Consider the following 57,671-nt stretch of genomic DNA (forward strand, 5'->3'; position numbering starts at 1 on the left):
CGGGACAGCCCGCAGCAAAAAGCCCCGCCAGCAATGGCGGGGCTTTTTCGTATGGATGGGCGAAGAGTGGCTAGCGGCGACTGCGCCAGCGCACCCTGGGGGTGATCACCTGGGCAGTCTGCGCCGGGGGATTACCTGCAATCAATTGCTGCATCAGCTCGAAAGCGGCGAGGGCCAGCGCCGGACAATCCTGCGCCACCGAGTCGATGCGCATGGGAATGCAGTCGAGCAGGTCGTGATCATCGAAGGTGCACAGGCGCATGCCCGTTTCCATCAACCCCGCCTCGTTAAGGTAGCGCAGTACCCCTTCCAGCAGGGTAAAGGAGGCGGTAAAGAGCCCCTTGGGGGGGGCTCCCAGCTCGGCCACCAGCTCGGCCATCAGCTGATAACCGGAGCTCGGCTGGTAGTCGCGATGGCGCACCCGGGCGGCATCGGCTTCAAAACCGGCGCGATGGAGCCCCAGCTCATAGCCCGCCAGCCGGTGACGGCTGGGGGAGAGATCCAGCAAACCGCCGAAGTAGTAGATCTGCTCGCCGCACTCGCTGGCCATGTCCCGCACCAGCTCGGCGGTGGCCTTGCAGGCATCGGAGATCACCATGGGTAAGCGCGACTCGCCAATATGGCGGTCGAGCTGCACCACCGGCAGGCGGTCGTGGATGCGGGCATAGATGTCATCGCTGTGGCCGCTGGAGGCGACAATCAGCCCATCTACCTGACGGCTGATGAGGTTGTCCACCACCCGCTGCTCGAGGGCGGGATCATCCTCGGAGCAGGCGATCAGCAGCTGGATGCCCGCCTCTCGGCAGTGGGCCTCGAGGGCGCGGGCGATGCGGGCAAAACCGAAGTTGGTGAGATCGGGGATCACCAACCCCCAAGTGTAGCTGCGGGTCTCGCGCAGGGAGCGGGCGTGAAAGCTCGGCAGGTAGTGACACTCCTCCGCCACCGCCTGAATGCGCTTGCGGGTATCATCGGCGATCCGGTACTCCGCACTCTTCCCGTTGAGCACCAGACTGGCGGTCGCCTTGGACACCCCCGCCAGTTCGGCGATCTGGGCAATCGTGATCCGTTTCTTCTTCTCCACCTGGCCTCCCGGCTGACTAGAACCGGGCTATTGTACTAGGCACGCCGACAGCGACCAGTGATTGAGGCAAATTTTGCAGCCATCATCGCCGTTACCTGATGATAGTTGCGGCTTTTCCCCGGGGAAGTAGCGCGCCGACAGGCTGTGTCGCCCCTCATCGATGAAACACTCCAGACTGGAGCGATCGCACAGGACGGTGATCCGCCCGCCAGCCCATGGGCTGCAGCGGGTCTCCCACGCTCCGCTCTGCCAGTTCTGGCGCCGCAAGGTGATGCTCCCCGGCTGCCACACCAGCTCGGCCACGGCACCAAACCAGAGACTCCCCTCACCGCAGAGATCCAGATCGATCCAGGCCGAGTCGATGGCCAGCCCCGGAAATTCGCCGAGCGTCCCCTCGAAGCGGGTCAGTTCTCCCTTGAGCGCCGCAAGCTCCGCCACCGGCCGCTGGCAAAGCCACTCATCCTGCCAGAACAGCTCCCGCGGGCAGCTCATCTGGTGGATCCAGCCGTAAGCGATCGTAGGCTGGCTCATCTCGTTCTCCTCCGGCAGCCCCAGCCAACCGAACAGGAGGCGGCGCCCCTGACTGTCTCGGGTAGTTTGCGGCGCATAGAACTCGAAGCCCCGATCCAGCTCGTGAAAAGCCCCGTGCTCGAAGCGCTCGCCGTCGAAGTTGCCAAAAAGCCAGCCGCACTGGTAGAGGTTGCGATAATCCTCGCCTGCCGGGGAAATCCCCTGCGGGCAGCTGATCAGCACATGCTGATCCCCCAGCGGGAAGAGATCCGGGCACTCCCACATATAGCCAAACTCACCCAGCCCCCCTCGCCCGCTACCGGCGATGGGGCCCACCCGCTGCCAGCTTTGCAGGGTGTCGCCGCGATAGAGCAGCACTTCGCCCTTGTCATCCAAGGTGCGGGCCCCCAGCACCATCAGCCACTGCTGGCCGTCGTGCCACACCTTGGGGTCGCGCACATGGCCGCTGTAGCCTGCGGGCAGATCCAGCACACGCCCCAGCTTGGCAAAACCGCCCTCACTGTCGGCGCGGGCCAGACACTGATAGGCGGTGCGGCTGCCATCCGGGTATTTGACATTGCCGGTGTAGATAAGGGTCAGACGCCCCTGCTCGTCGCTCACCGCCGAGCCCGAATAGCAGCCGTGGCTCTCATAGGCTTCGGTGGGCAACAGCGCCACCGGCTCGTGCTGCCAATGCAGCAGATCGGTGGAGGTGACATGGCCCCAGCCCTTGTTGCGGTGCTCGCAGCCCAGCGGATTCCACTGGTAGAAAAGGTGGTAGCGCCCGTCGTGCTCGATAAAGCCGTTGGGATCGTTAAGCAGCCCCACCGGGGCTGCCAGATGCCAGCGGGGCCGATGGGGATCGGCCGCCGCCTTGAGCTGTCCGGCGAGCAGCGACCGGACAATCTGGTTGAGAAGATCGCTTTCCTTCATCACTCCACCTTGTACTTGAGCAGGTAGGAAGCGGCGAAAGCGGCGCCAAAGGCGATCACCAGCCCGATGATGTAGTGAATCAGGCTCATGGGCTGGACGATGGCCATGCCGGGAATACCGGTCAGCCCCACCGCCGTCATCCCCACCTTGGCCGCCACCACGTAGGCGCCGCCGCAGGCCCCGCCAAACAGACCGGCAAGGAAGGGTTTGATGTAGCGCAGGTTGACGCCGAAGATGGCAGCCTCGGTGATACCCAGCAGGCAGGACATGGCCGCCGGCACGGTAATGGCCTTGATCTTCACGTCGCGAGTCTTGAAGTAGACCGCGAGGCAAGCCCCGCCCTGTGCCACGTTGGCCATGGCCCAGATGGGCAGCAGGAAATTGACGCCAATTTGCGGATTGGCCAGCAATCCCGCCTCGATGGCGTGGAAGCTGTGATGGATGCCGGTGATAACGATAAGCGAGTAAGTGCCGCCAAATACCAGCCCCGCCAGCCAGCCCGCCTGCTCATAGAGGGCACTCAGACCGAACGAGATGCCATCCCCCAATACCCGACCCGCCGGGCCGATAAAGAGCAGCGCCACGAAACCGGTGATGATGACGGTCAGGAACGGGGTGAGGATCAGATCCAGCGCATCCGGAATGCGCTTGCGCAGCTGTTTCTCCAGATGGGACATAAACCAGACTGCCAAGAGCACCGGGAAGACGGTGCCCTGATAGCCGATCATGGCGACATCGAGCCCGAAGAAATCCATGGTCTTGAAGCCACCGGCCACGCCCCAGGCGTTGGTTAGCGCCGGGTGGGTGAGGATGCCGCCAAGGGTCGCCCCGAGGTACGGATTGCCGCCAAACTCCCGCGCCGCCGTAAAGCCGATCAGGATCGGCAGTATGATAAAGGCCGCCGAGCTGAACATATCGAGCATCACAAACAGAGCGCTGTCGGCATTGGCCCAGCCGTAGGTGCGCACCATGCCGAGCAGCCCCATCAGCAGGCCCGAGGCGACGATGGCCGGAATGATCGGCACGAAGATGTTGGAGAGGGTTCGCGCCAACCGTTGAGCCACGTTGAGCTTGGCCGCCGCCATGTCGGTCAGCTCAGCCTTGCTGGCGGTGCCGGTACCGGTCAGCGCCACAAACTCCGCATAGACCTTGTTGACCAGACCGGTGCCGAAGATCACCTGAATTTGGCCCGCGTTGCTAAAGCACCCCTTGACCCCCTCCAGCTTGTCGATGGCGGCCTTGTTTACCTTGCTGTCATCGGCCAGCACCAACCGCAGCCGGGTGGCGCAGTGGGCAGCGCTGACGATGTTCTCCTTGCCCCCGAGCAGGGGCACCAGATCCTTGGCTATCGCACTGATATTCATATTCTTCCTCTTATGACCCGCCACGCTGGCGGGCCCTTGTCACATGAGAGTAGGGGCTGTCGAGCCGGGCTTCTAGCCTCAGCTCAAAAGCCGCTTGCGCCTGATCGCAAAAAGGCATCCAGTTCGGAGCGGGTCGGCAGCGCCGTCATCGCCCCCTTGGCGGTGGTGGCGAGCGCCCCGCAGCCGTGGGCCTGAGCCAGGATGGCGGGTAGCTCGGCCAGCGTCGGCAGCGACGAGCGCCCGGCCAGCGCCGCCAGCAGACCGGCGACGAAGGCATCACCCGCCCCCGTGGTGTCGATGGGCGTCACTTTCTGCCCCACCCACTCCAGCAACTCGCCATCAAGACGAGCCACCACACCGGCCGCCCCCCGGGTCACCAGCACCAGCGCCGGGCCAGAGAGAGTCGCAAGCCCGGCAGCCAGATCATCCTCGCCGCTCAGCAGTTGCAGCTCCTCAATGGAGAGCTTGACCACATCAGCCTGTGCAATTGCCTGACGCACCAGCGGCAGCATCTCGGCGGGGTTGCCCCACACCTCGGGGCGCAGGTTGGGGTCGAAGCAGACCCGCCCTCCTGCCGCCTTGATGTCCGCCATGGCCTGCAGGCAGCTGGTGCGTACCGGCTCGTTGGCGAGCGCGATTGAGCAGGTCAGCAACCACTGACCGGCATCGAAGTGGGGCAACTCATCCGGGGTGAGGAACTGGTCGGCACTGGGGCGCACCATAAAGGTGAAGCTGCGCTCCCCCTCGTCATCCAGTTCTACCAGCACGGTAGAGGTGCGATGGTCTGGATCGAGCCTCAGCGCACCGATATCCACCCCCTCCCCGCTCAGGGTGTCGGCCATAAAGCGGCCGAACGGGTCAGCACCAACCCGGCCGATAAAGGCCGCATCGCCGCCCAGCCGTGCCACGCCAACCGCCACATTGGCGGGCGCGCCACCCGGACACTTGAGGTAGTGCAACGCCCCTTCCGGGATCAAGTCCACCACCGCATCCCCCATTACCCACACACGATTCGTCACCTTGCTACTCCACTGCTGCATCGGATCCACGGTCCAACCCGAACTCTGTTCTGTTGGCTGGCATTATCAGCTAAACCGTTTTAGCCAACCAACAGATCTCGGCACCGGCTGCCATTTTTGTGATCGGGATAACGAACTAGAACCAGGTTTCCATCTGTACGCCAAAGTTCCACTCGCCACCGGCGGTGAAGTTGCTCTGGCCCATGGCATCGTCGCTAGCGTAGTTGTCGAGCTCGGAGGACCAGTCCATCCAGCTGGCGAACACCCGCAGCTCGGGACGTTCGAAGAAACCGGCGGTCTGCGCCTTGAAGGTGGGGGCGAAGGTGAGCTTGGTGAAGTTGCCGTTCACCGCCTGGCGTCCCTTGTAGCCCTTGGGATCGAGATCCATGTACTGCCAGGCTGCCTCGTAGACCAGCTCGACGTTCTGGCTCAGCACCTGCGCCACCCGGGTATTGAAGGTGAGCCAGCGGTACTCGTCCCCTTTCACGTAGCGATCCTGACTCTGCTCGGCCAGTAGGGCCGGGGCAAAACGCCAGCGCGAGTTGAGATCGGTGGCGCCAAACACGGCGACCCGCACTGCATCGGCGTCCGGCAGCAGTTCGCTGTCAGAGCCCAGCCCCTTGACCTCGGCCCCCAACCCATGACCGTACAGTACCGCTGCCTTGGCAAACCCTGGGTTGATGCCAAAGAAGCTCTCGCCGTGGTAGGCCAGCAGGGTGTGTGCCCCCTTGTCCGCCGCCTCGCTGCCCGTCCCCTTGTCATTGATGCGGGCGTCATTGTCCTTGGCCGAGAGACCGTTCACCATCCACTGCCAGTTGCCGACGCGGTTGTTCATGGTGAGGATGTAGCTCTCGATATCGGAGAGACCGCTGGCGCTGATGTCGCCGTAATCGCGGCCATAGAGGGAGAAGTTGGCCTTCCAGCTATCGGCCAGTTGCACGTCGTAGACGCCGCCGCCGGTACCGGCCAGGAACACCACGTCGGAATCGAGCCAGTGGATGTCAAAGTTGTCCCGATCAAAGCGCTTGCCCGCCCACAGCACCGCATTCTTGAAGGGGCCGTCGAAGCTCGCCAGATTGCCGATCTCGGCAAACACCTGACGGGTATTGAGGCTCGAATCGCTGGCGGTCCAGTCGTTGCTGGTCTCCACCCCGTCAGCCAGCATCAGCTTGTAGCGGGCCCAGCTGCCATCCTCGAAGGTCTGGGTTTTCAGCAGGTTGGCCTCCATGTAGGTGTCATCCTCGTTGCCAAGGCGACCGACAGCCCCACCCACCGAACCGGCTGGCGTGATGTAGGGGCCACCGCGCCCGCCGTTGCCATTGCTGTTGACCAACAGGCCCGAGCGGGCATAGCCGTGAAACTCGAAGCCCTGGGCACCAGCGGTCTTCTCATCCACCTGCTGACTGCGGTTGTCGGCCGCCTGCGCCTGCTCGCTGGCCGCGCTCGCCTTCACTTCCGCCTGACTGGCACGGCTCTCTGCTGCCTCGGCTCTCGCTTCAGCCGCCTGTACCCGCGCCTCCAGCGCCGCCAGACGGGCCTCTATACCGCCATCCGCCGCCCACAGCGGGTTGCTCATCCCCAATCCCAGCGCTACCGCCAGCGCCAACTTGCTCTTGAACATCATCATCTTCCTCACCTGTCATCTGTGGCCCGGACGGGCGCTGTTGTTATCGACAGACGGAGCATAGCTAAACCGCTTTAGCCAACTCAATACGGTAACTAAACCGTTTCAGCAACAGTGTGAGCGGGATAACATTTGTACAGCAGGAATTGGCGGGAGTTGTGAGGAGGATCCCTCATCAGGATCCACTCAATAGGGCGGATCCTGGCTAAACGGCGGGCAAAAAAAGAGCCGGCACAAGGCCGGCTCTGTTTATTCGGGTCGCTGAAATCAGCTGGTCAGATCGTCGAAGAAGCGTTTCACCCCTTCGAAGAAGCCTTCCGATTTCGGCTTGTGGGTCTTGGCAGCGGCACCGCTGAAGGATTCGTCCAGCTGGCGCAGCAGCTCTTTCTGCTGCTCGGTGAGGTTGACCGGCGTCTCGATCACCACCTTGCACATCAGATCCCCTACCTGGCCGGAGCGTACTGACTTCACGCCCTTGCCGCGCATGCGGAACATCTTGCCGGTCTGGGTCTCCGGAGTGACCTTGAGCTTGACGCGGCCATCCAGGGTCGGCACTTCAATCTCGCCACCGAGGGCGGCTGCGGTGAAGCTGATGGGCACTTCGCAGTAGAGGTTGTTGCCGTCACGCACGAAAATTTCGTGCTCTTTGACGTGCACCTGTACGTAGAGATCCCCTGCCGGAGCTCCCGCTTCCCCCGCTTCCCCTTCACCGGAGAGACGGATGCGATCTCCGGTATCGACGCCCGCCGGAATTTTCACCGACAGGGTCTTGGTGCGCTGGTAGCGACCTTCACCGTGACACTTGCGGCACGGATCCTTGATGATCTTGCCGCGACCGTGACAGTGCGGACACGCCTGCTGCACCGCAAAGAAGCCCTGACGCATCTGCACCTGGCCGGAGCCGTGGCAGGTCGGGCAGGTCTGGGCACTGCTGCCGGTGTGGGCACCGGAGCCGTTACAGACTTCACAGTGAACCAGGGTCGGCACCTTGATCTCCTTGGAGACCCCGCGTACCGCCTCTTCCAGCGTCAGCTCCATGGTGTAACGCAGGTCGGAGCCACGGGCCGGGCCACGACGGGCACCACCACGGCCACCGCCGAAGATGTCACCGAATACGTCACCAAACATGTCGGCGAAGTCGGCACCGCCGCCAAAGCCACCGTGGCCACCGCCACCCTGGCTCGGGTCGACACCGGCATGGCCGTACTGGTCGTAACGGGCACGCAGGTTGGCATCGGTCAGGACCTCGTAGGCTTCCTTGACCTCTTTGAACTTCTCTTCGGATGCGGCATCACCCTGGTTACGATCCGGGTGATACTTCATGGCCAGGCGCTTGTACGCCTTCTTGATCTCGCGATCGTCGGCATCTTTCGCCACACCCAGTACTTCGTAGAAATCGCGCTTCGACATACTCATCCTGTGGTTACGCAGACGGGCGTTGGTTACCCAACGCCCGTGAATTCATTGACCAAGCCGATGGGCGAAGCGGACTTCGCCCATCTGGGTAGGGCTTACTTCTTGTCGTCTTTCACTTCTTCGAACTCGGCGTCGACTACGTCGTCGTCAGCCTTGGCAGAAGAGGAGGACTGACCGGCATCAGCACCGGCTGCACCCTGGGCCTGAGCCTGCTGCTGGGCAATTTCCATCAGCTTCTGGGACGCTTCCAGCAGAGCCTGCTGTTTGGCTTCGATAGCAGCCTTGTCGTCACCCTTGATGGCAACTTCCAGCTCGCTCAGAGCGGCTTCGATCTTGGTCTTGTCGTCGGCAGGCAGGGCTTCACCGGCTTCGGTGATCTGCTTGCGTACGGAGTGGACCAGACCATCAGCCTGGTTGCGAGCCTGTACCAGCTCTTCAAACTTCTTGTCCTCGGCCGCATTGGCTTCGGCTTCGCGTACCATGCGCTCGATCTCGTCATCAGACAGACCAGAGGAGGCCTGGATGGTGATCTTCTGCTCTTTGTTGGTCTCTTTGTCTTTCGCAGAGACGTGCAGGATACCGTTGGCATCGATGTCGAAGGTCACTTCGATCTGCGGCAGACCGCGCGGTGCCGGACGGATGCCTTCCAGGTTGAACTGGCCCAGAGACTTGTTGTCGCTGGCGCGCTTGCGCTCACCCTGCAGCACGTGAATGGTCACGGCAGACTGGTTGTCTTCGGCAGTGGAGAACACCTGGGACTTCTTGGTCGGGATGGTGGTGTTCTTCTCGATCAGCGCAGTCATCACGCTGCCCATGGTTTCGATACCCAGGGAGAGCGGGGTAACGTCCAGCAGCAGTACGTCGGTCTTGTCACCGGACAGTACGGCGCCCTGGATGGCAGCACCCATGGCCACGGCTTCGTCCGGGTTGACGTCTTTACGCGGCTCTTTGCCAAAGAACTCGGCAACGGTCTTCTGAACCAGCGGCATACGGGTCTGACCACCAACCAGGATCACGTCGTCGATCTCGCCAACTGCCAGACCGGAGTCTTTCAGGGCGACACGAACCGGCTCCAGAGAGTCCTTCACCATGTCTTCCACCAGGGATTCCAGCTTGGCGCGGGTCACCTTGATGTTCATGTGCTTCGGACCGGTGGCATCTGCAGTGATGTACGGCAGGTTGACGTCGGTCTGCTGGGCAGAAGAGAGCTCGATCTTGGCTTTCTCGGCGGCATCTTTCAGACGCTGCAGAGCCAGCTGGTCGTTGCGCAGGTCGATGCCCTGCTCACGCTTGAACTCGTCTACCAGATAGTTGATGACGCGGTTGTCGAAGTCTTCACCACCCAGGTGGGTGTTACCGTTGGTCGCCAGTACTTCGAAGGTGGTTTCGCCTTCAACTTCGTCGATCTCGATGATGGAGATATCGAAAGTACCGCCACCCAGGTCATATACGGCAACCTTGCGCTCGCCCTTGACCTTGTTCACGCCGTAAGCGAAAGCAGCAGCAGTCGGCTCGTTGATGATGCGTTTTACATCCAGACCGGCGATGCGACCGGCATCCTTGGTAGCCTGACGCTGGGCGTCGTTGAAGTAGGCCGGAACAGTGATAACGGCTTCGGTTACCGGCTCACCCAGATAGTCTTCAGCGGTCTTTTTCATCTTTTTCAGCACTTCGGCAGAGATCTGCGGCGGTGCCATTTTCTTGCCCTTCACTTCAACCCAGGCGTCGCCGTTGTCAGCTTTGGCGATGGCGTACGGCATGATTTTCAGGTCACGCTGCACTTCTTCATCTTCAAAACGACGACCGATCAGACGCTTGATGGCGAACAGGGTGTTTTTCGGGTTGGTGATGGCCTGACGCTTGGCCGGCTGACCAACCAGGATCTCGCCATCATCGGCATAGGCAATGATGGACGGAGTAGTACGATCGCCTTCTGCGTTCTCGATCACGCGAGCAGTGTCGCCATCCAGAATAGCGACGCAGGAGTTGGTAGTACCCAGGTCAATACCGATGATTTTACCCATTTGACGAATCTCCAAATACTTTGAATAAACTGGCGAGGAACTCGCCTTAATGCGTTAACGGCTAGGTGGGGGCTGCCAATCTGGCTTTCAAGCTCCCGGCATCAAATTTTTTGTGCCGCCGCGGCCTTGCTACCTATATGGGGTCGCCGGACGCAGCTTCAAGCCCCAACCCTAAAAAACCAAACCCTTTGTCATGGTTGCGCGGTCACGTTGAGCCGTTAAACCGGGCAAGATGAGCAGGTGCTGCACTGCGAAACAAAAAGCCCGCCACAGGGCGGGCTCGGGCACCCACAGCCAATCAGTCGACCGCTTTGGCGATCATCACCATGGCCGGACGGATCACCCGACCGTTGAGGTCATAGCCCTTCTGCATCACTGCAATGACGGTGTTCGGGGCCACATCGGCACTCGGCACCATGCTCATCGCCTGATGGGCGTTGGGGTCAAACGGCTGGTTGATCGGGTCGAGCGCCACCAGACCAAACTTGGCCACGCCGCTCTGCATGGATTTCAGGGTCAGCTCGACACCTTCGATCATCGGCTTGAGGGCTTCGTTCTCCTTGTCGGCCAGTTCGATGGCACGCTCAAGGTTGTCCAGCACCGGCAGCAGTTCATTGGCGAACTTCTCCAGAGCGAATTTGTGCGCCTTCTCCACATCCAGCTCGGTACGACGGCGCAGGTTCTCCATCTCGGCGGCGGTACGCAGAGCGCGTTCACGCTCTTCCGCCGCTTTTTGGATGGCGGTTTCCAGCTGCGCTTCCAGTTCGGCAATACGGGCCTGCTCGGCTGTCACTTCACTGTCTACATCGGTCGGCTCGACTGGCTGGGCTTCCACTTGCTCCATCGTTTCAACCTTTTGCTCTTCGTGGTTCATGACATCTCCAATTCCGGGGTTACTTATGAGGGCCCTGACGTCTGGTTGAGCGACCGGACGACAACAGACCGACTATGTTGGCGCTATTATGGGGATGCATCCCCGGCTTTCAAGGGGTAAAGGGCAATCTGGGTTGCTGAATAGCCGCAACCGTCGGTTTATCCGGGTTGCAGCTCACCGTTTAACCAGTAGCCTCAAGGGGATAGCAGGCCCCGTCACACGGGAGAGCGTCACAAGCGGAGCAAAGCACTGTATACTGGCCCGCAATACCCATCCCAGATCTGACTGACTATGGATTCTCCGTTCAAAACCATCGCCCTGATTGGCAAACCCCACCATGAGGGGGCCAACCAGACGCTGACCGGCCTGCATCAATACCTGACCGCCCGCGGCTTTCGGGTACTGGTGGAGAGCCGGGTCGCCCAGACCCTGAGCATCCTCGATGAAAACGTGATGGATCTGGTGCAACTGGGCCAGCAGGCCGATCTCGCCATCGTGGTGGGCGGTGACGGCAACATGCTGGGGGCGGCGCGAGTGCTGTCGCGCTTCGATGTGGCGGTGATCGGGGTGAACCGGGGCAACCTCGGCTTTCTGACCGATCTCTCGCCGCAGGATTATCTGCTGCCGCTGGAGCAGGTGCTCTCCGGTCACTACAAGAGCGAACACCGCTTCCTGCTGGAGGCTTCGGTCTATCGCCACGGCGAGCGCAAGTCGAGCAATCTGGCGGTGAATGAAGCAGTGCTGCACCCGGGCAAGATCGCTCATATGATCGAGTTCGAGGTCTATATCGATGGCAGCTTTATGTACAGCCAGCGCTCGGACGGCATCATTGTCGCCACTCCGACCGGCTCCACCGCCTACTCCCTGTCGGCAGGTGGCGCCATCCTCACCCCCAAGCTCAACGCCATCACGCTGGTGCCGATGTTCCCGCATACCCTCAGCAGTCGCCCCATCGTACTCGATGCCGACAGCGAAGTACGGCTGCTGGTCTCGCCGGATAATCAGGACGATGCCATGCAGGTCAGCTGTGACGGTCAGGTGACGCTGGCGGTCCACCCGGGGGACGAAATCCTGATCAAGAAGAGCCACCACCAGCTTCATCTGGTACATCCCCTCGACTACAGCTACTTCCACGTGCTGCGCAACAAGCTCGGCTGGGGCAGCAAGCTGTTTTAATCGGCGCTGACCGACAACGGCATTGCCAGAGAGGGCGCCTGAATTGGCGCCTTTCTCATTTCTGTCGTAGCAACGTCCCCTGCACTCTCATATCAGTACCGCATTTTCATAGCCATACCGCACTGGCGCGGCTTTCCTTTGTTAAAAATGACGGTGCCCTCTTTACTGTATATAAGACCAGTATATACTGGATGCATACACAGTAATGTTGACCTATACAGGATGAGACCATGCTGACCCAGCTGACCGTCAACAACTTCGCCATCGTCAAGTTTCTCGAACTCGATCTGCAACCGGGCATGACCTGCATCACAGGTGAGACCGGCGCCGGTAAATCCATCGCCATCGATGCTCTCGGTCTCTGTCTCGGAGAGCGGGCCGAAGCGGGCATGGTGCGACCCGATAGCGATAAAAGCGAGGTCAGCGCCCGCTTCCTGCTGGACAACAACCCGGCCGCCCGCGCCTGGCTCGCCACCAACGAACTGGAAAACGAAAGTGAATGTATCGTGCGGCGAGTCATCTCAGCCGAGGGGCGTTCACGCAGCTATATCAACGGCGTGCCTGTCCCCCTCACCCAGCTCAAGAATCTGGGCCAGCTGCTGGTCAACGTACACGGTCAGCATGCCCACCAGATGCTGCTCAAACCCGACTACCAGCTCGCTCTGCTCGACGGTTATGCCGGTCACCATCTGCTGCTCGACGAGGTGCGCCAGCACTATCAGCAGTGGCGTCAACTGCAAAACGAGCTGAACCGGCTCAAGGCCGAGCAGCAGCAGCGGGAAGCCCGCCGCCAGCTGATCGAGTATCAGGTGCAGGAGCTGGACGAATTCGCCCTGCAACCGGGGGAGTTTGAAGAGATAGAGGAGGAGCACCAGCGTCTCGCCAACGGCACAGAGCTGATGCAGGAGTGCGGGGCTTGCCTCGATCTGCTCTATGACAACGAAGAGACCACTATCGCTGGCCTGCTGCAATCGGCCGTCGATCGGGCCGAGGGGCTGGTCAGCATGGACAGCCGCCTCACTCCAGTACTGGAGATGCTGAACGAAGCCCTGATCGGGGTGCAGGAGAGCCACAGCGAGCTGCGCAGCTATCTCGATCGGCTGGAGCTGGATCCCGAGCGGTTCAACGAGCTGGAAGCTCGCCTCTCCAAGGCGATCAATCTGGCCCGCAAGCACCACGTCAAACCGGCAGATCTGGCTCAGTACCATCAGGAGCTGGCCTCTGATCTTGCTCGCCTCAACTCCGATGAAGAGCGGTTAGAGGGGATGGAAGATGAGCTGGCCGAGGCCCGTCAGGCTTTTGTGCAGGCCGCCGAAGCCCTGAGCCAGAGTCGCCAGCGTTACGCCCAGGAGCTGGGCGCCAAAGTGACCAGCAGCATGCACGAACTGGCGATGCCCGATGGCCGCTTTACCATCGAGGTGCGCCCCGATGCCCAGAGCAGCCTCTCTCCGCTGGGTATAGATCGGGTGGAATTTATGGTCACCACCAACCCGGGCCAACCGATCCAGCCGCTTGGCAAGGTGGCCTCCGGCGGTGAGCTGTCGCGCATCAGCCTCGCCATCGTGGTGATCAGCGCTCGCAAGGTCTCCACCCCGACCCTGATTTTCGACGAAGTGGATGTGGGGATCAGCGGCCCGACCGCCGCCGTGGTAGGTCGCCTGCTGCGCCAGCTCGGGGAGTCCACTCAGGTGATGGTGGTCACTCACTTGCCTCAGGTGGCTGGCAACGGCCACCAGCATATGGTGGTGAGCAAGCATACCGATGGCAAAACCACCGAAACTCAAATGAGTGCCCTTGATGAGACAGCCCGTCTCAATGAGTTGGCACGCCTGCTCGGTGGCGACCAGATCACCGACAACACCCTGGCCAATGCCCGCGAGCTGCTGCGCCGTTGAATCAGGCCAAAACGCCGATTTGCAGCGATGGCAACTGACAGGGCTGACCGAACATGCTGACTGCGCAGGCACGGACGAGTGCCATAGCCTGCACAGTCAGCAATAGCCAATAGCCAATAGCCAATAGCCAATAGCCAACTGTGAGAACCGAACTCGCGTCAGGATTACCGACCCAGATCAATAAAATGGCGAGTTAGGCGAAGCTGGCAGCAACATGGGCGTGGATCCGGTTGCCTTCATGTGGCGGATTTCGCATAGTGTTGCCCCCCTTTATGGGTATCCAATTGTGAGGCTTTGTCTATGATCCACGTTTTTGGTCACAAGAATCCTGATAGCGACAGTATCTGCAGTGCGCTGGTTATCACCGACTGGCTCAATGGCCAGGGCCGTCAGGCCACCCCATGGCGTCTGGGTGACCTGCGCACTGAAACCCGTTTTATTCTGGAGCAGGCTGGCGTCAGCGAACCCGAGTTGCTGACCAAAGATCTGACCGGTGAAGATGTCTGGCTGGTGGATTTCAGTGATCTGGAACAGGGCCCTGCCACACTGGCACAAGCCAATGTACTGGGTCTGGTGGATCACCACCGTCTCGGTACTCTGGTCACCCAGTCTCCGCTGGATGCCTGGATCCGGGCCGTCGGCTGCACCTGCACCATCGCCTTCGATCTGCTGAGCCAGCAAGGTACCGTGACCCGCAGCCAGGCTCGTCTAATGCTGGGTGCCATCATGAGCGACACCCTCTGTCTCACCTCGCCGACCACCACCGAGCAGGACAAGATCGCTTGTGAGCGTCTGGCACCGCTGGCCGAAGTATCGCTGGCCGAATTCGGCCAACAGCTGCTGATGGCGAAAACCGACCTGAGCGGCCTGACTCCAGCTCAACTGCTGCAGCAGGATGAGAAGGCATTCCAAGCCGAAGGGTTGAACTTCATCATGAGCCAGATTGAAGTGGGCAGCGAACAGCAACTGGCCGAGCACCTGCCAGCCCTGCAGCAGGAGATGGCCCAGCGCGTGGCGAGCGAAGGGCTCGACTTCTTCGTGTTGATGGTGACTGACCTGACTGCGGCTGCCAGCCGTATCTACTTTACCGAGCACGCCAAAGTACCGGCCGAGTCCAGCTACCACCCGGGCTTTGTCAGCCGCAAGAAGCAGGGTCTGCCCTGGGTGATGGATCTGCTGGCCAAGGCCTGATCCTCCCTCGCCATCACCTATTCCAAAGCCCTGCCTCTGCCCAGGGCTTTTTCATCGCCACCACCAGTCGCACTCGCCCCTCTTGCTGACCATCTTGCTCACCACTGCGGTCTCTCGCTTACTCTTTTCACGGCTTATTGACAGTTAACGCCATAACTTTGCTTACATATTTGCGGCTGTTATTTATCAGGGCTTTGCTGCAGGATAATCGCCGCGCACAACCTTTTCCGTTTCCATTCAGGTGATCGATGAACATAACCCCCAAGCAGAGACCCCTAGCCATCACCATGCTGATCGCCGTGGTACTCCTCGGCTGGCTGCTCTGGCCCAGTCAACCACCCAAGGCGATGCTGACCGCTCAGGTGACCCGCGAGGATATTGCCCAGACCGTGCTGGCTAGTGGTGTGCTGCAGGCCGTAGAGCAGGTGGATGTGGGGGCTCAGGTCTCCGGTCAGGTTACCAAGCTGGCCGTCGAGGCAGGAGATCAGGTCAAGCAGGGAGACCTGCTGGCCGAGATCGATCCCCTGATTGCCCAGAACAACCTCAAGACGGCCGAGGCGGAGCTTGCCAGCAACCGCGCCCAGCTCAAGATCAAGCAGGCACAACTCAAACAGAACGAGCTCGCCTGGCGGCGCCAGCAGCAGATGTTCAAGCAGGAGGCGAGCTCACGGGCCGATCTGGAGAGTGCCGAGGCCCTGCTGGCGGTCACCCGCGCCGAACTGCAAAATAGCCAAGCCAATATCGACAACGCCCTGATCAAGGTTGATCGGGCCAAGACCGAGCTGGGCTACACCAAGATCCTGGCGCCGATGGATGGCACCGTCATCAGCATTGTGACCCGTCAGGGCCAGACCCTGGCTGCCAGCCAGACGGTGCCGACCGTGCTCAAGCTGGCCAACCTCGAGACCATGACGGTCAAGGCGCAGATCTCCGAAGCCGATGTCACCAAGGTCAAAGCCGGCATGCCAGTCTACTTCACCCTCATTGGCGATCCGGATACCCGCTATCAGGGTACGCTTCGCGCCGTGGAGTTAGCGCCTACCAACATCAACGATCAGGCCACCACAGGCACCACCACCAACAATGCGGCTGTCTACTACTACGCCCTGTTCGATGTGCCCAATCCCAACCATACCCTGCGGGTGGCAATGACCACCCAGGTGACCATAGCGCTCGGCGAGCGCAAGCAGGTGCTCACTGTGCCGCAAACCGCCCTCGGCAAGTCGCTGGGTGACAACGAGTATGAAGTCACCGTGATCAAGGACGATGAGACAACCGAAACCCGTCATATCAAGACCGGTATGAAGGATGAGATCCGCATTGAGGTGATCAGCGGGCTGAATGAGAAGGAGGAGGTGCAGCTCAATCACGGAGCCCCCGCCGTCAATGATGAGATGGCGGTGATGCTATGAGTGAGCCCCTGAACCAGCTGCCGTTGATCCAGCTGAAAGGGGTCGAGCGACGCTACCAGAGCGGCGACAGCGAAGTCACCGTGCTCCACCCTCTTGACCTCACCATCACGGCAGGAGAGATGATCGCCATTGTCGGCGCGTCCGGCTCCGGCAAGTCGACCCTGATGAACCTGCTGGGTTGTCTCGATAGCCCGAGCGGCGGCCAGTACCTGTTTCGCGGTCAGGACACCGCCACCATGGATGCGTTGGCGCTGGCCCGACTACGCTGCCACCACTTCGGCTTTATCTTTCAGCGCTACCACCTGCTGCCCCACCTCGATGCCGCCGCCAACGTGGAGATCCCCGCCGTCTATGCCGGCACCAGCCGCCCGGATCGCCAGGCACGTGCGCGTCAGCTGCTGGGCAGACTGGGGCTGGCCGATCGCAGCCACCATACCCCGGGCCAGCTCTCCGGCGGTCAGCAGCAGCGGGTCAGCATCGCCCGGGCGCTGGCCAATGGCGGCGAAGTGATCCTCGCCGATGAACCGACCGGCGCACTGGATAGCCAGAGCGGCAAGGAGGTGATGGCGATCCTCAAGGAGCTGCACGCTCAGGGCCACACCATCATTCTGGTCACCCACGATATGAACGTGGCCAGCCATGCCGACCGGATCATCACTCTCAAGGATGGTCGGATTGAACAAGATAGCGGCCCCTGCCAAACGGCCGTGTTGGCTCCAGCCACCGCCACAAGCACAACCACTGCCCCTCAAAAAATAGTGCCCACTAAAGGCGCCATGGGTCACGACTGGGATCGCTATCGGGAAGCGGGACGGATGGCGATCCATGCCATGCTCGCCCACCGGATGCGCACCTTCCTCACCATGCTCGGCATCATCATCGGCATCGCCGCCGTGGTGAGTGTGGTGGCGCTGGGGCAAGGGGCGCGCGCCAAGGTGATCGACCAGATCAATGCGATGGGCACCAACACCATCGAAATCTTCCCGGGTAAAGGATGGGGCGATGAGAAGATGGCCAGCATCCAGACCCTCAACAAGGGGGATCTCGATGCCCTGTTGGGGCAACCCTATCTTGCGGGCGCCAGCCCAGAGATTGGCAGCTCCGGCCAGTTGCGCTACCGCAACAAGACCAACAGCGGCAATGTGACCGGGGTCGGTAACGACTATTTCAAGGTAAAGGGGATGACGCTGGTCAGTGGTCGCTTACTGGAGTGGCAAGATATCCAGCAGCGTGCCGCCGTCGCCGTGGTGGACAAGAAGAGTATCACCAGCCTGCTTGGCAAGGAGGAGCCGGTCGGCAAGGTGGTACTGGTCGGCACCTTGCCGGTGCGGATTGTCGGTGTGGTCTCGCAGGAGACCGGCTTTGGCCCCACCAGCCAGTCGGTCAATATCTGGCTACCCTACAGCGCGGTGATGAGTCGCCTCATCTCGCAGCACCACTTCAGCCAGATCACCATCCGGGTCAAAGACGGGGTACAACCGGCACTGGCCGAGCAGGCGGTGATCGAGCTGATCACCAAGCGCCACGGGGTGAAGGATTTCTTCACCTTCAGTAGCGACAACATCATCAAATCGGTGGAGAAAACCACCGCCACCATGACCCTGATGGTCTCGGCCATCGCGGTGATCTCGCTGATCGTCGGCGGGGTGGGCGTGATGAACATCATGCTGGTGTCAGTGGTCGAGCGCACCCGCGAGATCGGCATTCGCATGGCCGTGGGTGCCCGCCAGTCGGATATTTTGCAGCAATTCCTGATTGAAGCTGTGATGGTGAGCCTGCTGGGGGGTATCTTCGGCGTCGGCCTCTCGCTAGGCATTGGTGCGCTCTTTGCACTGCTGGTGGACTCCATCAAGATGCAGTTCTCGCTCTTCTCCATCCTGATGGCCTTTGGCTGCTCGTCACTCATCGGGATCCTGTTTGGTTACCTGCCGGCACGCAATGCGGCGCGGCTCGACCCTGTTGTCGCACTGGCGAGGGAATAACAATGCACAAACTCTCCTGGCTGGCTCTCTCTATGGCCCTCAGCGGCTGCAGTCAGCACAGCACCTATCAAAGACCCGAGCTGGCAATCGCCCCCACATGGCAACAGGCAGACGGCGCCCAACTGGCTGCGCAGGCAGGCCCCTGGTGGCGGGAATTTCATGATCCCCAGCTCGACAAATTGGTCGAGGCGGTACTGGCTGCCAACCCGGACATGCATGTGGCGGCCCTCAAGCTCAAAAGCGCCCGACTGGGCGCCGAGCAAGCCGATACCAACCTCACCCCCTCGGTCAATGGCACTATCGCCGCCAGTGGCAACAAGGATCTGAAAACCGGCAAAGGCACCAACAGTCTGGGCCCCTCGCTGAGCCTCAGTTACGAAGTGGATTTGTGGGGCAAGCTTGCCTCGGTGCGAGATCAGGCAAGCTGGGAGGCGGCGGCAAGCGAGCAGGATCTCGCCAGCACCCGACTACTGCTGATCGGCAATACCCTGGAGCAGTATTGGCAGCTCGGCTATCTCGGCTCTGCCATCACCCTTGGGGAACAGCAGCTGGCCAATCTGATCCGTACCGAGCAGCTGACCCAGACCAAATACCAGGCAGGCGCCATCACCCGGCTCGATCTGGCGCAGGCACGCCAACAGTTGGCCGGAAAACAGGCTGAGCTGGCCTCCCTCAAGGCGCAGCAGGAGCAGGCTCGCAATGCCCTGCGTCTGTTGCTGGGCCGCAGCAGCGGGCCGCTGGAGTATGCACCCGCTTCCCTTGCAAAGCAGACCATTCCTGAACTTGCGGTGGGTATTCCGGCTGATGTGCTGGCACGCCGCCCCGACGTCAAAGCGGCCGAATTGCGGCTGCGCAAGACGCTGGCAAAAGGGGACGAGATCCGCACCAGCTTCTACCCCAGCCTGACCCTGACCGGCAGCGCCAGCACCGCATCTGATAGATTGGCGCAGGTGCTGCAAAATCCGGTTGGTACGCTGGGAGCCAGCCTCGCCCTCCCCTTCCTTGAATACAACCGCACCCAGCTCGCCATCGAAAGCTCAGAGCTGGATTACCAAATCGCTGAAACCGAGTTTCGCAAACAGCTCTACACCGCACTGGTGGAGGTGGAAGACAATCTGGCTGCCCGCCACTATGGCCAGCAGCGACTCGATTATCTGCAGGAACAGCTGAGTTATGCCCAGGAGGCCGAACGACTGGCCAAGGCTCGCTTCCAGGCGGGTGCGACCGGCGTGCAAGCCTGGCTTGATGAGCAGAACCGGCTATGGGATGCCCAGCAGAGCCTGCTGGCCCAGCAAAAAGAGCAGCTCACCACCACCGCCAAAATCTATCGCGCCCTGGGTGGGAGCGATAGCGTGACGCCCCGATAGCGCTTCACCTGGGCATTCCCCACTCCGCCGGCAGAGTGGGGAATGCCATCATCATCGACCGCACAGAATTCCCTCTCCCACACGGTAACCGAACTCCATTGCCCATCATCAGGGGCTGTTATGGCAGCGCAGCCCATTACATGCATCGGTGACCCAGAATATCCCGGCCATACCTTGCGGCTATCTCTATCCCCCACGCTCCCTGACCGGAGATAACGGTTACCGGATATTCCATCCGCAGAGAGCTCGGTTCTTACCGAGCCGCGCCCCGTGAATCATGAGCGACATATCCGAAGCGCATATCTGCACGACGCATACAAATAGCGATATCACGCAGTTAATCCTGCACGACAAAATTAATCACAAACAACGAGTGATATTGAGCAAAGTAACAGTGAAGTAAAACGACGGTAAAAAGGATACAAGCGAGGATGTAGATAACAGTGGGGTGAAGTGGCGGATTGGATAACAACGAGTAAAACGGCAAAAAATAATGCCGCCCAAGGGCGGCATTATTCAATCTCTGAACCTGACGAATTAGATCAGGAAATCGTTCAGGTCTTTACCCAGTGCTACTTGAGCAGCAATGGCTTTCGGCATACGGCCTTGACCGGTCCAGGTTTTTTCTTGGCCATCTTCTTCGTACTTGTATTTAGCCGGACGCGGAGCACGCTTGCTCTTGGCAGCGCCAGTCGCAGCAGCCGGAGCAGTGGCAGTTGCCAGCAGCTCGCGAGGATCAATACCAGCCTGCTGCAGCATTTCGGTGAATTCATTCAGCTTGCGCTGACGCTCTTCCTGTTCAGCACGCTCCTGTTCAACAGAATCGGCGCGCTCTTGGTAAACCAGGTCAAACTTCTCTTTAGCTTCCAGCAGTTGCTCAAACGGCAGTTCACGAATAGCCGCACGCAGACTGCGAATGTTCAGCAGAACTTTCAGAAACTCGTTCATTATTTCCTCACAAAAAAGTCGGTTACAGGGATACCTTTTCAGAATAGCATGGACAATTCGCGAGAACATACAGTTTTTCTATATTAACGTTCTTTTTTTCTTAAATTTCACCATCAAGATCGAATGCTTGCCACTATCAATAACAAACTGGCTGGAATGCAGATCTTCTGGGTAGAGAGGTGATTACCATCTTGTGTTCAAGAAACATCGGTATTTCAAGACTCATTAATTTCCAGTTCAGCATCCAACAAAACTAACTCGGTAACCTGCTTTATAAGCCTGAGCGAACATTTCTACCATACGTTCAACATCATGTGACAAGACTATGCCTATCTGTTTAGCAATGAACACGTCTAGAGCCAGTCCCTTCACCCGATGATGAAGGGAATACTCCCAATTGACTATCACCCCCTTCAACGCCATCGACAAAATTACATATTAATCAATTGGTTGGAATCGCCACATGACATTTCAAATATGCCTTTCATAGCCCGTTTGACAGACGCATGCGTCCAAAAACAGACCGTTCATATACTGGTAGTCCAGAAGGTAAAAAATAAAAAAGCCAGCTGTTTTTAACGGCTGGCTTTCTATGTATCCAAATAGCACTATTTATTTTTGGTTATATTCTTGCCTGATTGGTCAACACCGGTAATCACAGCCTGTGAAGCAGATCCAGTTAAAAGGGGCTCGGTTGGATAGAGCTTAAGCGCTTCTGCCCGCATCGCATTGGCTTCCTCCCTACGGCCCAATGCATTAAGCGCGATCACCATATTGGCGTATATGTTGGCACGCGGTGTATGGCGTACGAATGCCCGCCCCCACTCCAGATAAGCTGCCAGTTCTGTCTTGTTGTTTGTCTGCAGACCCACCATCAGACGAACCGAGTTCACATCAAACTCGACTCGGGTTAACCAAGCCATGGGATTGATGATATCAAGTAGCAAGGTCGGCTCTTTATACCCACCTCTTTCGTACTTGGTGACTACCCATGCGGTGTGAATTGCTGTGAGCATAAAGGGAACAACCAGCAGCGGGATAGCGATCGCCATAAATCGCAGTAACAGCCATGGGCGGCATTCCATATCCCACCATGATGAGAAACCCTGACTCGCCAGGTTGGTCTCCTCAATTTCGGTATCGATGATATAAATCAGCGTCAGCAACAGCCACCACAACACGATCGCATGGTAGAGCGGGTATTCCGTCTGGGTATGAAGCAAGATCGGTGTAACCAAAGCAAGCAGTCCCATGGCATGTACCCAGCGCACACTCGCCAGACGCCATAATAATGCACCTCCCATGATCACCATGCCGACCATGGGTGCAATACCGCCCTCAACAGCCCAATAGAGAAACTCGTTGTGGGGGTGGTCAAGATTGTACTCAATCTGCGCCATGGACGGATTCAGTGCTTTATCAGCCATGTAGTGATGGAGAAAAACAGATTCAAAACTGCCGTATCCCCATCCACTCCAAGGAGCCTGTGCAATCAGTTTTACCGCATAAGGCCAGTAAATAGAGCGCATACCGCCGGACTGATAGATCTCTAATCCGCGTTTTGCTCCAGCCAGCCAATATTGTGATAACAGGCCAATCGCTACAGCCAAAATAACCAGACCCGATATCCGCCATAGCAGCCGCTGTCGATAAAGCTGAGGCATCAGTAAGAACAGGGCTAGCAGGCCGCCTAACTGCCCCACTCGGGATTGCAAAACAACGAGCAGCAGTGCCGCAGATAGAATGACGCCATAGCGCAACGCCATCAGCAATCGACCACCCTCTCGGCGTAATTCCAGCCAGATAGCAAGGGCAAGGCCAGTTGCCATAAACGTCGCCATCACGTTTGGCTGTTGAAAGATCCCGTAAGGGCGATTGGCCTTGGTGTCATAGCCAATCCAGTTACTTGGCGTCAACAGGTAGAACTGCACCAGACCAAGCAATGCCTCCATCGCGATCGCAATCAGGATGAGATAGAGCAAGCGATCACGCTGCGCCTTATCAAAACGCCATTGATAGAGTCCAAACAAAAACAGCAGACCAGCAAAAAGTCCCAGCAATCGGGGAATGGCATAATCCTTGAGTGCAAAGCCTGGATAGAGCATCGGGAGCAGTAGCAAGAGTGCCCCTATCCATAAGCCCGCTTGTAATGGAGAAAACACCAGACGCAGGCGTAACGTTACTTGCCACAATCCCAATCCAATAGCCAGCGAGGCAAAAACCCATCCCCATGCGTTAAATGGCAGATACAGCCCTGCGCCTCCGGGGTTGTGCATAAAAAAATGCACTCCAAGTAACCAATATGATGAAGATAAAATCCAATACAAGCTGCTCATATATTATTTCCGTATACTCAACGAGCCCCAAACCCTGTCAGCATTGTTTTAATAGTTTTGATTACTATTAATAGATCAAGCCAAAGCGAAAAATTCTTAATATAATAAAAGTCATATTCTAATTTTATACGAGCACTATCTGTATCAGCTGAGTAGCCATGCATAACCTGAGCCCATCCGCTTATACCAGGACGGACCATATGACGATACATATAGAATGGTAACTCAGACTCAAATCTCTCTACAAAAAAACGCTGTTCAGGTCGTGGACCAATCAAGCTCATATCCCCTTTAAGAACATTAAAAAATTGCGGGAGCTCATCAATTCTATATTTACGAATAAAATGACCAACACGAGTAATCCGTTTGTCAGCTTCCTGAGCAAAACATGCATTGTCTAATGATGAACTGTCATGCATACTACGAAATTTATATATTAAAAAGTCTTTATTACCAAACCCAACTCTTTTTTGCTTAAAGAAAACAGGGCCGGGGCTTTCCAGTTTTATTAAAATTGCCGTTATAATTATCACCGGTATAGAAAAGGGAATTGAAATTATAACAATCAAAAGATCAGCAAGTCTTTTTAAAAAGAAATAAAACAACGAGGGAATAGCAGAACCCAAGTCATTTTCATATAATTGCTCAACGCTGACTCGGCCTGTTAATGATGCATATATAGTTTTGCTGTGATAGATTGGTATCCCTAACAAAACGAAATCAGTTAATACTTTTTGCCATTCACTCGTCAAATCAGATGAGTGAAAGTCAGCAACTACGGCATTACCACAAAACAGAGATATATCAGGTTTGTGAAGAACATTCCATTCAACAGCAGTCAAGGCACACAGTTTCTGATAATTGCCAACCGGGATGATAGAATACTTAACTTTGCCAGATCGTACCCCTAAGTCATAAATAATCCAGCAAGAGACTAAAGCCAATATATACGAGCTTATAATTACTGGTCTACTATACTCAAGACGAAATATAAGCAACACACCGAATAATATACCATACACTGCAGTTACTGTTGGAATCATATACGATAAGGCATTAACTCCAGGATAGCAAAGCACTCGACTCAGGAAAAAACCAGCCGTAATACATGTTATAAAGATGCCTAAAAGTGAATTTATCTTTACATCATCAAGGATATTCCAAAAGTCTCCTCCCCAAAACAAAAATGCAGGTAGTAATGTTGATGCCAAAGATGTAAAAAAGAACATTATAGTATAATTAAACCGTACAAGGTCATACCAACGACCACCATATGGATAATAGTTATTATTTATCATGAAAAACTCATTTAGTCATCAACCACAGGGGTGAGCACCATCGATATGATGAGCCAATATATCAAAATATATGCCAATGATTTTTTTTTCATCGAATCTGGCACTGACAAATTGCCTCCCAGCATTACCCATCAAGGTTCTTTGAGCTGTAGTCATTCGTATGAATGTCATCATCGCATCAGCCAATGATGAAACATTTCTAGCTTGACAGAGTAACCCGGTTTTCTCATGTAGCAGTACATCTCTACATCCAGGGACATCGGTAACAATAATTGGCTTTGCCATTGCAGCAGCTTCGATCATAGTTCTTGGCAATCCTTCGCGATAAGACGGTAACACAATACAATCACTTTCCATTATGATAGGCCTAACATCATGTGTAGTACCGAGATATTCCAGCACACCTTCATTGATCCATTCATGCAACTGTGCATATCCGATCGCTCGTGGGTTATCAGCCTGAACATCGCCTAACAATTTAAACTTTATGTTTGGATGACTAATGTGAATCTGCTTTGCGGCTGCTACATATTCTCCAATCCCCTTATCCCATAACAACCGCGCAATGAGCAAAAAACTAACCGAGTCATCTTCAGCAAATTTCTCTGAAGGATAAAAAAAACTCAAATCAACACCCTCGCCAGGCAGTAACCGAGTCTTTCTTTCATATACCAACTGTCTTGATACAAATTCAAGGCGATCATCTTCATTTAAGAAAATGACTAGCTTAGGATATTTAAAAGCGAATTTATAAAGCAATCTTACTACTTTAGGCACCCAACCATCATTCATAAAAGCATATCCTAACCCAGTGGTTATAGCCAAGGCAGGTGTGCGACAAAGATGTGCAGCAAAAGAACCATATATATTTGGTTTTACCGTATAATGGATAATTAAATCCGCATTAATTCTCCTATATATTCTTACGAAATCAAATATTAATTTTAGTTCAACAATTGGGTTGACTCCTTTAGGGGATAGTGCCAACGGTATAAATGAACACCCCAAATCACAGAGCGAAAAAACTGTATTATCAGGTGGCGCAACAATGGTTATGCGATATCCATGTTGTATAAGTGCAGATAATAATCCGCGGCGAAAATTCCACATTGACCACGCTGTATTGCTCACCATACAAAGATGTTTGCTCATGTGTAGTCCTTGTACAAATTTAACCAACGCAGACAGATAGTCTCTATTGAATAATGGTTAATAATCCGAGTCCGAGCCCCCTTGGTCATCACGTCTCTCTCAAGCGGCGAGAGCATCATAGCCTGCTCAATCGCGGTAAATAGCTGCTGACTATTTTTAGAGGGGACAAGCAATCCAGCAGAGCCAACCACTTCCCTCACTCCACCACAATCGGTGGCAACCACTACCCGCTCAGTAGCCATAGCCTCAGCCACAACTAAACCAAACCCCTCCCAAGCTGATGACAACACAAATATATCTGCTGCACTCATCCAGTCTTCAACATCATAGCGCAGCCCCAAGAAATGAACTCGCTCGCTAATCCCTTGTGCGCTAGCGATTGTGGTTAAGTATTCTTTTTCCTCACCCTCACCTATGATGACCAACTTAACATTATTGAATCTCGAAGATAACATCGCAAATGCAACAAGCAAATTTGTATAGTCCTTGGCAGCGGTTAGTCTACCTACCGAAATTAACAATATGTTATTGTCATCAATCCCAAGTTGAGTGCGTAATTTATTTCTGACTATGGCGTTAAAATAAAAACGCTCTGTATCAATACCATTATACATGACTTTAATTCGCCCAGCAGATACCGCACCTTGTTTAATAAAATCCTCCACTGCCTCTTGGCTTACATTTGTGTTAAGATCACATAACCTTTCGGTAAGCCGGTATGCCAATATACGCCACCCTCTCCCCTCGTTAATACTATGCGCAGAGCAGATAAGCTTCGGAAATGATACAAATAATCGTAATAACCGAGCAAAAATATTTGCATGCACCATATGGCTATGCACTACATCCGGTTTATATTGATTAAGTAACCTGATCGCGTGCCAGTATGCTTTGAAAACACTAAATGGAGTTTTCCTCATCTGCAGTGAAACGATGTCTGCTGCCGTCGAATGTGGGCGATTTCTAATTTCATCGGTCATCGAGATAATTAATATATGGTGGCCCAACCTAATAAATTGATCTGCCAAATCGCACAATTGTCGTTCAGCGCCCCCCATACCAAGGCCTGTGATTACCATTGCAATTTTCATGCTATTTCTTCAACCAACAGTAAAGAATACACTGGAGACTTCTGACACATGCTTTGACCTTGCCGAACAATCGAGTATCTCGGATCACCTGGTCTCGATAAAACAAACCAAAACCACATGGATTACTTCTTAGATTTTTTTTAAAATTTGAGGTGTAGCCATCAGGAAGATATTCACACAAGTATATTACTTGGTCTACATAAAAAACTATCTTACCTATATCGGCAATTTTATTCCATATATATAACTCTGGTACAAACTTTTCGTCCGGGAACTCTGGAAAAAGACACTCGCGCATAACATTAGTGCGAAAAACATAAGCCAAGTCACCTTTTAATATATGCCCAGCCATGATAGGCTGCATTACCATTGACTTGTTCCATGCTGTGCCGGAGATACCAATTATGTGACCAGATAATGTTGCTTTTCTAAAACACATCCCAACAAATTCCGATCCAATATGATTCATAACATCATATAGCTTGACAAGAGCATCACCAGTTAATAAGTCATCACTATCCACAATAATAATCCATTCACCGGTCGCATGAACCACACCTTCATTTATAGCGCGATGCTTCCCTCCATTTTCTTTATGAAAATAATTGATTGAAAAGTCAGATTTAACTCTATAATCAAAAATAAGCTCGGCGGTACCATCAGTGCTACCGTCATCGATTACGAGCCATTCAAAGTCCCGCCTTGTCTGCTGACACAAACTGTCATACAACCTTGGTAAAACATATGCTCTGTTATAAGTTGGCGTCATTATTGTTATCATTGCACGACCTTACACACGCAACCTTTATATTGATGAATGAAGTATATCGACATCGTCGCAGCCATCATGAAAAAAGCATTAGTTATGTAAACGATATAAATGTCACCGGAACGAAATACTTTTAGCAACAGCCAATAGTTGAATATGCTTATAATTAATAGAGATAACCACTTGCACATTATCAAAAAATATTTTTTATCACGATATAATCGTTGCATTAAAACGCTATCCACAGCGAAAAAAGAAAGCGCAGGCAACATCATAATAGATAATTCTGCAGCTAACTCATAATCTTTTCCAAATATAAAATAAACAATTTCATGTAGCCATAACCAACCCATTAATTGCAAGATACATGCAACTAATAAAAGTCCTAAACAGACCGTATGTATTTTTTTTACTCTGCGCCCATATAATATCATTGGCGCTATAGACTGCACAACTATACCAAGTAAAAGTACGCCCTGCTCGAGCATTTGACTAGCTACACCATACATTGCTAGTTGTTCATACCCTAAGTAATGCTCGATGAAAAAGCGATCTATCCTCATATAAATCAGCATCAGTATTAATGGTACCCAGAGTGCCCCACCTCGACATAACATTATCACTGCCACTTTTTTGTGCCAGTCCCAGATGCCACCTCTAAAATAAATAACACAACTCAGAGACATAGCTAAAAACATTGCTTCTATTGCTCGGCTTGAATAGATGATGAAATAAGATGAAAATAAAAGAGCGAGGCTTACCAAAAGCACTCTTAATAATAAAATTGCAAGACGAATTGCAACAACAATACCTATATTTGTGGTAGCTTGATAGTAGTTGGCTATTACTGAAAATGGTTCATTAAAAATGAGCGACAGTGCCAATAGCATCAACATTAATATTACATCTTGATCTGCGACAATAAAATTTGCGTAGACTAATGTGACAAGCAAAGCAACCAAAGCGAAAAGTAGACGAAAAACAAATACTGAAGATAGTATCTTCCAACGCAAATGAGGATGCCGAACTAATGCCGGAACAACAACTTCCGAGCCGGCAATCAATGTAACTGATGACAATAAAATGACGGCATTGAGCGAATATAGCCATTTCCCATATAATGACACACCGAGTAGATGACTAATTACCCCCTCGCAAAAAAAAACCAACCCAATGGTCACCATTTTTTCAAATAATAGAATACTAACATTAGTAATAATTGCGGCATATTCTCGATAAAATGCCACAATCTGGCCTAATCGCATCCAAGTTGCCTCATTATAGAAACAGGTAACTCAATTTCTAGCCAGCAAAAAATGAACATTGTGTACCGGTAGCTTCACGATGTTCTCCGTTATTGTATGCTGCTGCTTCGCTAGCCACACAAGATCACAAATCCCATCAGTTGGCTCAAAAGACGCAGGGGCATACATAAGAATGTCACGTACTTGTTGGTGATCAAAACGGTGACAAGCCTCATCCAGCGAAGCTAGCAAGGGCCTCAAGCGAGACCACGAAAGCCAACTCTCTTGTGCCACCATGATCCTGGGGTGTTCGGTTCCTCTGGCATCATCACCAATCAGTAACTCTTCGTAGAGCTTTTCACCCGGCCGTAACCCCGTCACCTCGATGGCAATATCGCCATCGGGCCGCTGCTCATCACGCAGTGTCAGACCACTCAGGCGTATCATGCGCTTCGCCAGCTCCATGATCCGTACCGGTTGCCCCATATCGAGAACAAATACGTCGCCCCCCTCCCCCATTGCGCCAGCCTGGATCACCAGCTGGGCAGCCTCAGGTATTGTCATGAAGTAACGGATGATGTCGGGATGAGTCAGGGTAATGGGCCCTCCTTTATCTATCTGCTGTCTGAATAACGGTACCACAGAACCCGAAGATCCAAGCACATTGCCAAAACGTACCATACAAAAACGGGTTTGATGCTTTTCACGGGTCAAGGCTTGCAAGATCAACTCGGCCATACGCTTGCTGGCGCCCATGGTATTGGTCGGCCGCACGGCTTTGTCGGTGGAGATCAGCACGAATGTCTCGACCCCAGCCTCAATGGCCGCCTGTGCAGCATACAGTGTTCCAAATACGTTGTTGCGCACTCCTTCAATGATGTTGAACTCGACTAGCGGAACATGTTTATAAGCTGCTGCATGGTAGACCGTCTGGATCCGAAAACTCTGCATCACCGTCTTGAGGCGATGCTGGCGCTGCACTGACCCCAGTAACGGCACCAGATCCGTTTCGATTTCTTCACGATGACACTGCTCCCGCAGGTTTTTGTGCAGGACATAGAGGGCGTATTCGGATAGTTCGAACAGTACCAGGGTGGATGGCCGACACCGCAAGATCTGGCGGCATAGCTCAGAACCGATAGAGCCACCGGCACCTGTCACCATAACCGCTTTTCCTGTGATATTGGCTTCCATTAATTTTGTCACCGGCTCTACCGGGTCTCTGCCCAACAGATCGTCGATGGAAACCTCATTGAGCTGATCTATGCGAGCCGAGCCATTCACAAGATCGGCCATCCCCGGGATGGAGAGCACTTCGCAAGAGAGGGGCTCAAGTGCATTGATCACCTCCTGACGACGGGCTCTGGTGCTACTCGGCATTGCCAGCAAGATCTTCTGTACCCCATGGTGGTCAATCAGGGCAGGCAACTGAGCACTGTGATAAACGGTACAGCCCTGGATCACGCATCCCTGTTTGGCGGGATCGTCATCAATAAAGGCGACGGGATAAAACTCATTACCTTGCAGTAAGGCCATTTGCAGCTGTCGACCCGAAGAACCCGCTCCATAGATCAACACCTGGGTACGAGCCAGACGGGTGGTATTGAGCAGCGCTCGGAAAAACAGCCGCACACCACCGACCAGCAACACCAAAAAGGAGAGATAGATAACAGATACCGTTCTGGGCAGAAAGATATCAAAGTAAAACGCAGAGAGAACAAAGAAACAGGTTGAAAGAAATGCCCCTAGCGAGATTGTCCATAAGACCCTAAAGCTGACATATCGGAGTACTGCGCGATAGAGCCCCAGCCGTACAAACAAACTGATGCTGACAACAATAATTGCGCCAAGGAGTGCCCAGTGATGAGGGCTATCGATGGGCCAGTTATGTTCAAGCCGGATCCAGTACGCTCCCCAATAGGTCATGGTGATCAAGAGCATATCAACGGCGACAGAGATGACACGCTTACTGGATCGTGACAGGGAGCCCAGACAAGTCAGTAGCCAGCCCCCTCCGGGTAAAAGCTCATTTTTCATTCTGGTACTCCTGCATTCAGGTGATACGCAAGAAAGGCTAACGGCAAGTAGGCAATGACCAGACCGATCACACCATTGAGCTGGCCCAATAAAATCATGACAGCGATCGGCGCAAGCCATAGGCTATTTATAAGAAGCACAGCCAATGTCACGTTTCGATGACTTTGCCAACGTCTCGCCAGATATTGATAGCCATGAGTACGATGCGCCTCGCTCAGACGACATTTCAGACGAAAGCGATTCAGTAACGTCCAGGTCGCATCAACCACAAAGACTCCGAGCATGACGAGCCATGCCCACAGGAATTGAGGTGAAGAAGCAGTATCCAGCAGCATCAGGGAAGCCAGCATCAAGCCAAGAAATCCGCTGCCACCATCTCCCATAAAGATCCTGGCGGGCGGAAAATTCCAGCACAAGAAGCCAGCAGCCGAAATCCCCAGTAGCAGGATCAAACTGGCAGACGACCACACTCCCCCAACCAGATAGTGAAATAACGCCATGAACAGACAGACGACAACGGCTTCACCTGCCGCCAAGCCATCGATGCCATCCATAAAGTTGTAGAGATTGATAAACCAGATCACCCCCAGCCAGGCCAGCAGGTAACCAAACCAGGCAAGATCCAGCTGCCAACCAAAGAAGATCAGCGCAGGCAAACCATTAACCGCAGATACCACCAGAGCTGCCGCCATGCTCTGCACAATCAGGCGGGTTCGAGGCTTGAGAGAGATGTGATCATCGATAAAACCAACCAATGCAATGCCCAGCGCCGCAGCCCATATCAATGCAAAGCTGCTCTGGGATATGCCGAAGGGCAGTGGGATCAGGGTGACAAACAACGGGGCTGCCAGCAGAAAGGTCGCAACGATAGCCATGCCACCGCCTCTCGGGGTAGGCACCTGATGCGAACTGCGATGATTGGGTTGGTCAAGCAAGCGGGTCTGGGCGTAGCGCCTGAGCAGGCCGGTCATGGTGATTGAAAGAAAAAGACAAAATATCGACAACAAAACAAATGCCAGCATCAAGACGACTCACTATGGATTGACGCCATCAGAGATAGGGTCTGAGAGAGCGAATAGGGTGCCGACCATTGTAATCGGCTCTGAGCCTTGTGGGTATCCATTTCCAGAGAGCCATAAATCCGTTGTAGCTTGGCATCAATCCCCAAACAGCGTCCAAGCACTCTTATTACTCTTGGTGGGAGATAAAAGAGCCGACAGCTAACTCCTTCTGCTTCTGCAATCGCCGCCAACAACTGAGACGTCGACACTGCGACAGGATCTGCGACTAAAAAGACCTGGTTCACTGCGGCAGGGTGCGCCATCGCATGGGCAATGAAGTCACACAGATTAGGTAACGCCAACAGGCTACGCGCATTGGTCAAACGGGCAAAGGGTAGCGGGATCCCTTTGTGCACCCAGGTCATCATGCTGGCAAAGTTAGCCTTCACTCCTTCTCCATAGATAAGAGGAGGACGAATGATGGTTACAGCCATACCACACTCTTTCGCGAGTGCCATCAGCCCCTGCTCCGCCTCATACTTCGAGCGTCCATAGGGATCTTCTGGCGGACTTTGCACATTCTCATCAAATGGCTTGCCTGGCTCGGTCTGCTCGCCATTCACTTTGATCGAACTGATAAAGATGAAGCGCTTCACCCCTGCTTCAGCCGCCTGTCGAGCAAGCGTGAGGGTGCCCTCTGTATTCACCGCTCGAAATGCTGCCAAGGGAGCTGTCGCGGTATCCGACATCACATGCACCCTGGCAGCACAGTGAACAACCACATCCACCTGTTGCAATTGGGTAGTCCAGTTGGCATCCGCAGTCAGAGAGGGAGCCTGAACATGGTAAGAAGCCAGCGGGTGACATCGCACCGCTCCTTTAACATTCGCCCCCAGCGCCAGCAAATGTTCACAGACCGCCTTGCCTACAAATCCGTTGGCTCCTGTGACCAAGACTGTACTTTTGATATCTGCCATTACCACCAACGCCAACCGTGAATATTGAAGAAAGTCACCATGGAACGACCAAACATCCAGATATGGCGCCAGCCTTTGCGGGATGCATGCCCACCGTGATGAACAACCTTCACCTGAGGGACATAAGCAATCCGGCTGATCTTTCCTGCCCGCAAACTGATGTCAAAATCTTCAAAATAGAGGAAGAAGCGAGGGTCAAACCCTCCGAGTTGCTGCAGAACATCTGTGCGAAACAGCATAAAACAACCACTGACAATGAGAGGATCCCATAGCACATCTTGGCCATTGAGCTTATCGGACATCTCATATCTGGATAACCGACCATTAAATGCTCTTTTGATCCGTCGAGGTGCAAACCCACGCAGAATAAGATCCAACACCGTTGGATAACGCTTGCACAGGCGTTGAACAACGCCCCCATCCCATGTCGCATAGGGGGTAAGCAAACCACACTTAGGGTGTTTTTCCATGAAGACAATAGCTTTTTCCAGTGCATCTTCGGCAATTTCTATATCCGGATTCAAAATCACATGATAGTGATCACTATGCTCTAACGAAAGATTATGGGCAGCGCCAAAGCCGGCATTTTTCCCAGACAGCACCAACTCGAATGAGCCATGCCAAAATTTATTGACCCAGGCCAAGCTAAGTCGCTCAGATACCCGCTGCGAGTTGTCTATCAGTGTCAGGCTCGCGCTAATTCCAGCCCATTCAACTGCCTTATGCAACGAAACAAGCGTTCGGGATAACAGTTCCAAATCAGGATGATAAGTCACTAAAGAAATTGTCAACATCTTACTCATGCACCAGCAGGACCGGTTCCGATCCATCCCTTGTTCACCAGAAACCTGACGATCTCTTGAGCACAGGCATCTGCACTCAGACTGACAGTATTAACAATGATGTCGGGGTTATTAGGGACATCATAGTCGGAATCTATACCGGTGAAATTTTTAATGACCCCATCCCTTGCCTTGCGATATAACCCCTTTGGATCACGAGCCTCACACGCGGACAACGATGCATCGATGTAAATCTCGATCATTCGCTCGCTCAAGCGGGCTTTTGCTAAAGTACGATCCTCTGCAAAAGGAGATATAAAGGCGGTTTGCACAAGTAAACCTGCATCCGACATCAATAATGCGACCTCAATAACACGCCGAATATTTTCTACCCGGTCAGCATCACTGAAGCCAAGATCTCCATTGAGGCCATGGCGAACATTATCACCATCCAGTAAAAAACTGTGATAGCCCATCTTATACAACTTTTCATCTACCAAGTTAGCAATCGTCGATTTTCCCGAACCGCTCAACCCTGTGTACCAAAGTACCGCTGGCCGCTGATGCTTTTGCGCTGCACGCTGAGCTGCCGTTATCTTATGATTATGCCAGGTAATATCATTACTCATAGAAAACCCTGCCTAAAATGGGAAGATGAGAGGAACAAGACATACTATCGTGACCAAATACAATATCGATAGTGGTAAGCCAACTCTAATATAATCACCAAGCCCGTATTCACCAGCGCGAAATGCCATCAGATTAGTCTGGTAAGCATATGGATTAATAAAACTACAGCTGGATGCATAAGCGACCACCATAACAAAAGGCAATGGAGAAACATCCAGTCCTTGTGCAACAGCGATGGCAACCGGCGTCATCATTGCGGCTGTAGCGTTGTTGGTGACCAACTCGGTCACGCACCAAGTAACAAACAATACACCAATAAGGGCAACATAGGGTGACACATCTTGCAGTACAACCTTAACCAGGCTCGATACGTAGCCCATCAAGCCACTTCCCTCCATTGCCTTCGCCAGGGCTAGTGCCGCCATAACGATCAGCCAAAGGCCAAATGGGAATCGCCGGCGCAGCTCATTAAGTGTTAATACTCCAGTCGATAACAATAATCCAAAATAACAGATCATCGCCTTGAGAAGAGACACCCAACCTAACGCAGAGAGTGTGATAGCCAATACAAAACCACCTATCATTAGCCATTCAGTTAATGGCCTGAATGCGCAGGTTGGTTTAGCGCCACGAATAATAAGAAAGTTTTTGGCCAAATTATTTCGATTGGAGAAATCAAGACCCGTCGCTAATACAAGAAAATCACCACCTTGCAGCGTCTTTTCACCCAATGAGCCAGACAGGATTTCTCCATTACGTCTCATAGCAACAACGGCGGCATCAAATTTAGCCCTAAAATCAGTGTCTTTAAGCTTACACCCAGATAGTTGTGAGTCAGGTAAGACAAGGACTTCTGTTAACTCATCACCCTGTATACCGTGACGCTCAGCGTAGTTCTCAAGCCCCGAAAACCGTGAGAGAAGGCCAACGGCTGTTGGATCACCTGAAAATAACAAGGTATCACCGGCCTCTAATCTATCTCCAGGAGCAACGGGTCGCAAAGAACTGCCCCTTCTGATAATCTCAACGAGAAACAGCCGTTGAAGATGCCGTAACCCCGCCTGTACCACAGTTTTGCCTATCATTGAGGATTTATCCGAAACTCTTGCCTCTAACAGATAGGGCATTAAGGCATCATTATCGAGTTTATCATTAGGCAATAGATTACGTGCAATCCATAGCCATGCTAGGCCTAACGCAGCGGCGATCACTCCAACCGGGAAAAAATCCATCAGATGTAATCCCTCTAACCCTGCATCCAGTATCATAGTATTAACAATTAAGTTGGTTGAAGTACCAACTAATGTCAGCATGCCTCCCATTGAAACCACGTAAGTCATCGGCAAGATAAGACGACGACCCGGGTGCTGTTGGGACGCTCGTAAGGGGCCCAACAAAATAGACACGATTGCTGTATTATTAAGAAAGGCTGAACTCATCAGAGCAGATAGCATCACGCGCCACCAACTTCCGGTAAAACCTCTGGCCAACATCCAGCTGGTGATACGCTGTAGCAAAAAAGTCCGCTCAAGTACAAACGCGGTACAGAGCAGCAGCACCAGCGTCACAAGACCTTGATTTGCTGCACTGGCAATCAAGTCATCACTGCTAATCGCACCGGAAATATAAAGCACGAGTAAAGCACAGCCAAAGATCTTTTCCGCTCTATGATGCCAATAAGCCAATGCAGCCAGGGTAATGAGGAAGATGAGCAAAACCCATAATGCTTCAGATGTCATAGTAGCTCACGGATATCTTTTGCATCCCAGTGAGGGAAGTGTTTCCTGATCAGCGCATTTAACTCCAACTCAAACTCACTGAATTTGGAGTCTTGCCGACATTCTTCAGACGGGATTTCACTGATCATACCTGCGCCTAATGTGGCGTTCGATATCCTGTCGACGACGATAAATGAACCCGTTTTATGGCTTTCTTGGTAAAGATCGACAGTTATAGACTGAGTAAATTTTACCTTACACTGTGCAATTTCATTCAGCCGAAGGTGAGCCGCTGCATGATGTGAAAAGTCATTAACATCAATTCGATAGTCAATTGCTTCGACAGAACCTGTTAAGACCCGAGTCCCGATTCTAATCTCATACTGTTGATGGGGTTGTAATGGCTGTTCATGTAACCATACGAGCATGCAATTCACATGAGACACATTCTTCCATTTTTCATCACTGGGCACGATGACATCACCACGACTGATATCTATGTCGTCATTGAGTGTCAAGGTTATGGCCTGCCCCGTTTCAGCAGAAGGAAGGTCTCCATCAAAAGTCACTATACGTTCGACCTTGCTCTCTTTTCCTGATGGCCAAACGCGAACCGAATCCCCTACTCGAACAACGCCACGAGCAACGGTGCCACAATAACCTCTGAATTCTCCATCGGGGCGATTCACGTATTGCACCGGGAAACGCAAAGCGCCATTCACTGGCGGATTCACCTCAACGGTCTCCAAAAAAGTCAGCAAGGTTTCGCCCTGATACCAGGGCATCACCAAGCTTCTTTCTACCACGTTGTCACCACGCAATGCAGATAGAGGGATAAACTGAGGCTCTACAAAGTTGAGATCTTTGGTGAAGGTCATGAAGTCATAGCATATTTTCTCAAAGCATTCCTGCTTATACTCAACCAAATCCATTTTATTGACAGCAACAATAATATGTTTGATTCCGAGCAACGAACAGATATAGCTATGGCGTCGAGTCTGGGGCTTGACACCCGACCTGGCATCAATGAGTATGATGGCCAATTCACAGTGTGAGGCACCAGTAGCCATATTACGCGTATATTGTTCATGGCCCGGAGTATCGGCGATGATAAACTTGCGCTTGTCGGTAGAGAAATAGCGATAAGCCACATCAATCGTTATTCCCTGCTCGCGTTCGGCCTGAAGCCCATCGACTAACAGAGCCAGATCAACTTCTTGGTCTGTGGTATTGAACTTACGAGAATCTCGTTGTAGGGCCGCAAGCTGATCATCGTAAATCAACTTTGAGTCGTGCAACAATCTGCCTATCAGGCTGCTCTTACCATCATCCACACTACCGCAAGTCAGAAAGCGTAACTGCGACTTCTGCTCATTCGATGTCAAATACGCATCAAAATCGCTGATCATGAATTCTTTAGCCATTCTAGAAATACCCCTCCATCTTCTTCTTTTCCATCGAAGCAGACTGATCCGAATCGATGAGACGCCCTTGCCGCTCTGATGTTCTCGCCTGAAGCATCTCAGCGATAATAGCGGGTAGCGTGTCTGCATTTGACTCAAATGCACCTGTCAGTGGGTAGCAACCCAGAGTGCGAAAACGCACCGTTTTCATCTGCGGCGTTTCCCCAGGGAGAAGGCGCATTCTGTCGTCATCCACCATGATAAGGGTTCCTCCTCGCTCCACAACCGGGCGGGGGGCCGCAAAATAGAGGGGTACTATCTCAATCTTCTCGCGATAGATATACTGCCAAATATCTTGCTCTGTCCAATTAGATAAGGGAAACACACGGATACTTTCACCAAGTTTAATACGTGTATTATAGATATCCCATAATTCCGGTCGTTGATTCTTTGGATCCCAACGATGCTGGTCATCACGAAATGAAAACACTCGTTCTTTGGCACGACTTTTTTCTTCATCTCGCCGTGCCCCTCCGAAAGCTGCATCAAACCGGTACTTATTCAACGCCTGCTTAAGTGCCTCTGTCTTCATGATATCTGTATAAGAAGAACCATGGTCAAAAGGGTTAATCCCCTGTGTGCTTCCCTCTTCATTCGTGTGAACCAATAACTTAAAACCATGTTCGACTGCCATACGGTCTCGAAACTCGATCATCTCACGAAATTTCCAGCCTGTATCCACATGTAATAGAGAGAAAGGGAGCTTGCTCGGGTAAAATGCTTTACGAGCCAAATGCAATAACACAGAAGAATCTTTACCAATGGAGTAAAGCATCACTGGGTTATCAAACTGAGCAACTACTTCTCTGAAGATAGTAATAGCTTCTGCTTCCAACTGTAATAAGTGATTCATTAAGTTACCCCCCCCTCTGCAAGGAGTTATTTAAGATATAAACAAATTTTGTGTTTTCGTAAAAGCACTATATCGCCATCAAAAAATGATGGTGCAGAGCTACCTGGCTTTAGTCAATCAACCAATGAAAAATCTAAAAACTAAATTTTAGACTTAACAAAACCGACAAGCAAAAAATGCTCTCAATTCACAAACAATGAATTAAAACGAGCAGGCCAATAATTATCTGCATGTGGAACTATTGCAGGGAAAAATATAGTTCCCCGCTCATCTTTATAACATGAAATCAAATTTTTTAAATAGGATTCATAATGCCAATTCATCTCACCAAAATCTGTCGACAAAATAGCTAATCCAGCAGCGCTGTACTCATAAAACTTGACAGGGTCAACGAATCTTGTGACTTCATTATTTTTAAATGGAATCAGTCCGGTAGTGTATTGAGATAAAATATTACAAACCTCACCATGAGCTATGGCTGGCAATATATGAACATTCTCTGGTAGTGGTGGTAATATAGTTTTTATTGGACCATATAGATCTATCTGCTTGTCCTTATTATCATTGGCCAATTTTATTAACCATCGCCAGTCGAACCAAGATGCTATCGTACCAACATATACATAGTCTTTTTTATTTTTGAGTGTGTTATCACATGAGCATATATATTCAGCTGTCGCATTTCTAACTACTGACACATTCTTATATGAAGAAAACTTCATTAATAATGGGTGGCTTGAACAGGTTATTTTATCTACTCTATTTGCAATGAAATTCTCCAAGCTATACATGCTGTATTTAGAAAGCGCCGAATAAAAAGATGGATAGTTGTCCATTACATCATACCATGTTTTATTCCAGCAGAAGGCGTTCAACAATTTGACAGCTAATCGGCTCGGTTTAGCGATGATCAGCATGGCTTCTTGATCACAGATAAATCTATTCACAATATCGATGAGCGTGTCAACCTTAGCTCTATTACACAGATCGAAGACCAACCCTAGTGGCTCAACCGGAATAACCCCATTCACCTTGATGACTGTCAATCCAGCAAGTTCCGGCATCCCATGAGGTTCAGGAGCGTGGCGACCAGGGATAAAATCCTGAAAACTTGGCAAACGACCAGGGTAAGGGTCAATCCATAAAACCTCTTTAATACCTTGCTTTAGTGCTTCACGGACAAAGAAATGAGGCCGCTGGCTGATACTCAGCCAGGGCACTGGTGATAGATAAACCAACTTCATCAGGAGGGTCTACCAAAGAAATTACGAACTATCGCGACAATACGTTCGCTGGCATGGCCATCACCGTAGGGAGAAGCTCCTTTAGCCATAAGGCTATAGGCCATATTGTCCTGCAGAAGTATATTGGCTTCATTGAATATATTATCTTCTTCTGTGCCAACTAGTTTGACAACACCGTCTGTAACAGCTTCAGGCCGTTCAGTATCTCTACGCAGCACTAAAACTGGTTTACCCAATGCTGGAGCCTCTTCTTGCACGCCACCTGAGTCAGTGAGAATAAGATATGCCTTTTTCATTATATTTACAAAAGGACCATACTCAAAAGGTGAAACCAGTCTTATGCGTTCATGTTGAGCCAAATATTCATTGGTTACCAACCGAACATTAGGATTAGGATGCACAGGAAATAAAACAATGATGTCAGGATGAGTATCAACCAACTTCAATATTGCTTTACAAATATTAATCATTGGCTGGCCAAAATTTTCGCGGCGATGTGATGTCACTAAAACAACTCGTTTATCCGCTGGAAGGTTAACTCCTATATCAAATTCGCATTTTGCCGTTTCTAACAGTGCATCTATAACTGTATTACCGGTAACAAAAATAGAGTCAGGATTAATATTTTCACGAAGTAGATTTCCCTTAGACACTTCAGTAGGAGCAAAATGAAGAGTAGCCAAATTACCTGCTAAAACACGATTTGCTTCTTCAGGGAAAGGTGAATATAAGTCATTTGTTCTCAACCCTGCCTCAAGATGTGCAAACGGAATTCTTCTATAAAAACAAGCGAGTGCAGTTACAAAGACCGTTGTTGTATCACCCTGAGCAATGACCAAATCAGGGCACGCCTCAGCCAGGGTTTCATCAATACTGGTCATCAATCGCGCAGTTAATTGAGGGAGAGTTTGTCCGGGAGTCATGACATTCAAGTCATAATCAGCCTTGATATCGAACAAAGCAAAAGCCTGATCAAGCAGATCACGATGTTGTGCCGTAGCCAAAACACTCACCTTAAAGTCCTCTGAACGCTCAAAAGCCTTCACTACCGGAGCCATTTTTACCGCCTCCGGACGAGTGCCGATCACACACATGATATGTTTCATTAACGAAAACCCCTCAAACTATTTAACACCATCACGGTATTTATGTGGTATCCAATTGCCCCATTTATCTTCATATATCTTTTTATTTCTATCAAATAGCTCTTGTTTCTTTTCTGCTTTAAGTTTATTAAAACTTGCAGAAAGATGATGATGTACAAATACATCTTCAATAACCGCCACGTCATAACCAGCTTCACGAACTCGGTTACAGTAATCATCGTCCTCAAAAAAGCCGACACCAAATCTCTCCTCCATTGGGCCAACTTTCTCATACACTATGCGGCTAAACATTACACAGAAAAATGCTGCTGCTCTGACTGGATAGACTTCACCAGCATGCGTTCTCGTATACTCTCTTGCAGCGATAGCCATTTGTTCCATGTTGCTATAATTTATATTTATTTTTGCTTCATTACCTATGTTATTCGTGACGGGACCAACTAAACCCAATGATGGATTACGGCGGAGTCCTCTCACTAAACCATGTATCCAGCCTTCTGTGACATAAGTGTCATTGTTCAATATAACAATGTATTCACCTGTAGCCGCTTTAAGACCAACGTTATTACCAGCAGAGAAACCGAGATTGGTATCATTTAGACATAAAACAACGTGTTCTTTTCCCTCTGCATAGGAGATTAAGAACTCAGGAGTACCATCGCTAGAAGCATTATCAACAAGAATAAGCTCAATATTAGAATAATGGCTATGCTTCTCAATGCTGTGTAAACAAGCCTTGGTCAGGTCAAGATTATTGTATGTCAACACAATGATACTAACTTTAGGTTGACAGTTCACAATTTCAGCAGTTAGTAACTCAGCCCTGCTTTTCCAATCATGCTGCATTGCCCAATTAGAACGACAAGATGCTAATTCTTCGTTCTCAGCCTCGCTCATAGCTACAGCTAACTGCTTTATATATTCGCTGCTACTATGACCAACATGTACCATATCATCAATCATAAGAACTTCAGGCATGGCAGTAGCGACAACAGGTTTACCCGCCGCAAGGTATTCATAGACTTTCACAGGATTAGTACAGAGCGTCAACTCAACCAGTTTGAAAGGTATAGTGCATACGTCAAAAGCACTCAGATACCCAGGAAGGTCAGCATAAGGGACTTCCCCTGTGAAATGAATGTTTGGCTCCTTTTCTGCCACAGAAATATCACAACCAAATGTACTTCCTACTAATACAAAATCCCATTCAGGATACGCCTGAGCGCTCTTAATCACTAAATCCATATCAAACCAATCGGAAATAGCGCCATAATATCCGACTACTTTTTTTGAAGAAGAATAAAGCTTGACATTAGATTTAGTACTGAAAAACGCCACTTCAGCTGCATTACGAATAACACTATTTTCTCTGACCTCAGAAATGAAGTCCGATAAACGAGATGATGTTGTGATAACAAGATCTGCATCTTGTAGCAACTGTTGTTCTTGTTGATGCATCTGATCGCTGTTTGTCGAGAAGCCGGGATGATAGTCCATACAATCATAAACAATCTGATTCGCGGGTATTGCATCTGCGACTTTATGCCAAAATGGCAAATCTATGATTGAGACAGAGTTTTTAATATTTAGCGTGGATCGCATTCCATCAAGTGACATACGTAACTGATTCAATACCTTACCTTTTGGTAAGGTCTGATAAATCACGGGATGAACTCCAGATAGGTTCAGCTGACAAACGAATACATTTGGCGCCGGGTTATCTAGCAAAACAAAACCCGCTTTCTTCGAAGGAAAGAATGTGGTGGTTAAATAAAAAACACGATGACCTGCCGCGCCAAGCTCTCTCGCGAGATGTTGGGGCCGCTGAACTCGAAACGCCCAATCGATCACAGGGAATACAATAACGTCAAATTGACTACCTGCACAGTTCAACGCTTTTTGAATATTCTCGTCAAGGTGTTGCTCTTCAGAATGGGTTACTTCTGAGAATACCGGATAGGTACTTTGAATCAGCGAATATGTCGATGAGGACAACACTCTGCGGTCAATGAATGACTTGATTGTGTTTGCAAGTTGTGTAGGTATCCATGGCCGCAAATTACGTACTAATGGCCTGCTTCGATGGTAACCAGAAGCCAGCATCCTTTTTATCACTCGACGCTTCCAGTAGACCGCGGACAGGAGACGATTAATCTGATCAGATTGTTGATGTATCCGATCGTTTAAAACATTGTTTTGCTCCTTCAGCCTTTCGATTAACCTCAACTGACTCGATGAAATTTCATTCAACTCAGATCGCTGCGCAGCAAAATTTTCTTCGAGATCAGCAATTTTATTCGCAAAACTATCATTGATATTGGTGAGATGAGAAGATAATTGGTTTATCCATGTGCTGTGAACTGAATCCGAATGCAGGAGACCATCAACAAGACCATCGAGCCGGGCTATTTCACCATGAGCGACCTTATTTGCTTCGTTGATATTAGCATCAAGTCGGACAATCTCACCATGAGTTACTTTACGTATTTCATTGATTTCTGAATCAACCCTGGGAATCTGACTGTTAAGATCAAATATATCTTGATCATGGCGATGCTGGATATGTTGCCACGTAAGGCTATTATGCAATCCATCTGCATAGCGTGCATCTTCTCTCATGGCAATGGTGAATTTCAGCAACGACTGTGAATAATATTCGAGCCGTCCCACTTCAACACTGCTGATGACATCAATGGACTTAATATCTTGATATAAAGAGGATGCCAACTCACATAATGGGCTATCACCAGTAAGCACACCATGATCAAGCGAGATATCTAAAAAATAGTTTGAGAAATGCTCAAGTTCCAGATCATCGCATTGACTTCCAAAATGCTGAGCCATGCGCTCAAGTTGACGCTTAGAATTACGCAATAAATCGTTATAATCAACGACCAATGCAACTTCATTTTTAGAAATAGCCTGTAAAGCATCAAGAATATAACGTAACCAGAGCGCTGATGAATATCCAGCAGCGAACAGGTTTCGCTTAGCCAGCGACTGCGCGACGCCTGCAGGGTCACGAACACAAAAGACATAACGCACGTCTAACTCAAGCTCATTCCAGACAGCCTGCCAGAATGGAAGTAAGCGACACAAGCGGGGGTCTTTAAGAGCAAAGGTAGTACACGATAAAAACCGCTCTTGCATTAGAGCCTTAGCCTGCTCTCGCTTTTTACGCCAAAGCGGCAATTCAAGCACCCCTTGGGGTAAAGGTGTCAGGTCAAACCAACCAAGGCCTAATGATGCAAGTAAGCCATCGTTAAAAGCGACTACTTCAGCGTCTTCCCAAAAACCTGTAGGATTATCTTGGGCGACAGCAGTCACATGATGCCCATGATGCGCGCCCAGCACCGATAAAGCTCGACTCATGGCACTGGTGCCGCTACGGTGCATGCCCAAGACAACCCAAAGCTTGTTTTTTTTCATCTAGATGAGAATTCCGTAATTTGATTATTTGGTGAGTTAATCAGCATAATAGGGGCTGTGAATATTCTTACAACCTGACACCGTACCGACGCCACAACCTGACTCGCTCAGGAAAAAAATATAATCTCAGCACCTTGCTGGTTATACTCTCTTTTAATGTGGCTTTGTACTCACCACTAAATACAGTTGAAGAAACGACTGGTTCATTATTAACATCAAGAAATCGAGTGATTTTATTTATCGTAACATCATGATGATAACGTAGTTCATCGTTCGTCAGCAGTAATACTTGCGCTCGACTGAACACAGAAAAGACATTATCCAATTGCCTACAATAATGACCACGTGAACGATATGAGTGCAATCTATGAGACGAGCCATGTTGATATGGATTGCTATCTTCACGTAGCCTTTTGCCTTCAGCAAGAAGCGCTTTCGGATATGAGAGCGGTTCATCACCACGCCGACGTTCCATTTGATATTGTGAGAATGCCCGCTCAGAAGGCTCCCTCAGAATAACAATCAAACGGGCGGAGGGATTATATTCATAAAGTTTTTTGGGAATATCACCGAAATACATATAAATAGGAGTGGCATCACATATCACGCTTTCGTTGTTATATTTACTGAGAAGATGCCTATAGGCTAGATCAATACTATCGTTACAACGGCTTAGGGATGGATCATCAAAAACATGGGCCTCTTTGCCATCAGTAACATAGATATCAGAGTGCTGCGATAAGAACTCGGCCAGAGCAGTTGTACCACCTTTTTGTGTACCTATAATAAAAAGATTAATCTTGTTCATTACTCGATACTCACGAATGCTGTAAGCTGATGCGTGGAGAAAAATCAACCATCCCTGTTGAATCGACACTCTCACAAATCACTTGGAACATGGCGACATCAACACCACGATGAAGAAATGTACGTTCACCATTAACCAACGCTGAACAGCCACTGTTCAAAAAATAGGTTCCATTTCGTAACGCACATTCAAAATCAAATGTGACTGTCAAACGACTTCCTGCGGCAACGTAAGCCAATCGGTGCTCATGGTTACGTGTGGAAGTACCGCCTCCTAACTCAATTCCCGACAAGGTTTTAATAAGCATACCAAAACCCACTTCAAAAGCTTCATGCTCAAAATATACATTGAAGCGATATCGATAGCGCTGTCCAGAATCGAGAATATTCACTCTTTCACCGGCGCTATTCTCTAGCCGAACCTGGGTAATCAAGGCACCATTAGGCTCATACCATACTGTGGATTGCGGGGACATGTCAGCAAAAAATCCGCCAGAAGCCGTAGCGACGGGTGATTCGATATCCGCTGCAGGACTGACGTAACTGTTACCCAGGCCCGTCTCATGCAGGTGCTGACGAAATCGTTCTCGCTCATCACCTTCCATGTGCAACAACTTGTGATAATTATGAATAACGCTCTTTGGCTCACCTTCTAATAGCACTTCACCGCGATCGAGCAATAGTGCGCGATCACAGAGCTCAACAACACTGCCTGCCGCATGAGATACCAACAAGATGGTTACGCCCTGGGCTTGGAGCTGCTTCAAACGAGCATAACACTTGCGTTGGAATGCATCATCCCCGACGGCGAGCGCCTCATCAATGATCAGAACATCAGGATCGGTATTGATGATGACCGAAAATGCCAAGCGAACCATCATACCGGACGAATAGGTTTTTACTGGCTGATCAATAAAATCGCCGATGGCCGCAAACGCCAAAATCTGCGGCAAACGCTCATTCATCTCCTGATGCGACAGACCGAGGATCGCGCCATTAAAAAAAACGTTTTCACGCCCCGTGAACTCGGGATTAAAACCCGACCCCAGCTCGAGCAGACCAGCAACACGTCCCTTACAACTTATTTGACCACTATCGGGTTGCATTACTCCGGTAATAAGCTGTAACAAAGTCGACTTGCCAGCGCCATTGTGGCCGACAATCCCCAACGTTTCGCCAGGATTCAAAACTAGGCTGATATCACGCAAAGCATGAAATAGCTTGACATCAGCCTTAGGATTTAGCGCATGCCAAAGGGCCTGCCATGAACTTTGGTAGATGGGGAAAGATTTATTAACGCCTGTAACGGCAAGAACGGGCTGAGACATGGAGCATCAGAAGGTTGCGAACAAAGTGGATATGATATCAGTAAATGGAACTAGATTTAAGACTTAGCTACATCACTAACGGCAGAGTCTGTCAGTGAGCGAATTATCTGATATAAAAAAGGGCGCCGAAGCGCCCTTAATATCATCGCATCGATTACAGAGTGAAATCGACCAGAGAACCGGTACCACGGGTGCCGTTCTGGATATCCACGCCTTCTGCGTTGGATTTCTTCACTGCAACTTCACCTTGGTTGGTCTCAACTTCGAACAGGAAGCGAGCCTGACGGCCTGCAGTGATAGCAGCACCGACATCAGCAGCGACATCAGCAGGCTTCAGAGTAACAGCACCGCCGCTCGGCAGAGTTACAGACAGCGGCTTGCGAGTAACCAGTACAGTACCCTCACCGCGGCCGTTGGCATCGTGAGCTGCATATTCAGTGATAGTCACGAAGATCTTACCGCCTTCAGCCGGCAGGATCTTGGATACATCACGGATATGAATGGTGTTGGAAGAAGTAGTACCAGTGGTGATGGTATCAAACTTCATGCCGTCACGAGTAATGATAAACAGGTTCGCCAGCTCATCCTTGAAGTAGTTATAGGTAGCTTGGCTATCACCCTGAATTTCAGCCTTAACGTTCAGATTTACAGCCGGAACCGGAACAGCGTTGTCAGTAGCAACGTAGAGGGTGCCCAAGCTGTTCAGAGCATCGGTCAAACCACCGGCCAAGTTGCCAGCACCCAAAACGGCAGTAGCAGACTGACCGTCAGCAGCAGCCTTCCAACCAGTGTTGGCACCAGCCTTGGTCAGCATGTTACCGTTTGCATCTTTCTTGAATGCGGTTACATCGCCGGTAAGGGTCAGGTTAACCTTATCACGCTGAATGGTTTGGTTAGTGGTGACGTTGGTCAGAGCGAAGTCGGTAGCAGTAATATCGGCATCACCGATGTTCAGCTTCAGGAAGCCCTCAGAAACCAGAGCAGTAGCCTTGCCAGCATCAGTCAGAGACAGCTCGAACAGCTTGCCCAGTTTGAACAGCGGCTTGGTGGCTACCGGATCAGCAGTGTAAGAGGCGTTCAGCAGAGCACCGGCAGTCAGAGCTACGGTGCCTTGAGAGCCAGAAACCAGTTTGAATGCTTGGTTAGCCAGGTTCAGCTTCAGCAGGACTTCAGCACCCGCAACAGCGGTAGTTTCAACGTCAGGGGCCAGAGCCAAACGCAGACGCTTGCCATTGTTGTCGATGGTGTGGTCAACAGTCAGCTGGGTACCGTCAGAAGTGGTCTTAAAGAACTTCTGAATATCAGCAACGGTATTGCTGTTGGCAGCAACACCATCCGGGCTTACTTCCAAGCCAGGGAACGGATCGGCAGCAGCACCATTAGACAACCACTGACGGATTTCAGAATCATTGAACTGACCATCGCCTTGGATCTCAACAACAATAAAGCCGTTGTTTTTCAGATCACCAAGCTCACTGAAGTTCAGCGTCAGGTTTTGCTGGGCTGTAGAGAAATCCAGAACCGGCTGCTTGGTAACAGAAGCCAGAGAAGTGGTGACGAAAGTGTTGTCGTTCGGGGTGATTACGACATCAGCAAACGCCGGAGCGGTAACGCCAACCATAATGGCCGCTGCAATCAGAGTCTTCTTAAACATAAGTTTTCCTTAAGGATCCTTATTGGATATTTATTCAATAGGGCTGAGCCTATCCGTTGATCAACCTTCGATGCACTGTGAGCACCGAGCACAGACCGACAGTTTCCCGCAAAAACAAAGTTAACTGTTGCAGTCCGTGTCCTGTGAGATACAACAGTTTCACTGCGCTCCGAAGTGCGCCTGCATATTCTTAGCTATAGGCTCATGTGTGTCAATTACTAATCTGTGACAAAGATCGCCTTTTGTAGCTTGCATGACACTCATGTACAAAAAGGCACCAAAGCCGCACAAAAAACAATCACACTTCAATACCAAATAGCTGTATTTGACATATTTATTAATCTTGCCCGTCAGCTGATCGGTACCGTTTGGGCATAGGATCCCAACCACTGAGCGTACGGAATTGATCTGTATAAAAATCAGCCTCTTCTTTCGACGTAATGACAAAAGGTGTTACAAGCAACACCAGTTCGGTTTTTTCGCTCTTTTTCGTTTGATATTTGAACAAATTACCTAGTACTGGAATATCGCCCAAGAGAGGGACCTTCTCTTCATTATCAGTATTGCTTTGGCTTAGCAAGCCACCAAGATAGACTGTTTTGCCAGAATCAGCCAAAAGCTTACTCTGAACCGCTCTTCGGTTAATGGGTGGAGTATCCCCACCGCCCGCAGAAACTGAACTGATTTCCTGCGAAATCATCATTTCAATGAGGCCATCATCATTGATCGATGGGGTTATCTCAAGTGACAAACCCGTATCAATATATTTATAACTCGTGGTTACTTGTGGGTCACTCGAGCCCGAATTACCGTTAGAGATTTCACCAGTCTTAACCACAATTTGATCACCGATCTTGATGCTAGCTGTCTCTTGATCTAGCACAACCAAACGAGGACTTGACAAAACCTTCGCATTACCCTCGCTCAACGCCGCAGCAAACTTGGCAGTCACATCACCGAATACACCAGTAAGATTCAAGTTACCAGTCTGCACTAATCCCGCAGTACCTCCAGTCACATCGCCTTTGTTGATATTCCATTCAAAACCCAAGCTACTGTCATTTGTCAATTTAACTTCTGCAATTACTGCTTGTAATAACACTTGACGTGGCCGCTGATCCACAAACTGTAACAGTTCGACCAATCGCTGATAATCACTATAACGACCGCTAAAGATAAGCGCGTTACGCTTCGCATCCACAACGACACGATACTGATCAGTCATCACACTCATTGTCTGTGCATTCGATTTTTTCGGGGCCATAGCACCGCGATTTCCCGGCTCACTACTCAAGCTGCGATCTGAGGCTCTTGCGGTGCCCGTATCATTCTGCCTCTCACGAACTTGTTCCGCTGCAGCCAATAAATCTTCACCCGACTGCTTCTGCGAGATAGCAGTATCACCGTTGCCGAAAATCGATGATACAACAGCCCAAGTATCAGCAACTTTTGTATTTTTCAAAAAATATGCGTACACCCCATCACTGCCGCCAGTTGGGCGAGGTTTATCCAGTCTACGTATCCAGTCTCGCGTATAATCTAGCCAAGCTTGTGTGCTTGCCGTGATCAATAAGGTATTATTAGACATTGGCACCAGGACCACACCATTAACCCCCTTATTTAAACTGACAGGAACACTCGCTGCGTCGAGAGCCTTAATAAGGTCTGTTGTAAGTTCTTCGAGTGTGAGAAATGAAGGTTGTACTACAGACAAATGTGATGCAACACGATTAGGAATATCTACTTCAGCAAGGAGCTTATGAAGTTGATTTATCTCGTCTTGCTTGGCAATGACCATCAATGCATTCAGATTATTCTGCATTAATACTGTTCCATTGCTCTCTTTTACCATTCGCTCGGCCAAGGTTGTCGCCTGACCTAATGGGAGGTAGAATATGGGGACAATTTCGACCACTTTGCCATAACGCAATGCAGGCTGAACAGTGCGAGATACAATAGTTGGAATAGCATTAGCCGTTTTTTCAGCAGGAATAACTTTCACCACACCATCTTCCAGTGCGAGTGCAACCCCATTGACCTGTAATACTTCTTCAACCAAACCTAACAGGCGGCGAGCATCGACAGGCTTGGTTACCCTCAGAGTCACTGGTTCTGTTTTATTTTGTAATGATTGATCGACGATATAGTTTAACTCTAACACTTCGCCAAGCGCCAAGTTAATAAAGTTATTAATTGGCATTTTATCTGCACTTAAACTTAATGTATCTGTTGGTAAAACTAACTTGGTAGCACCGACAGAATTACGATCCTGTGAACGTAGAAGAGGAGCTGAGCGGACACTCTGCGTGATATTTTGTGCCGGACCTAACTGTTTGTTTATTTTTTTCTCTGCCAGAATAGTCGTGGGTACCACACTGCCGTTTTGACTTTCAATTACAGGTTGCACACCTACTGTAGGTGTAGCCACACAACCGGTTAGCACTGCACTACAGACAAGCGTAAAAGAAAAACGACGAGCCATTGCGCTCATTATAATATGACCTCTTTGAAAATATTGTTAGCCTTATTGAGGCTGTACAGGAATGGGAAAAATTTCAAATACTTTAACCTTGCTATCTTTCTCTACTTCAACCTGTCGCTTTAATATACTTATGACTTGACCTAAACCGGCTAACTGCTCTCCGATTTTCACCGTTATCAGCGTTTTTCCCTGAAAGACTGCAACACGCTCTTGCCCACGCATGCTAATCGCAACTAGTTGCAACTCAACCTCTTGATTTTTCTTATTATCAGTTCCAGTATCATCAGATACAAAAGAAGGGACTCTCTCACGAGTTACAGTAAAGGGATTACCGATATTCTTTACCGGTGGGGTTATAGGAACAACACTTTCGATTGCTGTATTATGTATGGGACTATCCGCATCAGATGGAGTGAATACCATCCAGTTATAGCCCCCATTAATAATCGTCAAGGTTGAGAGAAAAACTATTGATTTTACACTTATCCATGAGGTCATTACCTATTTCCTTCACGGCTCTGAAAACGAAGTTCATTTGGCGGAAGTTGACGATATGAGACTAATGAGGTTGTTATCTCCGCTTTCTGATCATTTTTTATAGTAATGGTTATTTTCTCAGGTATTATCATTTTGTTTGATGCGGACAAGTTGTATATGAAATCAACTACGTTTTGTGAACCACCACTGAATGACCACTGACTAATTATCTTTTCACCTACCCATGGTCGCACAGTTGGCTCTTGAAAACGGCGGCTACCAAATACAAGTGAACTCTCTTTGTATGCAATTTCAATAAGACCGACCTGCTCAGCGACCCCGCGGTTATAATTTTTACTATCAAGTAGGCCACCAAGAAGTTGATGATATTGCTCATTGATAGTTTTACTTTGGCGTTCTATGTTATCGCGGCTGTTTTTTATTCGTTCAAGACGCTCAATTTTTTTCATATCAGCAAACATGCTATCTCTCATCTGAGTACGATAGTCTAAATAAGGCTCATAAATCAAAGTGTATAAAGTTATACTGACAATAATCAGAGACACCCACTGCACTAATGGGCTATTCAAATCATTTAGGAGTGATTCTTTGCTCACATTCTTAAAGTCAAGTTTAAAGTCCATTGATTGTTACCAACATTATTTCTGCTTTGAAAACTTGAGCCCCATCTCCCTGGACAGTAACATCGCCGAGCAGCCGAACTTGAGCAACCATCGGCTGTGCGCCCAAGACGTCGAGTAATTGGACGCTATCCTTAACACTACCTTGAATGATCACGCGCCCCTCCTCATAACTAAAATCAGTTAAGAGTACATCACTGGGCAACTTACTTCTTAGCATTTCTAAAAGCTGCACCACAGTTTGCTGCATCTTCTTGGTTGCAGCAAGATGACGAAGAATAGTGCTTTTATCAACAATATCAGCCCTGATTTTCACAAGTTCATTAGTTGAACTGTTTAAATCAACGAGATCATTATCAAGCGTATTAGACCTCATCTGCAACACAGCAAGATCAGATGCCATAAAAATCAAACTGGCACAAAAAAAGACCACCAACTGCTTTTTATAATCCCAAGGTGCACCAACATCAAAATAACCAGCGCATTTACCTGCTGATAATACACCAAGAGCTGGAGACTTTATTTGATATCTCTCCAGTAATTTTCCTGAAAACTCTATATGATCATGCGTGGCAAATACATCAATGTCTTGTACAAATAGAGCATGAAACCAACGCTCATAGAGCGGGTTATCAAGTGGGTAAAACTCTTGAATCTCTCCTTGGCGAGAAACCAAACAGCCGTAAAGGCTATCTTGCTCCTGATAACATAAAAGACCTTGTTTTTTCCTTATAGAAAAAATCCCGCAGTGATAGGCGATAGAGGGAACTATATGAGTTACTGGACAAGGAAAGTGAACTTCATCTTTGTTCCAAAACCACAATGCGACCCGCCATTTATCATTGCGATGATAAACTTGGTAATAATATCCATACTGAGGCCATTTAACTAAGGTAGCCAACTCATTAACCACACATTGTTCTATTGCTGAACGACTTACCAAGCTTACTTCATACTCCAGATATTTAAATAAACAAGAACGTTGTGGGATAAGGCCAACCACCTTGTTAAATTGTCTACCTTGAACATAGGCACCGCTCAAAGAGATATCAGGGCTATTGACCGTCATGGCGTCAACAACAGTAACAGAGAAAAGTGAAGATAGTTTATTTTTCAAGTAATTAATCATTTTTTATGGCAAATCGCTCATTATCAGGAAAGAGCCAGAGACTACGCCTGGGCGGGAACCTACTAGTAGTTCTAATTTGGTATTCTCCACGAGACCGATATCCATTATATTCGAAATATATATAATATCTTGAACTTTGTGTTAACTCAAGGCCTTCATTACTTAAGCCATTTTTAGATACAAATTCTGACAATAGACGCCATTGTCGATCACGCTTATACTGCTTAATTTTCTTTATTTCAGCAGGACTAAAATCATATACATTACGAGACAAAAGGCCATCAGGAATGGAGGCATAGTTAACCCATGATGAACCGAGAAGCGCAGTATAGTCCCTCAAACCATCTTTGTACTCACTATTATAAACTTGCGGTGACACACCTTCTATAAGCATCAGTTCATCAAGTGAACGCAACAATGCTCCTCTTCCATAATCACTGTATCGATCTTGCCACATATATATATGTTCTGATATCCCTCCAGGATCGCTAACTTGATAACTGCTAAGTAGCCTCCTCATCTTGTCACTATCATAAAATCGAAGACTTAATATTCCAGCCTGGTCTTGCACTCTAACAATAACATCATTACTTAATTGAAGAGCCTCACCATCCACTGGAATATATACATTGCCTAGAGAAAAGCCTCCAGGTTCCTGATCACCCACAAGCATAGAGAGAAATAATCTATGCTCCGCATCATTGATCTTTAATCGAGCAGCCCAACGGCTTTTTTCATATGCTTGCTCAGTTAATAAAGCATCGGTGCGGATGACTATCATCAGGCTAATGCTGATCAGTATTGTCATTACAATAAGCGTCATTGGCAACACCATGCCCATGCTACGCTTCATTTTTTAAAGACCTCATCATCTATATTACTACTTGATGTATATCGGGTAACAGGGAAAAACCAATTAACCCTCTTTTCATTCGATAAGACCATACTAATATTGATAAGTAGTGGCATGGCCATCTCTTTATTACTATCGTAAAAATCGAGCCATGCGGGCTCACTTCTATAATATTTTTCTTCGTTTAGAGGTATTGACTCACCCTCACTTGGTTCACGGATGGGCGCGAGATACCTGATATTATAACTTTTAATATCATATAATAATACTGTTTTTTCCTTATCTCTATCAAAGTACTGATTTCCATAGAATGGGTCCGCATTCCTTTTTTCTGCATAATTAAGAGTGAAATTACTCCCATTATTGGCAAACCAGAGAGTCGCTGTTGCATAATTACCAGGCCCCGCCAGGATCGGAGAGCCAGTTAATAAATAAAGACTTTGGTCATTGCCTTTGAAGAAAGGGCCCGCCTCACCATAATTAAGTGGAAACAATGTAGCGTTACTATCATTAAACATCATTGACAACCAGTTAAATCGAGATTGCAATGAACTACTCAGTTCAGCTTTTTTTTCCAAACGAGACCAAGCAAGACGCCCTTGATCGAGACCGGATAAGATAATAGATAATGAGAACGAGAATATCACTATGGTAACAAGCAGTTCAACCAGAGTGAAACCATTTGTTTTTTTATTTTTCATGCCAACCTATTAGTTCGAATGAAAATTTTCGATTACTACCTTTATTAAGACTGTAGTTAACAGTTATTTTATACATCTGTAAATCATAACCAGGCTGTGCGATGTCTTCTGAGCGAATTGGGAAAACACCACTGATTGGTTCAGCACTCCATTCATAATGTTGATCACCAATTTCCCCGCTCCCTGATTGCACTTTCAGTGGATTTATATCCTGCAGTGAATTGAATACATTTTCTTCAAAAGAAATTCTTTCTTGTACTTTGTCAACTCGCGATATTCTGAATGAACTCTCACCCACAAATCTGAAGACTAAAGCACTTACTGTTGCCATAATAGTTAATGCAATCAGCACTTCAATCAAAGTAAAACCATTATTTGCTTTTTTCATATGACAAAGTTAATTGACAATCCAGATTAGTAAATGATAATCGCCAAGTATTATTTGACTCAGTTTTTAAGAGTATCTCACCACCCGAGCAAACTCTGTCAGGTCGAAAGATAACAGGATTGCCACTAATGATTTCTATTTTATGCTTTTCTGAAATCACTTTCGTTTGTTCTTGCTCTGAAGAAAAAATAAAGAAATGGCCACTTTTTCTATTTTTCAATATGGCTTTTTTTATATCCGCCAAATATCCCTCTATATGATTTCTCTCAGTATATCTGATGAATTGGCCCCATAAATTTGGGGCCACCACAGCAGTTAACAATGCAGAGAGTGAAACTACGATTAACAACTCAATCATAGTAAATCCTTTTACATGCATTAGAATCTGCCTATATCCTTGTTTTCACCTTCACCACCTTTACGATCATCCTTCCCAAGAGTATATAATGCATAGTCACCATTGTTTTTTAACTCATAATGATATGGGCGACCCCATGGATCATTTGGAAGCTCTTTTGCTAAATAAGGACCATCCCAACTAACGATGCCTTCAGGTGCTTGAGTCAATGCGCCTAGACCTTGCTCTGTCGTTGGGTAATCGCTGTTATCTAATCTATAAGTATTTAGTGCCGATACAAGCAATTCTATCTGAGCTTCAGCTACTTTGGTCTTTGATGACCCTACTTTTTGAAACAATCTAGGTCCGACTAAACCGGCTAACAATGAAATTAGCACCAACACAACTAATAACTCGATGAGTGTAAATCCACGCATTTTATTCAACTTCATGTTACCACCCTATATCGTTCACAGAAATAATACCAGAAATAAGAATAACCATAATTGAACCGACTATAGTGCCCATAATTACTATTACTAATGGTTCCAATATTGATAATATTTGCTTTATCCCTTTTGAAAGTCGCCGCTCATACAGAGAATTGATCTCTTTGAAACAGATAGGCAATGAAGCCCCAACTTCACCTGTTTTAATAAGTCGAATGACTACTAGTGGAAAAACATTATAAGTTGCTAATGCATCTGCCAGACGCTCGCCTTCTTTAACTCTCTGGATAACTCTTTGGATATCCCTCCTTCCCTTTTCTCCGGACATGGCATTTGCAGATAACTCAACAGCATCAACGAGCTCAACCCCGGACTCTAATAGCTTTTGCATACTTCCACTAAATTGTACTATCACCCAAGCACTGAAAAGCGAAGAGAAAAAAGGTAGTTTTAACAGTAGTGTGAGTAGTTTTTCGTACAAAGTTCCATATTTAATATTATATGCAACTGTAGATACCATTAAACCCATAGATATTAATATTATACTGATGTGGTCACTAATAAAGTCTGACACTGAAATTAACTGCACTAAGCTACTCCCTGCCGCTACAGCCTCGTCAGTAATCATGGACTTGAAATTTGGGATAACATATAGAAACAGGAAAAAAATAACTACTAAGCAAACAGTTAGCAAGAAAGCTGGATATGTTAGGGCAGTTTTCACTTCAGAAACTATTTTTTCTTCTCGTTCCACCCGTTCAGCAATACTAATGAGGGACTCATGAATACTACCATTTTCCTCACCCAATCTGAGCATTGGCGACACATAGTAAGGAAAGATATCGGGTAAGCTCACGACAGAGTCAGACAGAGATAAACCAGATGATATATCCGACTTCATTCGTTTCAAAGCTACAGCAAGATGACTATCTGATGTAGTTTCAATTAATGACTCAAGACATTCATCCAGTTGCATACCACTCTGTCTGAGAGTTGCAAGCTCACGTAGAGTCGTCATTAGTGTTTCCCTTGAAATCTTTGCCTTAACGACACCTCTATACTTCTCAAGCAAAATGACGTTATATCCGCGCAGCACAAGCGTTTTGCAAGCCGTTTCTTCATTTTCAGCTTGAATCCATCCATTTAATAGCTGTCCATTGGATGTTCTGACTATATATTTAAAGTAGCTCATCCCACAACTCTCATAACTTCTTCAAGTGAAGTTTCACCATATGCCGCACGAAGAATAGCATCTTCTTTCAGCGTCCTCATTCCTTGAGTATTAGCAACCATATTTAATGATGATGAGTTTATTTCACAATCATAGCTGCTGTTCCATCGCATTAACTCAAAAATCGCTACCCGACCTTTATAACCAGTATGGTTGCACTTTTCACAACCAGTAGCAGACTTGAATTCCACATGTTTAGGCAGTAAGTGCGCCCACTTTGCAGAGAATGCACTCCAATCAATCCCGATCTTTTGTGCTGATAATGAATCGGAGACCGAACACTCGGGACAAAGCTTGCGAAGCAACCGCTGAGCCATAACGCCGACGATCGTAGATTTGATCAGATAATCAGGGACCCCAATATCTTTAAGACGAATGAAACTACTAGGAGCATCATTTGTGTGTAATGTCGAATAAACAAAGTGTCCTGTTAGTGCAGACTGAATAGCTATCTGAGCGGTTTCTTTGTCACGCATCTCACCTATTAACATCACATCAGGATCTTGCCTTAATGCCGACCTCAACACTGTCGAAAAATCTAGTCCAATATCACTGTTTACTTGTATTTGTGTCAATCCCGCCATTTGATACTCAACAGGATCTTCAACGGTAATTATTTTCTTATCATCATCATTGATCTGCGCCAGCAAGGTATATAATGAGGTTGTCTTACCACTTCCGGTAGGGCCAGTGATCAAAAAAATACCATTTCTTTGATTTATTATCTCACTAATTATAGAGAGTTGGTCTGGAAACATATTTAGTTCACGTTTCTCAGAAGAGTTATTCCCACTCAATAAGCGAAGTACCGCATTCTCACCGTGTACTGTTGGTGTAGTGGCTACTCGTATATCTATGTAAACTCCAGACAGTCTCACACGCATTCGACCATCTTGTGGAAGTCTTCGTTCAGATATGTCTAAACCAGACATTAGTTTAATTCTTGATATGATTGCTGCGTGTTGAGATATGCCTGGCCTGTCTGTGATCTTTAAAACACCATCGATCCTAAAACGAACAATAAAGGTATCCTTGTTAATTTCAAAATGTATATCAGAAGCTTTGCTTTTTATTGCGCTTTGGATACATTCATTAACAAATCTAACAACTGGCGCTGACGAAACATCATGTTTTTCCAGTTCACCTTTTGGATTAGTCGAAGTGCTTTCTTGCATCCCAGAATGTAGCTTGCGCAGCTCATAGTGAGAAACCAGAATAGGGATAGTCTGAATATCGTAAATCTTCTTT

At 49.7% G+C, this 57,671-nt stretch carries 46 protein-coding genes (1 of these 46 running past the window's edge); 6 read left to right on the forward strand and 40 right to left on the reverse strand.

All coding sequences use genetic code 11. From position 1 onward, the window contains the following. Nucleotides 1-70: 70 nt before the first annotated feature. The 8 genes from AACT07_RS09385 to grpE form a co-directional block, all read right to left on the reverse strand. Nucleotides 71-1,081 carry a substrate-binding domain-containing protein gene (locus tag AACT07_RS09385; protein ID WP_021231153.1) on the reverse strand — a complete coding sequence of 337 codons (1,011 nt, stop codon included), beginning with the start codon at nt 1,079-1,081 and terminating at the stop codon, nt 71-73. 27 nt (nt 1,082-1,108) lie between these two features. Then, nucleotides 1,109-2,524 (reverse strand): glycoside hydrolase family 32 protein, encoded by a 1,416-nt coding sequence (locus tag AACT07_RS09390; RefSeq protein WP_069527406.1) that lies wholly within the window; start codon nt 2,522-2,524, stop codon nt 1,109-1,111. Beyond that, complete coding sequence (locus tag AACT07_RS09395) at nt 2,524-3,888, reverse strand: sucrose-specific PTS transporter subunit IIBC (RefSeq protein WP_043818633.1); 1,365 nt, start codon at nt 3,886-3,888, stop codon at nt 2,524-2,526. Before AACT07_RS09395 ends, AACT07_RS09390 begins: the two co-directional genes overlap by 1 nt. An 83-nt stretch (nt 3,889-3,971) precedes the next feature. Beyond that, nucleotides 3,972-4,928: an aminoimidazole riboside kinase gene (locus AACT07_RS09400; protein ID WP_083249942.1), complete on the reverse strand. Its 957-nt coding sequence runs from the start codon at nt 4,926-4,928 to the stop codon at nt 3,972-3,974. Between the two features lie 115 nt (nt 4,929-5,043). Next, the gene (locus tag AACT07_RS09405; RefSeq protein WP_139123782.1) at nt 5,044-6,534 is read right to left on the reverse strand and encodes a carbohydrate porin; all 1,491 of its coding nucleotides are present in this window, start codon (nt 6,532-6,534) and stop codon (nt 5,044-5,046) included. A gap of 264 nt (nt 6,535-6,798) precedes the next feature. Continuing rightward, nucleotides 6,799-7,941, reverse strand: a complete 1,143-nt coding sequence (gene dnaJ, locus AACT07_RS09410) for a molecular chaperone DnaJ (protein ID WP_005338032.1) — start codon at nt 7,939-7,941, stop codon at nt 6,799-6,801. Nucleotides 7,942-8,042: 101 nt separating this feature from the next. Then, entirely contained in the window at nt 8,043-9,971 is a 1,929-nt protein-coding gene (gene dnaK, locus AACT07_RS09415; protein ID WP_042053028.1) for a molecular chaperone DnaK, read from the reverse strand. A 298-nt stretch (nt 9,972-10,269) separates the two neighbouring features. Next, the gene (gene grpE / locus AACT07_RS09420; RefSeq protein ID WP_069527411.1) at nt 10,270-10,845 is read right to left on the reverse strand and encodes a nucleotide exchange factor GrpE; all 576 of its coding nucleotides are present in this window, start codon (nt 10,843-10,845) and stop codon (nt 10,270-10,272) included. A gap of 291 nt (nt 10,846-11,136) precedes the next feature. Between grpE and nadK the strand changes: the two genes are divergently transcribed. The 6 genes from nadK to AACT07_RS09450 all read left to right on the forward strand — a co-directional run bounded on the left by nadK (nt 11,137) and on the right by AACT07_RS09450 (nt 19,868). Further along, entirely contained in the window at nt 11,137-12,021 is an 885-nt protein-coding gene (gene nadK, locus AACT07_RS09425; protein ID WP_005338038.1) for an NAD(+) kinase, read from the forward strand. A 230-nt stretch (nt 12,022-12,251) separates the two neighbouring features. After that, nucleotides 12,252-13,916 carry a DNA repair protein RecN gene (gene recN, locus AACT07_RS09430; RefSeq protein ID WP_069527412.1) on the forward strand — a complete coding sequence of 555 codons (1,665 nt, stop codon included), beginning with the start codon at nt 12,252-12,254 and terminating at the stop codon, nt 13,914-13,916. Between the two features lie 300 nt (nt 13,917-14,216). Then, complete coding sequence (locus AACT07_RS09435) at nt 14,217-15,107, forward strand: manganese-dependent inorganic pyrophosphatase (protein ID WP_040065992.1); 891 nt, start codon at nt 14,217-14,219, stop codon at nt 15,105-15,107. 248 nt (nt 15,108-15,355) lie between these two features. Continuing rightward, a complete protein-coding gene (gene macA, locus AACT07_RS09440) occupies nt 15,356-16,519 on the forward strand; it encodes a macrolide transporter subunit MacA (RefSeq protein WP_069527414.1) in 1,164 nt (387 codons plus the stop codon). Beyond that, on the forward strand, nt 16,516-18,501 hold the full coding sequence (locus tag AACT07_RS09445; RefSeq protein ID WP_069527415.1) for a MacB family efflux pump subunit: 1,986 nt from the start codon (nt 16,516-16,518) through the stop codon (nt 18,499-18,501). The genes macA and AACT07_RS09445 overlap by 4 nt, the downstream gene beginning before the upstream one ends. Before the next feature lie 2 nt (nt 18,502-18,503). Beyond that, the gene (locus AACT07_RS09450) at nt 18,504-19,868 is read left to right on the forward strand and encodes an efflux transporter outer membrane subunit (RefSeq protein WP_069527417.1); all 1,365 of its coding nucleotides are present in this window, start codon (nt 18,504-18,506) and stop codon (nt 19,866-19,868) included. A gap of 537 nt (nt 19,869-20,405) precedes the next feature. Here the strand turns inward: AACT07_RS09450 and AACT07_RS09455 are convergent. The 32 genes from AACT07_RS09455 to AACT07_RS09610 all read right to left on the reverse strand — a co-directional run. Continuing rightward, nucleotides 20,406-20,816: an H-NS family histone-like protein gene (locus AACT07_RS09455; protein ID WP_005338054.1), complete on the reverse strand. Its 411-nt coding sequence runs from the start codon at nt 20,814-20,816 to the stop codon at nt 20,406-20,408. 608 nt (nt 20,817-21,424) lie between these two features. Continuing rightward, the gene (locus AACT07_RS09460) at nt 21,425-23,152 is read right to left on the reverse strand and encodes a PglL family O-oligosaccharyltransferase (RefSeq protein WP_069527418.1); all 1,728 of its coding nucleotides are present in this window, start codon (nt 23,150-23,152) and stop codon (nt 21,425-21,427) included. Nucleotides 23,153-23,169: 17 nt separating this feature from the next. Then, nucleotides 23,170-24,450 (reverse strand): sugar transferase, encoded by a 1,281-nt coding sequence (locus AACT07_RS09465; protein ID WP_083249943.1) that lies wholly within the window; start codon nt 24,448-24,450, stop codon nt 23,170-23,172. Nucleotides 24,451-24,468: 18 nt separating this feature from the next. Next, nucleotides 24,469-25,602 carry a glycosyltransferase family 4 protein gene (locus AACT07_RS09470; RefSeq protein WP_069527420.1) on the reverse strand — a complete coding sequence of 378 codons (1,134 nt, stop codon included), beginning with the start codon at nt 25,600-25,602 and terminating at the stop codon, nt 24,469-24,471. Continuing rightward, a complete protein-coding gene (locus AACT07_RS09475; protein WP_069527422.1) occupies nt 25,599-26,693 on the reverse strand; it encodes a glycosyltransferase in 1,095 nt (364 codons plus the stop codon). Before AACT07_RS09475 ends, AACT07_RS09470 begins: the two co-directional genes overlap by 4 nt. 1 nt (nt 26,694) lies before the next feature. Beyond that, nucleotides 26,695-27,462 carry a glycosyltransferase family 2 protein gene (locus AACT07_RS09480; protein WP_253182244.1) on the reverse strand — a complete coding sequence of 256 codons (768 nt, stop codon included), beginning with the start codon at nt 27,460-27,462 and terminating at the stop codon, nt 26,695-26,697. 8 nt (nt 27,463-27,470) lie between these two features. Beyond that, complete coding sequence (locus AACT07_RS09485; protein WP_139123783.1) at nt 27,471-28,727, reverse strand: lipopolysaccharide biosynthesis protein; 1,257 nt, start codon at nt 28,725-28,727, stop codon at nt 27,471-27,473. 30 nt (nt 28,728-28,757) lie between these two features. Next, the gene (locus AACT07_RS09490; protein ID WP_069527424.1) at nt 28,758-30,743 is read right to left on the reverse strand and encodes a polysaccharide biosynthesis protein; all 1,986 of its coding nucleotides are present in this window, start codon (nt 30,741-30,743) and stop codon (nt 28,758-28,760) included. Continuing rightward, nucleotides 30,740-31,765: an MraY family glycosyltransferase gene (locus AACT07_RS09495; RefSeq protein ID WP_069527426.1), complete on the reverse strand. Its 1,026-nt coding sequence runs from the start codon at nt 31,763-31,765 to the stop codon at nt 30,740-30,742. The genes AACT07_RS09490 and AACT07_RS09495 overlap by 4 nt, the downstream gene beginning before the upstream one ends. Further along, on the reverse strand, nt 31,765-32,721 hold the full coding sequence (locus AACT07_RS09500) for a UDP-glucose 4-epimerase family protein (RefSeq protein WP_069527427.1): 957 nt from the start codon (nt 32,719-32,721) through the stop codon (nt 31,765-31,767). Before AACT07_RS09500 ends, AACT07_RS09495 begins: the two co-directional genes overlap by 1 nt. Then, nucleotides 32,721-33,515, reverse strand: a complete 795-nt coding sequence (locus AACT07_RS09505) for a glycosyltransferase family 2 protein (RefSeq protein WP_069527505.1) — start codon at nt 33,513-33,515, stop codon at nt 32,721-32,723. Before AACT07_RS09505 ends, AACT07_RS09500 begins: the two co-directional genes overlap by 1 nt. Nucleotides 33,516-33,520: 5 nt before the next feature. Next, complete coding sequence (gene cysC / locus AACT07_RS09510; protein ID WP_069527429.1) at nt 33,521-34,132, reverse strand: adenylyl-sulfate kinase; 612 nt, start codon at nt 34,130-34,132, stop codon at nt 33,521-33,523. A gap of 12 nt (nt 34,133-34,144) precedes the next feature. Beyond that, a complete protein-coding gene (locus AACT07_RS09515; RefSeq protein WP_069527430.1) occupies nt 34,145-35,872 on the reverse strand; it encodes an SLC13 family permease in 1,728 nt (575 codons plus the stop codon). Next, the gene (cysN, locus tag AACT07_RS09520; RefSeq protein WP_069527431.1) at nt 35,869-37,275 is read right to left on the reverse strand and encodes a sulfate adenylyltransferase subunit CysN; all 1,407 of its coding nucleotides are present in this window, start codon (nt 37,273-37,275) and stop codon (nt 35,869-35,871) included. Before cysN ends, AACT07_RS09515 begins: the two co-directional genes overlap by 4 nt. Before the next feature lies 1 nt (nt 37,276). Next, entirely contained in the window at nt 37,277-38,167 is an 891-nt protein-coding gene (gene cysD / locus AACT07_RS09525) for a sulfate adenylyltransferase subunit CysD (protein WP_069527433.1), read from the reverse strand. A gap of 182 nt (nt 38,168-38,349) precedes the next feature. Continuing rightward, nucleotides 38,350-39,411 (reverse strand): glycosyltransferase family 1 protein, encoded by a 1,062-nt coding sequence (locus AACT07_RS09530; protein ID WP_139123784.1) that lies wholly within the window; start codon nt 39,409-39,411, stop codon nt 38,350-38,352. Further along, complete coding sequence (gene wecB / locus AACT07_RS09535) at nt 39,411-40,517, reverse strand: non-hydrolyzing UDP-N-acetylglucosamine 2-epimerase (RefSeq protein WP_069527435.1); 1,107 nt, start codon at nt 40,515-40,517, stop codon at nt 39,411-39,413. Before wecB ends, AACT07_RS09530 begins: the two co-directional genes overlap by 1 nt. Nucleotides 40,518-40,535: 18 nt before the next feature. Next, on the reverse strand, nt 40,536-43,946 hold the full coding sequence (locus AACT07_RS09540; protein WP_253182245.1) for a glycosyltransferase: 3,411 nt from the start codon (nt 43,944-43,946) through the stop codon (nt 40,536-40,538). 67 nt (nt 43,947-44,013) lie between these two features. Next, complete coding sequence (locus AACT07_RS09545) at nt 44,014-44,754, reverse strand: sulfotransferase family protein (protein ID WP_083249944.1); 741 nt, start codon at nt 44,752-44,754, stop codon at nt 44,014-44,016. Nucleotides 44,755-44,764: 10 nt separating this feature from the next. Continuing rightward, nucleotides 44,765-46,081 (reverse strand): ABC transporter ATP-binding protein, encoded by a 1,317-nt coding sequence (locus tag AACT07_RS09550; protein WP_083249945.1) that lies wholly within the window; start codon nt 46,079-46,081, stop codon nt 44,765-44,767. 154 nt (nt 46,082-46,235) lie between these two features. Continuing rightward, complete coding sequence (locus AACT07_RS09555) at nt 46,236-47,735, reverse strand: VapA family S-layer protein (protein ID WP_069527442.1); 1,500 nt, start codon at nt 47,733-47,735, stop codon at nt 46,236-46,238. Nucleotides 47,736-48,072: 337 nt separating this feature from the next. Continuing rightward, the gene (locus AACT07_RS09560; RefSeq protein ID WP_253182246.1) at nt 48,073-50,217 is read right to left on the reverse strand and encodes a secretin N-terminal domain-containing protein; all 2,145 of its coding nucleotides are present in this window, start codon (nt 50,215-50,217) and stop codon (nt 48,073-48,075) included. 42 nt (nt 50,218-50,259) lie between these two features. Beyond that, nucleotides 50,260-50,715, reverse strand: a complete 456-nt coding sequence (locus AACT07_RS09565; protein ID WP_069527445.1) for a hypothetical protein — start codon at nt 50,713-50,715, stop codon at nt 50,260-50,262. Then, nucleotides 50,715-51,338: a hypothetical protein gene (locus AACT07_RS09570; protein WP_069527446.1), complete on the reverse strand. Its 624-nt coding sequence runs from the start codon at nt 51,336-51,338 to the stop codon at nt 50,715-50,717. The genes AACT07_RS09565 and AACT07_RS09570 overlap by 1 nt, the downstream gene beginning before the upstream one ends. Beyond that, nucleotides 51,328-52,452, reverse strand: coding sequence for a PilN domain-containing protein (locus tag AACT07_RS09575; RefSeq protein WP_253182247.1), 1,125 nt, complete (start codon nt 52,450-52,452; stop codon nt 51,328-51,330). Before AACT07_RS09575 ends, AACT07_RS09570 begins: the two co-directional genes overlap by 11 nt. A 4-nt stretch (nt 52,453-52,456) precedes the next feature. After that, on the reverse strand, nt 52,457-53,317 hold the full coding sequence (locus tag AACT07_RS09580) for a general secretion pathway protein GspK (protein ID WP_139123785.1): 861 nt from the start codon (nt 53,315-53,317) through the stop codon (nt 52,457-52,459). Beyond that, nucleotides 53,314-54,018: a PulJ/GspJ family protein gene (locus tag AACT07_RS09585; protein WP_083249947.1), complete on the reverse strand. Its 705-nt coding sequence runs from the start codon at nt 54,016-54,018 to the stop codon at nt 53,314-53,316. The genes AACT07_RS09580 and AACT07_RS09585 overlap by 4 nt, the downstream gene beginning before the upstream one ends. After that, entirely contained in the window at nt 54,008-54,406 is a 399-nt protein-coding gene (locus AACT07_RS09590) for a PulJ/GspJ family protein (protein ID WP_083249948.1), read from the reverse strand. The genes AACT07_RS09585 and AACT07_RS09590 overlap by 11 nt, the downstream gene beginning before the upstream one ends. Then, complete coding sequence (locus AACT07_RS09595) at nt 54,390-54,785, reverse strand: pilus assembly FimT family protein (protein ID WP_081394705.1); 396 nt, start codon at nt 54,783-54,785, stop codon at nt 54,390-54,392. Before AACT07_RS09595 ends, AACT07_RS09590 begins: the two co-directional genes overlap by 17 nt. Further along, the gene (gspG, locus tag AACT07_RS09600) at nt 54,785-55,195 is read right to left on the reverse strand and encodes a type II secretion system major pseudopilin GspG (RefSeq protein WP_083249949.1); all 411 of its coding nucleotides are present in this window, start codon (nt 55,193-55,195) and stop codon (nt 54,785-54,787) included. Before gspG ends, AACT07_RS09595 begins: the two co-directional genes overlap by 1 nt. A 1-nt stretch (nt 55,196) precedes the next feature. Beyond that, the gene (locus AACT07_RS09605) at nt 55,197-56,384 is read right to left on the reverse strand and encodes a type II secretion system F family protein (RefSeq protein ID WP_069527450.1); all 1,188 of its coding nucleotides are present in this window, start codon (nt 56,382-56,384) and stop codon (nt 55,197-55,199) included. Then, nucleotides 56,381-57,671 carry the 3' portion of a GspE/PulE family protein gene (locus tag AACT07_RS09610; protein WP_069527452.1) on the reverse strand. It continues 365 nt past the right edge of the window, so 1,291 of the gene's 1,656 nt are visible here — the last part of the coding sequence; the start codon falls outside the window, past its right edge — the gene reads right to left on this strand; it ends in the stop codon at nt 56,381-56,383. Before AACT07_RS09610 ends, AACT07_RS09605 begins: the two co-directional genes overlap by 4 nt.

The organism is Aeromonas sp. ANP5 (genome assembly GCF_963870295.1).
GTDB lineage: Bacteria > Pseudomonadota > Gammaproteobacteria > Enterobacterales > Aeromonadaceae > Aeromonas > Aeromonas veronii.

Bases quoted from the DNA above. Each gene is read 5' to 3' on its own strand.
- AACT07_RS09475 (WP_069527422.1), bottom strand. From the start codon at position 26,693: ATGAAAATTGCAATGGTAATCACAGGCCTTGGTATGGGGGGCGCTGAA.
- AACT07_RS09470 (WP_069527420.1), bottom strand. From the start codon at position 25,602: ATGAGCAAACATCTTTGTATGGTGAGCAATACAGCGTGGTCAATGTGG.
- AACT07_RS09400 (WP_083249942.1), bottom strand. From the start codon at position 4,928: ATGCAGCAGTGGAGTAGCAAGGTGACGAATCGTGTGTGGGTAATGGGG.
- nadK (WP_005338038.1), top strand. From the start codon at position 11,137: ATGGATTCTCCGTTCAAAACCATCGCCCTGATTGGCAAACCCCACCAT.
- AACT07_RS09445 (WP_069527415.1), top strand. From the start codon at position 16,516: ATGAGTGAGCCCCTGAACCAGCTGCCGTTGATCCAGCTGAAAGGGGTC.
- cysC (WP_069527429.1), bottom strand. From the start codon at position 34,132: ATGAGTAATGATATTACCTGGCATAATCATAAGATAACGGCAGCTCAG.
- macA (WP_069527414.1), top strand. From the start codon at position 15,356: ATGAACATAACCCCCAAGCAGAGACCCCTAGCCATCACCATGCTGATC.
- AACT07_RS09590 (WP_083249948.1), bottom strand. From the start codon at position 54,406: ATGAAAAAAGCAAATAATGGTTTTACTTTGATTGAAGTGCTGATTGCA.
- dnaK (WP_042053028.1), bottom strand. From the start codon at position 9,971: ATGGGTAAAATCATCGGTATTGACCTGGGTACTACCAACTCCTGCGTC.
- AACT07_RS09500 (WP_069527427.1), bottom strand. From the start codon at position 32,721: ATGGCAGATATCAAAAGTACAGTCTTGGTCACAGGAGCCAACGGATTT.
- AACT07_RS09515 (WP_069527430.1), bottom strand. From the start codon at position 35,872: ATGACATCTGAAGCATTATGGGTTTTGCTCATCTTCCTCATTACCCTG.
- dnaJ (WP_005338032.1), bottom strand. From the start codon at position 7,941: ATGTCGAAGCGCGATTTCTACGAAGTACTGGGTGTGGCGAAAGATGCC.
- wecB (WP_069527435.1), bottom strand. From the start codon at position 40,517: ATGAAACATATCATGTGTGTGATCGGCACTCGTCCGGAGGCGGTAAAA.
- AACT07_RS09570 (WP_069527446.1), bottom strand. From the start codon at position 51,338: ATGGACTTTAAACTTGACTTTAAGAATGTGAGCAAAGAATCACTCCTA.
- AACT07_RS09490 (WP_069527424.1), bottom strand. From the start codon at position 30,743: ATGAAAAATGAGCTTTTACCCGGAGGGGGCTGGCTACTGACTTGTCTG.
- AACT07_RS09455 (WP_005338054.1), bottom strand. From the start codon at position 20,816: ATGAACGAGTTTCTGAAAGTTCTGCTGAACATTCGCAGTCTGCGTGCG.
- AACT07_RS09435 (WP_040065992.1), top strand. From the start codon at position 14,217: ATGATCCACGTTTTTGGTCACAAGAATCCTGATAGCGACAGTATCTGC.
- AACT07_RS09605 (WP_069527450.1), bottom strand. From the start codon at position 56,384: ATGAGCTACTTTAAATATATAGTCAGAACATCCAATGGACAGCTATTA.
- AACT07_RS09540 (WP_253182245.1), bottom strand. From the start codon at position 43,946: ATGAAAAAAAACAAGCTTTGGGTTGTCTTGGGCATGCACCGTAGCGGC.
- AACT07_RS09405 (WP_139123782.1), bottom strand. From the start codon at position 6,534: ATGATGATGTTCAAGAGCAAGTTGGCGCTGGCGGTAGCGCTGGGATTG.
- AACT07_RS09560 (WP_253182246.1), bottom strand. From the start codon at position 50,217: ATGGCTCGTCGTTTTTCTTTTACGCTTGTCTGTAGTGCAGTGCTAACC.
- AACT07_RS09550 (WP_083249945.1), bottom strand. From the start codon at position 46,081: ATGTCTCAGCCCGTTCTTGCCGTTACAGGCGTTAATAAATCTTTCCCC.
- AACT07_RS09585 (WP_083249947.1), bottom strand. From the start codon at position 54,018: ATGAAAAATAAAAAAACAAATGGTTTCACTCTGGTTGAACTGCTTGTT.
- AACT07_RS09595 (WP_081394705.1), bottom strand. From the start codon at position 54,785: ATGCATGTAAAAGGATTTACTATGATTGAGTTGTTAATCGTAGTTTCA.
- AACT07_RS09580 (WP_139123785.1), bottom strand. From the start codon at position 53,317: ATGAAGCGTAGCATGGGCATGGTGTTGCCAATGACGCTTATTGTAATG.
- gspG (WP_083249949.1), bottom strand. From the start codon at position 55,195: ATGAAGTTGAATAAAATGCGTGGATTTACACTCATCGAGTTATTAGTT.
- AACT07_RS09390 (WP_069527406.1), bottom strand. From the start codon at position 2,524: ATGAAGGAAAGCGATCTTCTCAACCAGATTGTCCGGTCGCTGCTCGCC.
- AACT07_RS09495 (WP_069527426.1), bottom strand. From the start codon at position 31,765: ATGCTGGCATTTGTTTTGTTGTCGATATTTTGTCTTTTTCTTTCAATC.
- cysN (WP_069527431.1), bottom strand. From the start codon at position 37,275: ATGGCTAAAGAATTCATGATCAGCGATTTTGATGCGTATTTGACATCG.
- AACT07_RS09450 (WP_069527417.1), top strand. From the start codon at position 18,504: ATGCACAAACTCTCCTGGCTGGCTCTCTCTATGGCCCTCAGCGGCTGC.
- AACT07_RS09565 (WP_069527445.1), bottom strand. From the start codon at position 50,715: ATGACCTCATGGATAAGTGTAAAATCAATAGTTTTTCTCTCAACCTTG.
- AACT07_RS09505 (WP_069527505.1), bottom strand. From the start codon at position 33,515: ATGTTGACAATTTCTTTAGTGACTTATCATCCTGATTTGGAACTGTTA.
- AACT07_RS09530 (WP_139123784.1), bottom strand. From the start codon at position 39,411: ATGAAGTTGGTTTATCTATCACCAGTGCCCTGGCTGAGTATCAGCCAG.
- AACT07_RS09465 (WP_083249943.1), bottom strand. From the start codon at position 24,450: ATGATAAATAATAACTATTATCCATATGGTGGTCGTTGGTATGACCTT.
- cysD (WP_069527433.1), bottom strand. From the start codon at position 38,167: ATGAATCACTTATTACAGTTGGAAGCAGAAGCTATTACTATCTTCAGA.
- AACT07_RS09460 (WP_069527418.1), bottom strand. From the start codon at position 23,152: ATGAGCAGCTTGTATTGGATTTTATCTTCATCATATTGGTTACTTGGA.
- AACT07_RS09555 (WP_069527442.1), bottom strand. From the start codon at position 47,735: ATGTTTAAGAAGACTCTGATTGCAGCGGCCATTATGGTTGGCGTTACC.
- grpE (WP_069527411.1), bottom strand. From the start codon at position 10,845: ATGAACCACGAAGAGCAAAAGGTTGAAACGATGGAGCAAGTGGAAGCC.
- AACT07_RS09545 (WP_083249944.1), bottom strand. From the start codon at position 44,754: ATGAACAAGATTAATCTTTTTATTATAGGTACACAAAAAGGTGGTACA.
- AACT07_RS09480 (WP_253182244.1), bottom strand. From the start codon at position 27,462: ATGACGCCAACTTATAACAGAGCATATGTTTTACCAAGGTTGTATGAC.
- AACT07_RS09485 (WP_139123783.1), bottom strand. From the start codon at position 28,727: ATGCGATTAGGCCAGATTGTGGCATTTTATCGAGAATATGCCGCAATT.
- recN (WP_069527412.1), top strand. From the start codon at position 12,252: ATGCTGACCCAGCTGACCGTCAACAACTTCGCCATCGTCAAGTTTCTC.
- AACT07_RS09395 (WP_043818633.1), bottom strand. From the start codon at position 3,888: ATGAATATCAGTGCGATAGCCAAGGATCTGGTGCCCCTGCTCGGGGGC.